Genomic DNA, 53,325 nt, shown 5'->3' on the forward strand with positions numbered 1-53,325 from the left:
TGTCGCTTCGGATATCCATCCACTGTGCTCCTTTCATTTCCTGACTCCCTTTCCGGGCTCTTTTTCGCCCTCTTGGGAGTCTATCTTTTTTTCGCCTCCTCCGCCACAAAACTACATTTTTTCCTCGGCGTTTTCTTTCATTTTATTACTGGCGCTGACAATGACCGAAAGCCCCTTGCTTACCATCTCGGTAATCAGCTCGTAGATCTCCGCCTTGGCGCCGACATCCACGCCGCGGGTCGGCTCATCCAGAATCAGCACCTTGGATTCGGTCATGAACCACTTGGACAGGACCACCTTCTGCTGGTTGCCGCCCGAGAGGGTGCCCGACCGCTGTTCCGGACCGGTCGCCTTGATGAGGAACCGGCTGAACGCATCCTTGACCAGCCCCATCTCCTTTTTGCGGCGGACATAGCCCGCTCCCGGCACGCTGATCCGGTCGAGGATCGGGAAGGTCAGGTTGCGCCGGATGTCCATTTTGAGCACAAGCCCCTCTTCCCGGCGGTTTTCGGTCAAAAAGCTGATCCCGTTTTTCATCGCCCGGTGCGGGGAACCCAGTTTGACCTTGTTCCCCTCAATATAGATTTCCCCCGAGGCGAGGTAGTCCAGCCCGAAGATCGCCCGCGCAGTTTCCGAGCGCCCCGCGCCCACCAGCCCGAACAGGCCGAGGATTTCCCCCTTGCGCAGGCTGAACGAGACCCCCGCCAGCTTGCGGTTGACAAGGTCTTTCACCTCAAGCACCTTCGGGGCGTCCTCCCCTGGTGCGGGCGGGAGCTGGGGGAAATACTGTTCCAGCTTTCGCCCGATAATCAGGCTGACCAGCTCATCGTTGGTCGCGGCCTTGGTGTCCAGCGTGCCGACGTTCTCGCCGTTTCGCAGGACAGTCACCTTGTCGCAGATTTCAAAAATCTCGTCCGATTTGTGCGAGATATAGATGATGCACGCCCCGCCCGCCTTGAGCTTGCGGATGATCTCGAACAGGATGCGGGTTTCGCGGTTGGTCAGCGAGGAGGTCGGCTCGTCGAAGATCAGGATTTTCGCGTCGAGCGAGAGCGCCTTGGCAATCTCGACCTGCTGCTGTTCCGCGATGCTCAGTTCCCCGAGGCGGGTGGTCGGCTCGACATTCAGCCCCACCTCGTCGAGATACTTTTTCGCCATCTCGTTTTTCTTTTTATCGTCTATCAGGCGGAAGGGCCCTTTGACCGGCAGGTTGGAGATCATGATATTCTCCGCCACGCTGCGCAGGTCAAACAGCTTCAGCTCCTGATGGATGAACGCGATTCCCGCGCGCTCCGCCGCCTTGGTGTCGTGAATCTGGACCTCCTGCCCGTTGATGCAGATGCGTCCGGAATCCTTGGTATAAAGTCCGCCGAGCACATTCATCAGGGTGGACTTTCCCGCGCCATTGCCGCCGAGCAGCCCGTGTACCTCCCCGGACGCCGCCGAGAAGCTGACCCCCTTCAGGACTTCCACCCCGTAGAAACTCTTATGGATGTCCTCAATTACCAGATAATCCATATTCGCCATTGTCCAACCCTCTTTCACAGGACAACCTGTACAACCTCCCCGGAGGGCAGGGACTGTACGTCCAGATCGTATTTCTGGGTATCCTCCGCAAAGCTGCAGATGATCGAGGTTTCATTCTCGAGCGGCATGGGGGTCCAGTGCCAGACCTCCTTGCCGACGACCACCGCCTGCTTTTCGGTAATCAGGAACGCCTCCGCCTTCTGGTAGTCGGGCTGGTCCTTGCCGTCCACCTGTTTGTTCGGGCAGAAGACAATCACGATCGGGCCGGTCAGCGGGGTCATAAACTCCTCGGTCTTGAAATGCCGCTCCATGTTGACCGTCCGGAACGGGCGCTTGAAAAAGGTCGAAACCCCGATCTGGAAGATACCCGAATCGCACTGATAGAGGCTCAGCTTCGGCCAGAAATTGAACCGGTCGGTTGGACGGTCGGGGTTGCCGTCGGTCGGGATGCAGATTGCGGTCCCGTAGGGGGCGAACGCTTCCCTTGTCAGAGGCTGCGCCTGTATATTCAGAACGCTCATGGTGGTGTCTCTCCTTTCGTTGTCAGGTCAAGCCTGATCGATATACTTTTTCAGAAAACGCCGGTTGATCCTGCACAGGCAGCTCATCTCGTTGCCCACGCGCACCTCACCCGCGAGGTTCAGCAGCATGTATCCATCACACTGGGCGATCCCGAACTCCCGTTCCATCCGGCGCACCAGATCGGTATAGCCGATCTTCATGGCCGCAGTCAGGTCGGAGCAGTTGGGCAGGCCGATCGAGCCGATCCATTCGTCGGTGTTGACCTGCGGGCACCCGACATAATGCGCCTCCTCCCGGGAGAGCAGGGTCACCCGGACCTTGACGGTCCCCTGGCACTCGAGCGCGCATCCGGTGATTTCGCCGTCGCCCTGGCAGGCGTGCACATCGCCGACCGAGAGCAGCCCGCCTTCGACATTGACCGGGAGTACCACCGTAGCACCCGGGCGGACCTCCGGCAGGTCGATATTGCCGCACCATTCCGAACCCTGATAGAACGAAGCCCGCCGGTCATATTTGGGAGCCACCCCGATCGAACCGACAAACGGGGACATCGGGATTTCCAGATGTGCGCCCGGCTCCTCGAGCTTCATGGTAATCTTCCCGTCCTTGAACGGGCAGATGCGGGTTTTGGCTTCAAGCGGCTCCTGGAAGGTGCCGAGTATGTCCTCCAGCACCCCTACGCCGCTCTGGATCGAGGTATAGCCGCCCTGGAAGGCCAGGCCCGGGGTGACTTCAAGGATTTCCACCGCGAGGCAGTCCCCTTCCTTCGCCCCTTCCACATAGACCGGGCCGGTCACCGGGTTGCAGCCGCCCGCCGCTTCGTAAATCTTCTCAAATTCCGGCCAGAGGTCGGTCTCCTTGCGGATCAGGCCGCAGTTTGCATCCTCGGTCTCAAAGATCACGGTGTCGCCCGACTGTATGGTTACTGCCGGCGGTGTCTTTTTCTCATAGGAAAATTGTCTCTGCTCGATACCGAGCCTCACTGTTTTGCTCAAATCTGACACACTCCCTTTCTCCACCGGCTCATTTCAGACGGTATTTTTCCAGCAGCTTGCGGTCGATCCGGCAGACACAGCTTCCCCCGTTGCCGACCCGCATCTTTCCCGCCAGATTCAGGATCATATAGCCGTCGCAGAGCGGGATGCCGTATTCCAGTTCCATCCGCTTGGCAAGCTCGACATAGCCATTGGCCATCGCATTGGTCAGGCGCCCGCGGTTGGCGATCGAGATCACCCCGATCCACTCATCGCTGTCCACCTGCGGCCAGGTCAGATAGGTAGACTGCTCCTTGGGGATCAGCCGGACGGTTGCTTCAATGATCCCCTGGCACTCGAGCGCACATCCGGTGATCTCACCATCGCCCTGTACGCCGTGTACATCCCCCATCGAGAGGAGCGCACCTTCGACATGCACCGGCAGCAGGACGGTCGAACCAACCTTGACATCCGGGCAGTCGACGTTGCCGCACCACTCGCGGCCCTTGTAGAACGAGGCGCGCCGGTCGTATTTGGGGGCCACCCCGATGGTGCCGACGAACGGCGCTACCGGGATTTTGATATACTCCTCGTTGTTGTCCAGCTTATAGATAATCTCATCGTTTTCGATCTTGAGGATGCGGGTTTTCGCGCCCAGCGGCTTCTGGATCGTGCCGTTGATGTCCTCAAGCGAGCCCACGCCGCTCTGGATCGAGGTATAGCCGCCGCCCCGGGCAAATCCGGGCACCACCCGCTTGATCTCGACCGCGAGGTTGTCCCCCTCTTTCGCCCCTTCCACATAGATCGGTCCGGTCACCGGGTTGCAGCCGCCTGCGGTTTCGTAGATTTTCTTGAATTCGGGCCACAGATCGGTCTCCTTGGTGATGAGGCTGCAATTTGCGTCCTCGGTCTCCAGGATCACCGTATCCCCCGAACGGATGGTGGCAGCAGGCGGGAGATCCTTGTCAAACGCGAATTTCCTGTGCTCCATCCCCAATTTTACAATTTGGCTCACCGTTTCCCCTCCATTCCAAGTTGCTTGATCCCTGTCATTTGCGATGCCGCTCGAGCACCTTCCGGCTGATCTTGCACAGGCAGCTCGAACCGTTGCCCACCTGCACTTCGCCCATCAGGTTGAGGAGCTGGTAGCTGTCCAGCTGATCCATGCCGTACTCCTTTTCCATCCGGCGGATCAGCTCGGTATAACCGGTCCGGACCGCTTCGCTCAGGTTGCGGTAGCCCAGACAGGCGATTGCACCGATCCACTCGTCAGTGTTGGCCTGCGGCCAGTCGCAATAGTGCACCTCTTCAGCGGAAACCACGTCGATCTGTACTTCCACGACCCCCTGGCACTCGAGTGCGCATCCGGTGATCTCGCCATCCCCCTGAAGGGCATGGATGTCACCGATCGAGAAGAGCGCACCCTCCACATGGACCGGCAGCACCACCGTCGTGCCCACACGGATGTCACAGATGTCGACATTGCCGCACCAGTCCTGCCCCTGATAGAACGAGGAACGGCGGTCCTCCTTGGGCGCTACGCCGATCGTCCCCACAAATGCCCGCACCGGAAGTTTCAGGTAATCATCCGAATTGTGCAGTTTGAAGTGGATTTCGTCCCCTTCAATCGGGCAGATTTTGGTGCGCGGTTCCAGCGGCTGCTGGAGCGATCCTTTGCAGTCCTGCAACATGCCCAGCCCGGAATAGATCGAGGTATAGCCACCGTTCCGGATGAAACCCGGCACCACCCGCAGGATTTTTACCGAGAGGCAGTCCCCCGGATGGGCCCCTTCGACATAAACCGGCCCGGTCACCGGGTTGCAGCCGCCCCCCTTGGCGTAGAGTTTCGGAAACTCTGCCCAAAGGTCTGTCTCCTTGGTAATCAGGCTGCAATTCGCGTCCTCGGTTTCGAACACGACACGGTCCCCCGAATGGATCGTCGCAACCGGCTTTGCCTCCCGATCGAATGCGAACTTTTTATGTTCCATCCCAATCTTCAAAATTTCTCCCATGCCGAACCTCCCTTTCTGTCCTGACTTGTATCCTTTCTGATTCAAAATCGCTGCAAATCCCTACAGGCAGTTTTTAAAACTCTTTGGTCACTACAACCTTATCGCGGGTGATGTCTTTCAAGGTACGGCAGCCGGTCATACGCATCGCGTTTTGGAGTTCCCAGACCAGCTTCTGGGTATATAGTTCAACGCCGCGCGCCTCGCCGCCCTCGGCAACCACGATATACGGACGCCCGATCAGCACCGCATCCGCGCCCAGCGCAAGCGCCTTAAAGACATCCTCGCCATGGCGGAAACCGCCGTCAATAATCAGGAGCAGCTTGTCCCCGACCGCATTCCGTATTTCCTCGAGCACCTCGATCGTCGAAAGCGACTGGTCCATCGTGTTTCCCGCGTGATTGGAAATAACGATCCCTGTGGCACCCGCCTCGACCGCTTTGAGCGCACCCCGCGCACTCATGATCCCTTTGAGGATGAACGGTTTTTTGGTGATCGAAAAAATCTCCCGAAGCTGCTGTGCGGACTTGGGATAGGTTTTTCCCTTGCCGTTGACCGAAAGGTAGGCCAGACCCACGCAGTCGATATCATGCCCGACCGCCATGACCCCTGCATCCTCTGCCATCCGGATTTTTTCCCGGATGATCTCGGGCGACCAGGATTTGATCGCCGGGATGCCCACTCCGCCATGCTCCCGCAGGCAGCGCAGCGGTTCGGTGTAAGCCCCCTCACCCATCGTATCAGGGGTCCAGCCAAAGCAGCCGGCCGCCATCACCCCATCAAGCAACGCTTTGGTGAAGTCGTAATCTCCCGAAAAGTGGGTGGAGGGATTGAAGCTGGAGACATGCCCATACGCCCCCGACATAATCGGCGCACGAAACCGGTGCCCAAACAGTTCGACCGAGCTGTCAATCTCGCTGCCATCTCCGCCTTCATAGATCGTGTCATATACCAGACGAATCTGCTGTAATTTGTCGTAGTTGCGGATTGCCGACCCGGAGCGTTCGGTCGGGATCATCTTACAGTTCTGGCTGTTGCAGATGCGGCAGGCGCGGCATTTTGGCATCATATACTGCCGGGCGTTCTGCATAACCCCCTCAAGCTCCTGTAGAACCTCTCTATAGTTCATCCTGTCCGCGGGACGTAGTGCTTCCACAGTTCACACCTCAACTTTCTTCATGTTTGCGCGTTTGATAACACTTGATGCTTTTTATGATATATTATTATCAAAACCATTTCAATCGTTAAGATAGACAAAAATCGCTTTATTTTTTCTACCTCGTCTCTTTTTTGTACTGTTTATACAAAATATTTTTGTATTTTCGACTATAAATCCGATTTTTTTCAAAAAACGCTTGACTTAATCTCCCCTAATTGTTATCATCTATGTTAAAAGTAGAGATTCTTTCGATCAATTTTTAATCAATTTTTGGATTTCAAAAAGGAGGTTTTTTCTATGTCAATCCGTCAGATCCCGGTACAGCCACTCACCCAGGAAGCCTTTGCGCCCTATGGTACGGTGATCGACCTGCCTGAAAAGCCCGAGAACTACGAGCTGCGCAGCTCCGACCGGTTTGACTTTTTCCCCAAGCTCTGCACCTATCAGTGCGATTCCGGCATCTTCCAGATCGGGGTATCCACCCTCTATCAGCGTCCCTACCGGACGGTCAACATGGAGCGTCATTACCACACACAGGAGCTGATGGTCCCGCTCACCAATCCCATTATTATTGTCTTTTCCAAGAACAAGGGGCTTGACCCGCAGGAGGAACCGGATATCAACGAAGCCGAGGCGTTCCTCATCAACACCCGGCAGGGGGTTGTCGTGGATACCGGCGTCTGGCACTGGACCCCGATGCCGGTCGGCGGGGATTCCAGGATCATCTGCAGCTTTGCCGAGAACACCTCCGCAAATGACGTGGATGTACATAAATATCCAGCGGGCGAAGTGCTGGAAGTGCTGGTGTAACCACGGGAGGCGCTGAAGATGAACGCTTCTCCCTTTCTGATCGGGGCGACAGTGGCGATGGGGGCGCCCGCCGGTTCCCCTTTCCCGATTGTCACCTCAGATTTTTACCAGTCGATCGACTGGCTCTGCAAAAAAGGGTTCGACAGCATCGAACTGCATATCCGCACCCCCGAGCAGGTGGACGGTCCGCGCATGAAGGATTACTGTGCAAAAAAGCCGATCCAGATCTCGTCGATCGGCACCGGCATGGCTTATGGAATGGAAGGGCTGAGCATCACCAGTTCCGACCCTTCGGTCCGCGAAGCAGCGATCCAGCGCCTGAAAGGGCAGCTTGATCTGGGCGCACTGCTCGGCTGCCCGGTCATCATCGGTTCTATGCGCGGCCGGATCGGCAGTTCCCAAACGTTTGAACAGGTGGACGCCTGGATGGTCGATTCGATGCGGGAGCTTGCCGATTATGCGGAAAAGGTGGACGGGGAGCTGGTCATCGAAGCGATCGACCGGTTTGAGACCAACTACCTCAAGACCGCAGACGACGTGCTCGGCCTGATCGACCGGGTCGGAAGCGACCGGGTTCTGGTGCATCTGGACACCTTCCATATGAATCTGGAAGAGCGTGACTGGCGCACACCCATCCTCCACTGCGGGAAAAAGCTTGGACATGTGCATGTGGCAGACAATACCCGCTATTATCCTGGCTGGGGCCTGATTGATTTCCGACCTATCCTGTCCGCACTCTCGGAGATTGGGTACCAGCGCAGCCTGACGATCGAGTGTTTCCCGGTTCCGGATGGTTACACCGCCGCCGAACGGGGACTCCGGCATCTGCGTGCCCTGATCGAAGCCTCCTTCAAAGACTGACGCGCCCCCCTCACCTGCTGGCCTGTCAGTCATCACGATAACGTCGGCAGGCATACAATGTATGCCTGCCGACGCTGCAATGTGAGAAAACAAAAGCATCATTCTGGTTTTTTCAATGCTTTCCTCCTAAAAAAATGGGCATGGCGTTTCCCGCGTCATGCCCATTTTTTAGACCCAACCGCCTGACAGGCCTTTTTCCTGCTTTTTTACACATCTTTATTTGACATTTTGTACGGCAATGTTATAATGAGATTGTATGTTCTGCCGTATGGCAGGTGGAGTTTTGGAGATGCTAAAATCGTTATTTTCCTTAAAGGAGGCAACGATTTTGAATCCATTTGAACAAAACAACCCCCATCCGGACGAACAGCCGGTACCTGGAACCCCACAGGAACAGGGCGAGGAAGAGGAGCTTTCCGAGCAGGCGGACCAGATTCTCCAGATCGGAGGAGTCACCGCCAAAAAGGGCAAGCATACCATCCACTGCCTGACGATCATCGGGCAGATCGAGGGGCATTATATCCTCCCTGCCCAGAACAAAACCACCAAATATGAACATGTGATTCCGCAGCTGCTCGCGGTCGAGCAGGATCCCGAAATCGAGGGGCTGGTGATCATCCTGAATACGGTGGGCGGCGATGTGGAAGCCGGGCTTGCGATCGCAGAGCTGCTCTCCGGGATGCGCAAACCGACCGTCTCACTCGTGCTGGGCGGAGGACATTCGATCGGTGTGCCGCTCGCGGTGAGCGCCCGCAAAAGCTTTATTGTGCCCTCAGCGACCATGACCGTCCACCCGGTGCGGATGAACGGCCTGGTACTTGGTGTGCCGCAAACCCTCTCGTATTTTGACCGGATGCAGGAGCGGATCGTCAAGTTTGTCACCGACAACTCGAATATTACGCCCGAGCGGTTCCGTCAGCTTATGATGAACAAGGATGAGCTGGTGATGGACGTCGGCACCGTACTCGATGGACAGGCCGCAGTGGATGAGGGCCTGATTGATGCGCTTGGCGGTGTGTCGGACGTGATTGCCGCCCTTTATGGGATGATCGAGGAGGGGGCAGAATGATTCTCCATTCGATTGTTCCGCTTGAGCAGATCTTCCCGAGCGACGGCGGACTGGAATACAGCTACCGGAAAGCGCATAACAGTTATATACAAGGAGTAAAATCTGCTGGAAGATTCACAGTTTCCCGGCTGATTTCAACCGACCCGCGGCTCTATCTGGACCCGCACTATACGCCGGGGGCACAGATGCCGCCGGAGAACCGACAGTAAGGAGCTTTTTCATGACCATCTTTGAAGCATTCCTGCAGGGGCTGATCCAGGGGTTCACTGAATTCCTGCCGGTTTCCAGCTCTGGACATCTTTCGCTTTTCCAGTATTTTACCGGAAACAGCAGTGAAACCGGATTCCTGTTCTCGATCGTCCTGCACGCAGGCACACTGATCGCGGTCTGCATCGTCTTCTGGCGAACGATCTGGGAACTGTTTTGTGAAGGGCTTTCCCTTCTGGTGGACCTTGTCACCCTGCGTTTTGATGCCCGCAGGATGTCCCCTTCCCGCAGGATGCTTCTGTTTCTCTTGCTCTCGCTGCTCCCGCTTTTCGGGATGGTGCTGCTCAAGGACCGGATTGCCGGGTTTTCCACCGATAACGACATCACGGTGGAAGGATTCTGCTTCCTGGTCACCGGCTGCCTGCTGTTGCTCTCGTCCAGACACTGCCGCGGGCGCAAAAACGGCAGAAACATGAATGCCAAAGATGCACTCGCGGTCGGGCTGGTGCAGGTCGCCGCCACCATGCCAGGCATCTCCCGGTCCGGCTCCACCATCTCAGTTGGGATGATCTGGGGGCTGGAACGCAGCTTCGCGGTCACCTATTCGTTTATCCTGGGAATCCCGGCAGTGCTCGGTGCGATCGTCCTCGAGGTGGGAGATGCCGTTCAGGAGGGGCTGACCCTCCCGCTGCCGATCCTGCTGACCGGCCTGATCAGTTCGGCCGCATTCGGCATCCTCTCAATCAGGCTGGTCCAGTGGATCGTCCGGGACAGTAAATGGAAATATTTTGGGTATTATACGCTTGTGCTTGGCATCGTTGTGCTGATTGTCGGCACAATCGACAATTTCTCCGGGCACGCGATCCAGGGCCTGCTGTCCGGCGGATAAACCCGGCAGGGCTGACAGACCGTTTCAGGGGCTTTTTCTCTTGCAGAAAGCCCCTCTTGACGCCTTTGAGGCAGTTCTTTACCCCGGCAGCGGACAAGCCTTTTCAATATGGCCTATTCTCAATTTTTCAGATAACCTCTGGATACAGAACCGGTCCTAAATCCTTTTGTAGGAGGGTCACTATGGCAACCAATCGCAAATCTTCGGCACGTTCTTCCGGCTCACGCGGCAGGAAACCTTCTTCCCGCAGACGTTCTTCCGCACAGCAGCGCGCACAGCATCAGATGCAGGCGGTCATCCTCTTTGCATCCGGCATCTTCCTTGCTGCGCTCACCCTGATTAAAGGTGCGAGCGCCTGGAACTGGCTCCACAATGCCCTGTTCGGCCTGTTTGGCGCAGGTGCGATCTGTGTCTCTGCCGCGCTGATCTACATAGCGATCCTGCTCACCACGGACAAGCCGTTCCAGATGCAGGCGGTCTTTTGCGCCCTTCTGGTCGCTTTTTTCTGTGGTGCACTTCAGATTTTCCAGATGGGCGTGCCCGAATCTATCGAGGACAACCTGCTGGAAATGCTGGTGGAATGCATCATTCAGGGGATCGCGGTCAAGTCCGGGGGGCTGGTCGGCGCAATCATCGGTCTGCCGCTGCTGCTCTGTTTTGGTAAGGTTGGCGCAGGAATCTCGATCGTCCTGCTGATCTTTGTCTTTTTGATGCTGGTCACCGGCGGCACACTGGTCGGACTGGCACACAGTGCATCCAAGCCGGTCCGCAAGATTGAGGAAACCTATGCCAGCCAGATGGAGCTTCAGGAACAGCGCCGGGCCAAACGCGCGGCAAATGCTCCGCCCCCGCAGGCCCAGCCTGCCCGCAAACGGATTGACATCCCGCTGGAGTGGGAGTCCCGCCAGCCCGAACAGAAACCGGAGGAAAACGCCCCGGCACAGGCAGCTGCATCACAGCCGGGGATTCCGGCGGATCAGCCGCAGCCGCAGAAGCCCCGGTTCGAAATTGATATCCCGATCGACGGGGATTTTGTCCCGGAGGGGAATGACCGTTTTTCGTCCAGCGTCTCGGACGAGCCAATGCAGTTTGTCCCGCCGCCGGAGCCGACCCTTGACGAGCTGGTCAGCAAGGCGACAACCGATTCCGGCCGCTTCACCTTCAAGGCGGATTTTGAGGGAATCCCGATCCTGTCGGACGACCCGGATGGGCCCGCCCTCTCGATGGGACATGCCCCCGCAATCCGTTCACCATTCGATCCTGTGGAAGAGGAGCTGCCTCCGGTTCCGGAACGAGAGCCCTCCCCCTACGACGGACTGATCCTGCCCGATAACCCTGATCTACTGTCCGACACCCCGGCTCCGCTGCCGGATAGCCCTGCTTCGGGCGAGGACGAGCTGGAACCGGACTATACGGTCAACCAGGCTGGCGGTACGCCGCCGGTGCGGGAGGACCCGCACGACCTAGAAATAGAGGAAGAACCGATCCCGCCCGAGCCCGAAGAGATGCCTGACCCGCCGGTCTACCGGATTCCGCCGCTGCACCTGCTGCGCGCACCGCGCCAGCAGTCGGACAACGATATCACCGACGAGATGAAGGCCAACGCCCAGCGGCTGGTGGATACCCTCGCCAGCTTCGGGGTGCAGACCCGTATTGTAGATATCTCACGCGGGCCGGCGGTCACCCGGTATGAGCTCCAGCCGTCTGCCGGGGTCAAGATCAGCAAGATCACCGGCCTGGCCGACGACATCGCGCTCAACCTCGCAGCCGCAGGGGTGCGCATTGAAGCCCCAATCCCCAACAAGGCGGCGGTGGGCATTGAGGTCCCTAACAAGGTGATCTCGGCGGTCACCATCCGGGAGATCATAGATTCGGATGTGTTCCGCGATTCGGAGAGCCATTTGTCCGCCGCACTGGGGCGGGACATCGCCGGAAACATCGCGATTGCCGACATTGGAAAGATGCCCCATCTGCTGATTGCCGGTTCGACCGGTTCCGGAAAATCGGTCTGCATCAACTCCATCATCATCTCCCTGCTCTTTAAGTCCACCCCCGAAGAGGTGCGGTTCCTGATGATCGACCCCAAGGTGGTCGAGCTGGGCATCTATAACGGCATCCCCCAGCTGCTCGTCCCGGTTGTCACCGATCCCAAAAAGGCCGCTGGAGCGCTTTCCTGGGCGGTCAGCGAGATGCTCAAGCGGTACAAGCTGTTCGCGGACAACTCGGTGCGCGACCTCAAATCGTTCAACAATCTGGCGGCCAGGACCGAGGGCATGGAAACGCTGCCGCAGATCGTGATTATCATTGACGAGCTGGCTGACCTGATGATGGCTGCACCGAACGAGATCGAGGACAGCATCTGCCGCCTGGCGCAGATGGCGCGCGCGGCCGGGATGCATCTGGTCATTGCAACCCAGCGGCCCTCGGTCGATGTCATCACCGGTGTCATCAAAGCGAATATCCCCTCCCGAATCGCGTTTGCGGTTTCCTCGCAGATCGACTCCCGCACCATCCTCGACATGGGCGGCGCAGAAAAGCTGCTCGGACGTGGGGATATGCTGTTTAACCCGGTCGGTTCCTCCAAGCCGCTGCGCGTCCAGGGATGCTTCGTCACCGACGAGGAGATCGAAGCGGTCATCGGATTTATCAAGAGCGACGCGTGTGCGCTGTACGACGACGAAATTGTCCACCAGATCGACAGCCATGTGGTTGCGGGCAAAGGCGGAAAGGGCGGCAGTAATGCCTCTTCGGATGCCGGAGGACCGGAGGAAGGCGAGGAGGACGAGATGCTGATGCCCGCGATCGAATGTGTGGTCGAGGCGGGTATGGCCTCCACTTCTCTGCTCCAGCGGCGGCTCAAGCTGGGTTATGCGCGCGCCGCGCGGATCGTTGATGAGATGGAGACCCGCGGAATCGTCGGGCCGTTCGAGGGGAGCAAGCCGCGCCAGGTGCTGATTACCCCCGAACGCTGGGCCGAGATGAAGCTTTCGCAGGACAATTAAAGCTGATTTTGCGATCTAATCTGCGGGATTCTTTCCGGGGCGACCGCCCGAGAGACACGGGTTTGGGGCGGTGTTGATACCCGACGGCTAAAAATGGGCTTTTTCGATGGAAAGATTTTGAATGGCAGCTCCCAGTCAAAAGCGGGAGGATGTTCTAAAAATAGGAATGAGGTTTATCATGTTTCTACCCCTGACAGATGCGGATTTCCGTACACGCGGCTGGGAGCAGGCCGATTTTATCTGTGTCACTGGCGACGCATATGTTGACCATCCGAGCTTTGGTATTGCGATCGTCTCCCGCCTGTTGGAGTCGCTCGGCTTTAAAGTTGCGATGATTGCCCAGCCGGTCAAAGACGCGGATTTTCTGCGGTTTGGCGCGCCCCGATACGGCTGGTGGGTGACCGGGGGAAACATCGACTCGATGGTCGCTCACTACACCGCCGCCAAACGCAGACGCAGTGATGACGCCTATACCCCCGGCGGCAAGGCGGGCAGACGTCCCGACCGCGCTACTATCGTTTACTGCAACCGCATCCGCACCCTGTTCCCGGATGCGCAGATCGTAATTGGTGGGCTCGAAGCCTCGATGCGCCGTTTTGCGCACTACGACTATTGGTCAGATACCGTCCTGCCGTCGATCCTGCTGGACAGCAACGCTGACCTGCTCATCTTTGGGATGGGGGAGCATCAGACTGCACATATCGCGCGCGAACTGGCACAGGGCGTGCCGGCAGGCAGTATCCGATGCAGGGGGGTCTGCTACCTGGCCAACCAGCTGGGGCTTCCAACCGACGCGGTTTCCGTCGCCTCCTACGCAAAGGTTCGGGAGAACAAGCTCTCCTACGCCAAAGCAGCTTATACCGAGATCACCGAACAGGATGCGGTGCGCGGCCGCAAGATCATCCAGAAACATGGGGACGACCTCTATCTCGTCCAGACCGAACCGGCGCTCCCGCTCACCACCGAGGAACTGGACGCGGTGTTTGCGCTGCCGTTCGAGCGGATGTACCACCCCAGCTATGAAGCACAGGGCGGTGTCGCCGCGATTCAGGAGGTAGAATTTTCGATCATGCATAACCGCGGCTGCTTTGGAAGCTGCAATTTCTGTTCGATCGCATTCCATCAGGGCAGCACTGTCACCTGCCGAAGCCCTGAATCCATCCTTCGCGAGGCGGAAAGCTTTGTGCAGAATCCCCGCTTCAAGGGGATCATCAGTGATGTGGGCGGTCCGTCCGCAAACTTCCGGCACCCATCCTGCAAAAAACAGCTCTCCAAAGGGTCCTGCCCCGACCGGAAATGCCTTGCCCCGACCCCGTGTCCAGCCTTGCAGGTCGATCACAGCGAATACCTCGATCTGCTCCGCCGCCTGCGTCAGATCAAAGGGGTACGGCGGGTATTTGTGCGGTCGGGCCTGCGGTACGACTACATGATGCTTGAAAAGGATGACCGGTTTATGCGCGAACTGCTCGCCTATCACGTCAGTGGGCAGCTCAAGGTCGCACCGGAGCATTGCAGCCCCAACGTGCTCGACTGCATGGGAAAGCCCCATATCGGCGTTTACGAAAAGTTTGCCGAGCGTTTCTACCGGATTACCAAGGAGGTCGGCAAGGAACAGTACCTCGTACCCTATATGATCTCTTCCCATCCCGGTTCCACCCTGAAAGACGCGATCAATCTGGCGCTCTTTCTGAAAAAGCATCGGATGCGGCCTGAACAGGTGCAGGACTTTTATCCCACTCCCGGCACGATCTCGACCTGCATGTTCCATACCGGTTTGGACCCGTACACCCTCAAGCCGGTTTATGTCCCGACCTCCCAGGAGGACAAATGGCTCCAGCGTTCCCTCTTGCAATATTTCAAACCGGAAAATCGAAGGGCGGTGCTGGCTGCACTGAAAAAAGCCGGACGGGAGGATCTGATTGGCAACGGACCAAACTGCTTGATTCCTCCCGATCGGAACCACACCGCCCGTCCTGCCACGCCAGCGGCCGAAGCTGATCGAAGACAACGGAACGGAAAAAAGATCAAAAAGAACCAGTCCCCACCGCGCGGGCGGCGCGGCAGGGGCCGGTAAACGCCAAACAGACAGTCCATCCGGAAATCCGGGTGGACTGTCTGTCTTAGAATCTGTTCAGCACCTAAAGTTTTACTCAATTTTTTTCAAAAAATTGCGGGGTCGAGGGGCAGAGCCCCCGACGCGCTCCGCACTGCGAGCCGCAGCGAAGCGTTTCGAGCGCAACCCGCCGAAGGCGGGCTCTTAGCGCGAGATGAGCGCGGAACGCTTTATCCTGTGAAGCGCTTTTTTCGGGTGAATTGCCGCGTAGCGGCAAGAGGGGGCTTTTTGCAAGTGAAAAAGCCCCCTTCCAAAGATACGGAACCGTCTCTTAGAATCTGTTTGGCATCTTTTCCTGCGCATCACGCCGAAGCCCGGGAAGCGATAGGTGCGGTTTGGGTCAGGGTTCCCCCTCCTCATAGCCCCAAGGAAGGCCCCTTGCGCCTGCCCCTGTCTTACTGCGCCTTGAACCTGTCAAGCGGCAGCAGCTTGACCAGGATCGCGATAGCGACGGTAGTGGTAATCATCTCACCAACCATAACCGTTCCGTTGACACTTAACGAATAGAGCCAGACCGGCGTCCCCTCTGGTGCATAGACGCCCCAAATGACGACGCCCGAAAGGAAACTGCAAAACAGCCGTACAAAGATCGCAGTGATCGTGCCAACCGATGCGCCCAGGACCTTCTTTTCCCCAAACCGGCGGGCTACTGTCCCAGCGACCCCGAGCGCCCCGAAGGCAAGCACATAATCGAGCAGGATTACAAGCACAAAATTTCCGAACGTCTGCACCGGCGGCGGGTAGAATCCCTCCACCATCTGTACCAGGGAATATGCAAACGAGGTGAAAAACGCCCATTTTGGTTCATACATCAGGGAAATCAGGATGATCGGCGCCATACTTGCCGGGGTGACCGATCCTCCATTTGGAAGATGGAACAGCTTTATCATCGAGAGTACCAGGGCGAGCGCGATCATCAGCGCGCAATGGGTGAGCTTTCGGGTTTTGACAGTCACAAAAACCACTCCTTTTTGTTGATGCAACAAAAAACGCCACAGGCAATCCCTGCGGCGTAAACGAAGTTTCGCAACTGCTTCCTACGCTGGCATTACCCAGATCAGGTTCTAAGGGATCTGATCGGGACTACGATCAATCACAGCCGGATTCCTCCAGCACCCCTGCATGTGGCCTTTTTTGTTTTCTGTATTATACAGGATTTCGACAGATTTGTAAAGAAAAAAATCGCAAAAAGGGGATGCATACATTTTAAAGTTTATGTTTAGATACTTCACATCCCCAGTGGAGAAAGCGTTTATGACCATCTGTTGTCCCGGGATGGAACCCCAACACCGTTCATCGCTTCTCAGATTCTCGAAAAGGCCCCCAAGGGGATTGGCTATGTCCCGGGTTTACCGCGCGGGGCGCCCACTATCTCTGCTCCTGCCGCTGCGCCGGTCTAAAGACCGGCGCAGGCGGGAAAAGCTCCCTCTTATGGCTCCCGGGCAGGAGCCGGTCAGCCGATTCCGCCGAACACCACGCCGAGCACCACAACCACTGCGGCAAGCAGGACGTAGAGATACTTGGCGAGAAAATCGAACCCGGGGAAGAGCGGCTTTTCCCGCCCGGTCATCAGCTCCTTTTTGATCGCCGGCAGCCCCAGCACCCAATAGATCATGGCTGCACCGATCACCGCACCGATCGGGACCACCCAGATGGTAATTGCATCCATCCATCTTCCGAGGTAAGGTTCATACTCAATGAACACCCCAGCTGCAAATGCGGTCCCGCCCACCAGCGCAAGCGCAGGGAGCCGATGCAGGCGCAGATGGCGCTGGGCCGCTTCGCAGACAACCTCGAACATATTGACCAGAGAAGTGGTACCGGCAAAGAGGATCGACAGGAAAAAGAGCACCGCAAAGAGCTGCCCGGCAGGCATCCGCGCAAACACCTTCGGCAGAGTGATAAAGATCAGCGGCGGACCGGCCTGCGGGTCAAGCCCGAACGCGAATACAGCCGGGATCACCGCAAACCCTGATACCAGCGCTGCCAGCGTATCCAGAACAGCGGTCAGCGCGGAGGCATGTGGGATGTCCTCCTTTTTGGAAAGATAGCTGCCGTAGATAATCATGCCGGACCCGGTGATCGAGAGGGAAAAGAATGCTTGTCCCATCGCCATAACCCAGGTGTAGGGGTCAAGCAGGGCGCTCCATTTGGGAATCAGCAGATAGGCATAGCCCTCCATTGCACCGGGCAGGAAAGCCACCCGCACCGCAATGACCAGAAACAGGAGAAAAAACGATGGCATCATAATCTTGTTGACTTTCTCGATCCCCTTGATAACCCCGCTGGCGAGGATCACCACCGCCAGAAGGATGACCGCGACATGCCAGGGGATATTGCCAAAAGGCCCGGTCATACCGGCAAAAAAATGTTCTGCATCCTGCGCGAAAAGGCCGCCGGTGACTGCCCCGGAGAGCGAGCGCAGCACCCAGCCGACGATTACCGCATAACCAATCGCGATGCCGAGCGATCCGAACAATGGGATTGCGCCCAGAACTTTTCCACCCTTCCTGCCGCGGGATTCCATCGCGTAGTCATAGGAGCCGATCGGGCCTGTACCGGTCAGCCGCCCGAAGGCAAACTCACCGGAAAGCCCCACCGCACCAAAAAGTGCGACGAACAAAAAATACGGGATCAGGAATGCGGCGCCGCCGTACTGCCCAAGCCGGTAAGGGAACATCCAGATATTTCCCATCCCGACCGCGGAGCCTACCGACGCCATAATAAACCCGATCCTGCTGCGAAACTGCCCATTCTGCGGCTCATGGCCACCCTTTATCTGTTGGTTTGACATGTTGCACCTCTTTGACCATTTAAAGTGTGTTTTTCATTATAACGCATCTGTCTGGAAAAATCCAGTCAGAGGGCCAAAGAAATCCGATATGATAAGACAAAAACACCGCAGCACCCTGCCGCGGTGTTTTTCCGGTTTTGCCAGACGAAATATTCCGGATTCTTTACTTTACGATCTCACCCATGACCTCGCCCGCACAGGCAGCGGCATTGGACTCATCGGTGTCGATATGCATGGCCGGACGGAAATCAGGATGGACGCGGCAGACAACGTCGCCAAAGACCAGCGAACGGCCGTTGGTGTCAATCTTGACCGAAACGGTCTCTTTATCCTTGACGCCCCAGCTCTCTGCGGACTGCGGGTCAAAATGGATGTGGCGTTTCGCAGCGATGACCCCTTCGGTCAGCTCGACCTCGCCGCAGGGACCGACCAGTTTGCAGGAGCCGGAACCTTTGACATCGCCCGATTCCCGGATCGGCGCATCAACGCCGATCGCGCGCGCGTCGGTCAGGGAAAGCTCAACCTGGGTTGCCGAACGGCAGGGGCCGAGGATCGAGACGTTTTTCTGGGTCTTTTTTGCGCCTACAACATCCACCCGCTCCTCGCAGGCATACTGTCCCGGCTGGGAAAGTTCCTTTTTATAGTGCAGTTCAGCGCCCTTCCCAAACAGAATCTCCAGATGCTCTTGGGTAACATGAACATGGCGCGCGGAAGTTTCAACAATGAATTTTTCAGCCATACTGATTTCATCCTCCTGTAGTTTAAAAATTGGGGATTTCCTCCTTTTATTCTACCTTTTGTGGACACATTTTGCAAGTATTGTCATACAATTAACAATCTTCCCTTTCCGGCCCGCTTGTGCTATACTTGAAAAAACAATCCAACCAGAACGCAACCGCCAAGGGGGTAACCAACATGATCGAAAATTTTGACCAGCTCCGCGAGACGGTGCTCTCCTGCAAAAACTGTAAGCTGCACGAAACCCGGACCAATGTGGTCTTTGGGGTGGGAAACCCACATGCCAAGGTGATGTTTATTGGAGAAGGCCCGGGCGAAAACGAGGACTTACAGGGGATTCCGTTTGTCGGGCGGGGCGGGCAGCTTCTCGACAAGCTGCTGGCGCACATAGATCTTTCACGCGAAACCAATGTCTATATCGCAAACATGGTCAAATGCCGTCCGCCCAAAAACCGTGACCCCGAGCGGGACGAGATGGACGCCTGCATGGGGTATCTGCGCAATCAGGTTTACCTGCTCCGCCCGAAGATTATCGTCTGCCTTGGACGGGTTTCCGCATGCTCCCTGATCGACCCCAAATTTAAAGTCACCCGGCAGCATGGCACCTTTTTCGAGCGCAACGGGATTTTGATGATGGGAACCTTCCATCCGGCGGCGCTGCTGCGCAACCCGGTCAACAAGCCGGATTCGCTCGAAGATTTTCTCAAACTGCGGGAGAAGATCGACGAGCTGGGAATTCCGGTCTGAGAACCTGTTTCGTATTTATTTATGCAAGGGGGCTTTTTCACTTGCAAAAAGCCCCCTCTTGCCGCTTTTTGAGCGGCAATTCACCCGAAAAACGCGCTTCACAGGATAAAATATTTCGCTCATTGCGATGAGCGACCAAAGGCTCTGCCTTTGGAAACCGCAATTTTTTGAAAAAAATTGAGTAAAACTTTAAATTGAGAAAAGAAGAAATCCGTCCAGCTTGCCGGGGTGGGGCCTGCGGGGAGGGGTCGCCGACCCCTATCCCGCAAGACAGCCCGCAGGGGCGTCGCGCTTTGCGCGCTTCGGGCCGAAAGCCCGAGAAGCCCCGAGGAAGGCGCCTTGCGCCTGTCAGTTTGGTCCGGAACCAAACTGACGTTGTCTCACTGCCCCCCGACCCCGCAATTTTTTGACTGCCGCCGCCCTGCTGGGCGGCGGGTTTATTTGTGTTATGCAAAAAGCCTCCGTAAAAAACGATTCACACAGATACAAAACAGGTTTCCGGACGAAAATACCGTTTTTTTATTGACAGAGCCACCGATTGACGGTATATTATAACAGATTAAAGTTGTATTTTGTGCCGCAACCTGCGGCGGATAGGAAGAACGGTATTATGAATATCAAACGTGAAGACCTGAGAAATATTGCGATTATCGCCCACGTTGACCACGGCAAGACCACGCTGGTCGACGGGATGCTCAAACAGAGCGGCACCTTCCGGGAAAACCAGGCGGTGCAGGAGCGGGTGATGGACTCAAACGACATCGAGCGGGAACGCGGGATCACCATTCTTGCGAAAAATGCCTCCGCCGAGTACAAAGGCGTAAAGATCAATATTGTTGATACCCCCGGACACGCCGACTTCGGCGGAGAGGTCGAGCGGGTGCTCAAGATGGTCAACGGGGTGTTGCTGCTGGTCGATGCGGCCGAAGGCCCGATGCCCCAGACCCGGTTTGTACTGAGCAAGGCGCTCGAGCTTGACCTTGCGGTTATCATCGTCATCAACAAGATCGACCGGCCGGATGCGCGGGTCTATGAGGTGGTTGACGAGGCGCTCGAGCTGCTGATGGACCTCGGCGCAACCGATGCCCAGCTCGATAGCCCGATGGTATTCTGCTCCGGGCGGGATGGTACTGCAAGTTACTCCCCCGAAACCCAGGGGGTAGACCTCCAGCCGTTGATGGATACGATCGTGGACTACATCCAGCCGCCCGAAGGGGACCCGGACGAGCCGACTGGGGTACTGGTTTCGTCGATCGACTACAACGACTATGTAGGGCGGATCGCGGTCGGACGGATCGAGCGCGGCACCATGAAGGTCAACCAGCAGGTGACCGTCTGCGACTACCACGACAAGGAGTTAAACCGTCCGGGAAAGATCACTGCAATTTATCAGTTCACCGGTGTTGGACGTACACAGGTCGAGTCCGCCACAGTCGGCGATATTGTGATGTTCTCGGGCATCGAAGATATCAATATCGGCAACACTGTTTGTGCCCCGGGCACCCATCAGCCGATCCCCTTTGTCAAAATCTCTGAGCCGACGGTGGAAATGACCTTCTCGGTCAACACCAGCCCGTTTGCCGGACGGGAAGGAAAATTTGTCACCACCCGCCAGATCCGCGACCGGCTTAACCGGGAACTGCTCCGCGATGTCTCGCTCCGGGTTTCGGACGGGGATACTGCGGATTCGTTTATCGTCTGCGGGCGCGGCGAGATGCACCTTTCGATCCTGATCGAGAACATGCGCCGTGAGGGATACGAGTTCCAGGTGAGCACCCCCAAGGTGCTGATGCGGGAGATCGACGGCGAACAGTGCGAGCCGTTCGATGAACTGACGATCGACGTGCCTGCTGAATCGTCGGGTGCGGTCATGGAGAAGATGGGGGTCCGAAAAGGCGAGCTTCAGTCGATGGAGCCGGTCGGCAGCCGGATGAAGATGGTCTTTATCATTCCGGAGCGGGGGCTGTTCGGTTACAAAAGCGAATTTCTTACCGATACCAAGGGGGAAGGGATTATGAACACCCTCTTCCACGGCTATGCACCCTACAAAGGAGAGATTCCCCGCCGGAACAACGGATCGCTGATCGCGTTTGAGACCGGCGAGACGATCACCTATGGCCTTTATAACGCTCAGGAACGCGGTACCCTGTTCCTCGGGGCGGGTGAGCCGGTCTACGCCGGACAGGTGGTCGGCATGTCGCCCAAGAACGAGGATATTGCCGTCAATGTCTGCAAACGCAAACAGCTCACCAATACCCGCGCCTCCGGTTCGGATGATGCCCTGCGCCTGATCCCGCCCCGTCGGTTCTCGCTTGAGGAATCGCTTGAGTTCCTTGGGGACGACGAGCTTCTGGAGGTCACACCTAAGAGCATCCGCATTCGGAAACGCATCCTCGACCACGCCCAGCGTATGCGCGAACAGATGAAATCCAAATAAAACAGCATCTCACACAGAAAAGCCGCTCGGATTCGTCCGGGCGGCTTTTGAATGTTACCACATATTTTTTCAAAGAGTTTCTGAAACAATCGGGCAAATCTTCACAGGCATTGAGAAACCGGATAGCAAACACTATCCGGTTTCTGTGCTTATAGTCTTTTAATATTTGTCGTCGGCCATCATCACCGGGTCCATTCTGACCTCCTGCGCCCTTGGAGCATAGCTGTCCTGCACGCCATTGGTCTCCCGGAGTTTGAACTGCCCGACCAGACCTTTGAGGATCTGGGCCTGGCTGGAGAGTTCCTCGCTGGATGCTGCGCTTTCCTCCGCCGTAGCGGAGTTGGTCTGCACAACGCTGGAAATCTGCTCCATTCCGAGGTTCACCTGCCCGATCGAAGCGGACTGCTCCGCAGCCGCCTCTGCAATGCGATCGACAATCCCGGAAACGGTCTGGGTGCTTTCCACCACCTTGACCAGCGATTCCGCTGTATCGTTGGCGATCTGGGTTCCCTTTTCCACCGCGGTTACCGCGCCCTGAATCAGCGTGGAAGTGTTCTTGGAAGCCTCTGCCGACTTGCTCGCAAGGTTGCGGACCTCATCTGCAACAACCGCAAAACCCTTGCCCGCCGCGCCTGCACGAGCGGCTTCTACCGCAGCATTCAGCGCCAGAATATTGGTCTGGAACGCAATGTCCTCGATCGTCTTGATAATCTTGCCGATCTCCGACGATTTCTTGCCGATCTCATCCATCGCTGAAATCATCGACTTCATCTGCTCGTTGCAAACCTGGGTTTCCTCACCGGCCTCATTGGATTTGTCACGCGCTTCCGCCGCATTCTGTGCGGTCTGCTGCACCTGATCCAGAATTGCTGCAACCGTTGCCGCCAGCTCTTCAACCGAAGCAGCCTGCTCGGTAGCACCCTGCGACAACGCCTGCGCGCCGGAGGACATCTGCTCGCTTCCTGCTGTCACCTGATCGGCAGAAGCATTGATCTGGCTGAGTGCACTGCTCAATCTGCGGTTCATCTTGCGGATTGACAGCAGAACGCCTTCGAACTCTCCAACGTAGCTCTCTTCCGCTCTGGTTTTGATCGCGAAATTTCCGCTTGCCATCTCTTCCAGGATGTATTTCATATCGGTAACAATCCGGTTGAGGGTCTGGGTCATCTCCATAAATGTCCTGGAAAGGACGCCAATTTCATCCTCGGATGAAACCTGAAGCTGAACGTTCAGCTTGCCGGCTGCAATATCCCTTGCAGCTGACACGATGCCATCTACCGGCCCAAGCACTCTCCTGAGCAGAAGAATGATGGTGAAAATAATCAAAACGAGTGCAAGCGCTGCAAGCGCTACCATCCAGAAAGTTGTGACGACGATAGATTCGTTAATATCTTCTGTCTCTACCGCTGTCAGCGACCACCATGTTTTGTCCGCAGCTTTAAGCGGGGTGAAAAACCGGGTAACCTTCCGACCGTCCTCACGGGTCGTCTCGATCTGGAAAGCCTCGCTCTGTTTCATCATGCTCAGCATGGCAGAGAGTTCCTCGGTGTCCGGGGTAAAGTCCGCGAGCGTCTGGCCGCTTCCCGCAGTAGGGTCGCTGTCGTAGATAACCAGCCCTGAGCTGTCGAAAATGGTAGCATACATGCTGGGATAGGTCTCACTGGTGGTATCAATCCGGTCAAAATTCCTGATCCGGATGTCAGCCGAGATAACACCCCATATCTCATTGTTATAAACAATCGGGCTTGCATAAGAAACGATCTGATCCCCATTATATTCATATGGACTAGTCACAGACGGGATTTTGGAGGTCATCGCAAGCTGATAGTCATCCAGCGCTGAATAGCTCTGGTAGGTACCCAGGGAAGGGATTTTTCCATCCCCAATCGTTTCAGATGCATAAAAGCTGTAATCGCGTATATTGCTCTGGAATTTATATGGCTCGAACATAACACCTATGCCGACTATATCCTGGCTGGATATTGCGCCTGTACGAGCGGTTTCACGCAGATAAAGCTCGATGTCATAAGTGATAGGATTGAGTACTGCGTTGTAAATCTGGCTCTGGCAGAGCGCAATCGCCGCAGGGTCAGTTGGGACTGTGACCTGTGCCTTATCCGCAGTTTTTGCGGAATCGTACGCCCGCTGCAGATAGCTCTGCATATCTGCCACAACCGTTTCCGCCTCATCCAGAATGGATTGTATCTGCATGGAATTGTACTTGGAAATCGCCATCAGTTCCCCATAGGTCGCAGTCGAAATCGCCGCTTTGGACAGAGAAATCGTGATTGCAATCAGAATGACCAGAATCACCGTTAGAACGCTGCCGATCGTCAGGGCGAGCTTTGGCGCCAGCTTCAGTTTTTTTAACATCGTTAAGCCTCCTCTAAAATATATCTGCAAAAAACACCGCTTACGAAATCATGCTGCCCTCTCTCTGCGAGCGACGAAGTTTGAACTTGGCCACGAGATTCTTGAGCATCTGCGCCTGCTGGGAGAGTTCTTCACTTGCTGCCGCACTTTGCTCTGCTGTAGCAGAGTTTGTCTGCACAACGCTGGAAATCTGATCCACCCCGACTGTAACCTGCTCGATCGCATTAGACTGCTCCGCAGCCGCAGCTGCGATCTGATCTACGAGATGGGAAACTGTCTGTGCGCTTTCCACTACTTTGGAAAGCGACTCTGCTGTATCGTTCGCAATCTGTGTCCCCTTATGTACCGCTTTGACCGAGCCTTCGATCAGCGCCGAAGTGCTCTTGGAGGCCTCTGCCGATTTGCTCGCCAGGTTGCGCACCTCATCCGCAACAACCGCGAAGCCTTTTCCTGCCACCCCCGCGCGGGCAGCCTCTACCGCAGCGTTCAGCGCCAGAATGTTGGTCTGGAACGCGATATCCTCGATCGTTTTGATGATGTTCCCAATCTCGGTCGATTTGTGTTCGATCTCGTTCATCGCCGAGATCATCTCCTGCATCTGCCGGTTGCAGACCTCGGTTTCCTTGCCCGAATCGATCGAACGGACGTGGGCCTCTTCCGCGTTCTGGGCGGTTTCCCGCACCTGGCGCAGGATGTCGGCAATGGTTGCGGCCAGCTCCTCTGTGGAAGAAGCCTGTTCGGTCGTCCCCTGTGAGAGCGCCTGTGCGCCTACCGAAACCTGCTCCGAACCGGAAGCAACCTGCTCGGCACTCCCGTCGATCCGCAGCAGTGTAGCCGTGAGCTGCTCCATAATCTTGTACATCGAAGCCGCAAGGGGCTGGAAATCTCCAATGTATAAATGTTGAGAATTGCTCTCAATCTCAAAGTTTCCATCGGCCATCTCACCGAGTCCCCAGCCCATGTCCGTGATGATATCGCGCGTGGTGGAAACAATCTTTTCGGTTGCCTCCGCGAGGATGCCTGTTTCGTCCTTCTTTTTGATCTGGGGAATAGGGGAATGCATATCCCCTTCTGCCAGTGCCCGCAGGCGGTCCGCACACTGTTTAATCGGCACCCCGATCCCGTTGGCCAGCCTGTATGCAATAACCGACGCCACAACCACCGAAACCAGCAGCAAAAGACCGGTGCAGATGATCGCGAGATTGGTGGAACCCAGAAAATCCGCCTGCGGCGCAGTGAGGCCGATGCTCCAGCCGTTGGTTCCCGCTGTTCCCGGGATAGGAGCATAGGCGGAAAATTTTCGGACCCCGTTGATTACATACGAGTCAAATCCGCTTTCCCCCTGCCGCATTTTGGTATGAATCTGTGCAAGCGATTTGAGGGAGGCGTCGCTTTGCGCCTCCTTCTCAATGTTCTGCACCATGATCGTCTCTATTGTGTTGTCAGCGATGGTCATTCCATCCGCATTGATCGCATAGGCGGCACTGTGCTCGCTGATATTTACTTTGGATACGATATCATTCAAAAAAGTTTCCGGCGGCACAAAATAGACCACCCCTACCACTTTGCTGCCCGGGACGCCGCCTTCCCAGAGCGGCGCAGACACAATAATCGAAATCTTTCCGGTGGTCCTGCTCAGGAGCGGGTCAGAAATACAGGTATTGCCCTGCATCGACTTGTTAAAGTAATCGCGGTCGGAATAGTCTGTACCGTCAAAAATGCTTTTTCCATCTGTACCGATGATATTGCCTCTTATAAATCCATGCGCTTCACACCACTGGTTGATGATCTCCTGTTTGGCTTGCGCACCCTGGGAAAAATCCGCCAGCCTTGCAACCGCGCCTGCATCTGTTGCAACATTCGCGTAGGAGATCAGCTCCTGCTCCACCCGCACCGCAGCGATCTGCGCGGTTTCACCCATCGTCTGTTCCAACAGCGTCCTGCTGCTGATATAGGTGAGGCTGACGCTTGTCAGGCCCAATATGGACAAAAGAACCAGTACCGTCATCAGCATATAAAAGAGTATCTTTCCCCGTATGCTTTTCATTGTAAATTCCTCCCCCGCGATGTCCTGCCTCGGGGATCTTTGCGACAATCGGAACACCGCTCTTTCCGCAAACAACTCCCAGCCTGCCAGCGCCGACAGGCGGCGTGCTCTTAAAATGGTTTTGTCTTCCAGCCGCAAGCTTTCCATTTTCAGCACCCGCACAGGCAAACAATCTGTTCTCTTGGGATTATAGCACATAGATGGGCAAAATAGCAATAGCGATTGCATAATTTGTTCAATCAAAACGATCATATAAGATAAAAAAACAGTAGAAAGTTACAAAATTATATATGATTTAACGCTTTCCAGCCCAGATAGGCTCCCAGAAAAAAACAGCGGCAGCGCCCCAGGTGGGAATCGCTGCCGCTTCCTTGCCCTTTCTGGGCGGAACTTTTGGAAAAAACCGTTGTCTGATTCTCCCAAAAGATGCAGAACCGCTCTCAAAGCCCTGGGAACCCGTCCGGTCCCACCGGATACCCATTGGTGGCCAGTTCGAGCCAGATGTAATTGATCCGCTTTCCTTCCGCCGACCGGGAGCCGTGTGGGGTGTTTGCTTCGGTATATGAGAGCGAACCCGGCCCCAGATCCTGCTCATCCCCGCCCGCAATGTAGGTGAACGAGCCATCCGGCAGGACGTAGTACCACTGCACCAGATGTTTATGGACATGTTCCCCGATGAAGGTGGGACCCATCCCCTCATTCCAGCCCATGCTCCAGCGGCCGCAGGCCCTGCCTTCGATAAGCAGACGGGATGTCACATTCGAGCCAGCATCCCCGGTGAACCCCTCGGTATACTGGACGCACTGGTCAAAATTGCGGAACCGCGGCAGCTTGATGCACCAGTTGGCCATCGTTTCCCGGTCGTAGTCGTTCAGGCCGCCTACGATGTGCAGGAAATGCAGGTCCTGCGCACCCGCATGGAGCGCGACCTTTTCCCGGTCGTAGTCAGGGACGAAGACCCCCTGCTCGATATTCCAGCTCTGGGTTTCGGTGCGGACAAAACCGGTCTGGTTGGTGAAGAAAAACATCTGGATTTTCTCGCGGAAGGGGAAGAGCGGCGGCTCCCAGACACAGCCCGCCTTCAGGGTGCATTCAAACAGTTTGGCTTCCTCGTTGGCTTCCGGCATCAGCGGCTGACGGGACAGACCATTTCCATCGAACCGGTGCTGGACCGAGCCCCCTTGCAACAGACGGATTTTACTCATATGATCCTCTCCTTTCCCGAATCTCTCAGTCATAGGCCCGGTTGAGCGTGTACCAAACATGATGGATGCGCCCATCCGGCCCGCATTCGAAACGGAACCGGCTCCCATGCGGGATGTATGCAATGTCCCCTTCTCTGAGCGCGGCCTCCTCCTCATCGACCCACAGGGTACAGCCGGCCTGTTCCAGGCAGAGGATAAACTGGTCATAGGTGGGGAGCATATCCTCCGCGACCTTCGAAGCGCCGGGCTGGGCCGGCCGGAACAGTCCCATGTTGTTCGCGCCCAGCTTCCGGTTCTCGATCAGCACGAACGCCCGGGTATTGGCGCCTTCCGCGTCGATGGTGCGCATCGTGTGTTCCCATGCCTGTGAGAACGGCCGGAAGCGCGGAAAAACCATGTGGCTCTTGCCGATCTGGTTACAGTCCTCCTCGTTCATCCGGCTGACAATCCGGATACATTCGAGAGGCTGGCTTCCCGCCTGAATGGCGACCTCCTCCCTGTCAAAATCCGGGACGAATAAAGACGGCTCGGTGATGCTGAACGCCTGTGTTGGGGTGGCCACATACCCGCCCGCTCCGAGGAAAAGGAACATCTGCGTCACTGCCGGACGCGGGAACAGGGGCGGCTTCCAGGCGTATCCGGCCTGTATGGTGCAGCGGAAGAGTTCTGCACGATCACAGGCCCCAGCGAGGACCGGGACCTCTTCGACCGGCCCCTGCTGGTTCCCGGCGGATTTTTTGCTGACCTGAATCATAAGCGAAAACCTCACTTTCTCAGCCGGACGCCAACCGTTTGTTTTTGGTGCCCGGACGTGGTATACTGTTAAGAACCCGTATTCACAACCATTCGACACCGCCTGAGCGGGTCTTTGGCTGGCCTGCCGCGTTGAAAAATCTTGCAATACACAAAGTATTGTCTGCGTTTTTTCGCCTTGCAGGGCAGCAAAATCCCTCGCCCATCCGGCATCCTCTGATTATGAATACAGGTTCTAAGACAATAAAATGATATGGAATCCATATAAAGGAGCGGAGTGTGGATGACCCAGCAGGACATCGAAATTTTTTTCGCGGTGGTGGAGAAGCGCAACCTTTCCAAAGCGGCCAGCGCCCTCTATATGTCGCAGTCCACCCTTAGCCATCGGCTGGGGATGCTGGAAAAAGAGCTGAATGCAACCCTGTTCATCCGCCACAAGGGGCACCGCACCCTTGAGCTGACCCCCTATGGACGGGACTTCGTGCGGATTGCCGAGCGTTGGATGGCGCTTTGGGCGGAAGCGCAGGACCTGCACACAATGCATGGGAGCCACACCTTCTATATCGGGGCGGTGGCCAGCCTGATCCAGTACCTGTTCCCCTATCTCCTGCAGGAAATCTTCCGGAAGGAACAGAGCCAGATCCGCCTGATGGTCAAGTCGATGCAGTCGGCCGCGCTCTACCCCGCGCTGGAAAACCGGGAGATCGACCTCGGATTTTCGGTGCTGCCGTCGTTTTACAGCAATGTCATCAACCAGCCGCTGCTCAGCGAAGAAAACGTGCTGATGGTGCAGAGCGGTTCCCCGCTGCCGCCGGGGGAATATGGGCCGGATGTCCATCCCAGCGAGCTGGACCCCACTAAGGAAATCCTGTTCCAGTACCATCAGGACTACCGGCACTGGCGCAACTACTGGTTCGGGTACTATGCCGACCCGGCGATCGGGCTGGGGGATGCGCTGCTGGTCAAGGACTTCTTCTCAACCCCCACCGACTGCTGGTGTGTTGCACCGGTCTCAATGGCGCTGGAAATCCAGCGTTCATGCAAGGTTTCCATCCACCGGCTTACCAACCCACCGCCGCCCCGCACCTGCTACCTGCTGACCCACCGGATTCCGCGCACTGGTTATGAAGCAAGCATGGAGCTGTTCATGGATTACCTGGACCGGTTTCTCCGGAACGAAGCGGCAGCGGGGCACCTTCAGATGCTCACCTGACCGCGGCGCGCAGCGCGCAGGTGGCCTCCACGTCGAGGGTGCAGATGCCGTCGCTGTCCCGGTTGACGGCCACTTTATACTGGTCGCGGGCCGCTTCGACCGAGACATACCCGTCCGCTACATCGTCGAGCACCTTTTCGGGCGGGCGGCGGAGCGGGTCCCCATAGCCGCCCGAGCCGGGCGTCAGCGCGACAAGGATTTCCCCCTTTTCCATCCGGTTGCCGGTGCTCTTGCCCGGGAGCCGGGTGCGCGCCCCATCCATCTCCCGGAAGAACGCGCCGGTCGCGCCATCCCTGCCGCCCTCCAGGCCATAGGGGGCGAACTTCTGCCGGTCGCCGGTTGCCTTGCACTGGATACCGTCGAGCAGCATCTCAAATTCGCGGTCGATCCCAAGCCCTCCGCGGAACTCGCCTGCCCCGCCGCTGTCGGTGCGCAGGCTGTACTTTTTAATCATGAGGATCGGGAATTCGGTCTCCATCGCCTCGATCGGCATGTTGGAGGTGTTGGTCATGTGGACCTGCACCGCGCTCAGACCGTCGGCGTGCCTGCTCGCGCCCGAACCGCCTGCAATCGCCTCGTGGCAGATCAGGGTATTGCCCGGATGGCGCGGGTCCTCCCGGGTGAACACAGTGGTCTGACAGGTACTGTTGCAGCCTGCGAGCACCCGTTCGCTGGCGACCTCGGCCAGCGCGCCGAAGATCACATCGGGCAGCCGCTGGGCCGCGTTGATCGTGAGCCCCAGCGGGGCCGGGTCGATCGGGTTGACCAGCGAACCTTTTGGCGCGACCACCTCGAATACCCGGAAGATGCCGCTGGTGGCGGGGATATCCGCGCCGAACAGTGCCTTGAGCGAATAGAAGCAGGAGGCGAGCAGGGTGTTGTACGAGATGTTCAGCGGCGCCTTGAGCTGTTTGCAGGTTTTGCTGAAATCAAAGACGATGCTGTCGCCCGAGATGCGGATATCCACCGAGATGGTCTGCGGGTCAGGGCTGTTGTCGCCGCCGTCGTCCAGATAGTCGGTGTAAGAGTAGACCCCGTCCGCCACACTGGCGATCGCTGCCCGCAGCCGCCGCTCCGAGTAGTTTTGCAGCTCCTCCATACAGGCGGTCAGCCGGCTGCCATATTTGGCGAACGCCTCCTCCATCCGGCGCGCGCCCACCCGATTGGAGGAAATCTGGGCGGTCAGGTCGCCCTCCCGCTCCTCCCGGACGCGGGTGTTGCCCAGCAGCAGCTGGAACACATCCTCGTTGAGCTTCCCTTCGTTGCAGATGCGGATCACCGGGATACGGATGCCCTCCTGGAAGATGCTGTCAGCGTAGCTGGAGGTCGAGCCGGGAACCATGCCGCCGATGTCCGAATGATGGGCCATATTGACCACCCATCCGATGATTGCGCCGTCCCCAAAGACCGGCATTGCCACCACGATGTCGGGCAGATGGTTGCCGCCGCCGTGATAGGGGTCATTGCCGATGAACATATCGCCCGGACGGATTTTGGCCCGGTCGAAATGCTGGTAGATATAGGGGATAAAGGTGAGGAAGGCGTTCAGATGGATCGGCAGATAGTCCGCCTGCGCCACGAGATCCCCCTCCGGGCCTACCACCGCGGCAGAAACGTCCCGCCGCTCCTTGATGTTGGTGGAATAGGCGCTCTTGATGATCGAAAGGCAGGTTTCCTCCGCGATCGAGAGCATCAGGTTCCCCACGATTTCGACTGTAACCGGATCGACCGGACTCCGCTTTGTGCTCACTGTTCCTCGCCTCCCTTGTAATTGACATGCAGATTGAGGTACCCGTCGGTGAAGATGCTCCAGTGGGGCGGGATGACGGTTGTGCAGTCCATCTGCTCAATGATCATCGGGCCTTCCGCCTGCAGGCCGGGGACAAACCCGTCGCGGTGATAGACCGGCGTGGAGATGTAATCCTTCTCCCCGACAAACAGTACCTGCCGGATCTCCTGCGGCGCAGGCAGAGCCGCATCCGGCTCGAGCGGCTTGCAGACCAGAGCGGGTTTTTCGACCTCTCCGACCGCAGACAGCCGGAAGTTGACCAGCTGCACATGGAATGCCTCGTTGCTGTACCCAAAATTTTTCTCGTGCGCCGCATGGAACTGCCGGATTGCCTCCCCGAGAATCTCCTCAGTGACCGCAGGCTCCCGCAGCGGGATGTTGATTTCGTAGTTCTGCCGCTCATACCGCGCGTCCACCGAGGCGGAGAAGCTGCGCTGTGCGGCGGGGATTTTTTCCCGGTCGAGCAGGTCGCTGCCCTCTTCGATCATCTCCTGCAAAACCGCGTTGATCGCGGGGATGTTTTCGGGTTGGGCGAGCATGATGCGGGAACGTGAGAGGTCGAACCGGGTGTCGGCCATCAGAAGCCCGAGGCTGCAAAGGGTGCCGGGGTTGGGCGGAATCAGGACCTTCCGGATGCCCAGTTCCTCCGCGACCTCGCAAGCATGGAGCGGACCCGCGCCGCCAAATGCCATGAGTGCGAAGTCACGCGCGTCGTAGCCGCGCTCCACGCTGACGATCCGGATGGCGCGCATCATGTTTGAGTTCACGACGCTGATGATCCCGGCAGCGGCTTCCGGAAGGCTCAGGGAGGAACGGTCGCAGATGCAGGTCTGGATCGCCTGTTTCGCAAGCTCCAGATCGACCTCCATCCGCCCGCCCAGAATCTTCTTCTGGTTGAGCTTGCCGAGCAGGATGTTGGCGTCGGTGACACACGGGTTGACGCCCCCGCGCATATAGCAGGCCGGGCCCGGGGTCGCGCCCGCGCTCTGCGGCCCCACCTTGAGGGCGCCGCCCTCGTCGATCCTGGCGATCGAGCCGCCGCCCGCGCCCAGCGTGATGATGTCGATCATCGGGATACGGGCCGGATAGCCTTCGACCAGCCGTTCGTTGCTCAGTTGGGGCTTTCCGTCCTCAATCAGGCTGACGTCGATGCTGGTGCCGCCCATGTCGAAGGTGATGATGTTCGGCAGGCCGCACAGCCCGCCCAGATAGGCTGCGCCGATCACGCCTGCCGACGGGCCGGAAACCGCGGTCTTGATCGGACAGTCGATCGTTTCGCTGATCGAGATGATCGAGCCGTTCGACTGGGTGACATACGGGCTGACCTTGACCCCGACCTTTTTGACCGATTCCTCGAAGTGACGGACATACTCCTTCATGACCGGTCCCAGGTAGGCGTTCAGGGCGGTGGTGCTCATGCGGGAATACTCCCGGAACTCGTGGACCAGCTCGTGGGAAACCGAAACGTAAGCCTCCGGAAAATGCTCCCGGATCAGCTCCTTGAGGCGGTTTTCATGGACCGGGTTGAGGTAGCTGAACAGGGTGCAGACCGCGATTGCCTGTACCTTTTGTTTTTTCAGATAGCGGATCACCCGGATGGCAGCCCGCTCGTCGAGCGGGGTTTTGACCGAGCCGTCGCAGAGGATGCGCTCGGGTACCTCGCATTTCAAACCTGCGGGGACGATGCTCTGTGCCTTGGGGCGGAGCAGGTCGTAAAGATTGGGACGCTTCTGCCAGCCGATCTCCATCAGGTCCTTGAGGCCCTCGGTGGTGATGATCCCGATGCGCGCGCCCTTCTTTTCGATCAGAGCATTGGTTGCCACTGTGGTACCATGCGCCAGGTAGGAAATCTGCTCCGCCTGCATTCCGAGCAGTCCAAGCAGCGTCTCGATGCCGGTTACGATCGCCTGGGACGGGTCCTGTGGGGTGGAACTGAGCTTGTAGTTGAAAATCTGCTCGGTTTGGGTGTTGAACACGGACAGGTCGGTAAAGGTACCGCCAACATCCACACCTATCATGTAACTCATGGCTGTATCACCTTTCTTTCCATCTTGAAATCCTGTTTCATATCTGCCGCCCTCCGTTCGGGGAGCTTTTTTACTTGCAACATGCGCTTCACAGGAGAACGCGTTGCGTACCCTGTGGGGTGCGCTCAAAGGCTCTGCCTTTGGAAACCGCAGCCTTTGAACAGGCTGGCGAAACGTTGTAATGGATATGAAACAGAGGGGGTTCTTCCTGATTTTGGGCGCAAAAAGCGGAGGCCGACGCAGCAGCCGACCTCCGCCGGTGCAAAACTCGATCTTTCAACAGAGTTTTTGTCCCATTGTCTGGTTATCCAGTCAGGATTTCATTGCTGCCGCATAGGCGATCAGCTCCGGATCGTTGAAGAAGGATTCTTCCTCAAGCTGGGTATAGAATCCCTGCATGTTTTCGATCCACTCGTTGCGGTCGATGTCGAGGAAGACTGCGCCTTCTTCGATCATCGTGGGGCGGTATGCTTCGAACTCCGCATAGCATTTTTCGTTGTACTCGTCCGCAGCCTCCTGCGCGCAGTCAAGCATGATCTGCTGCTGCTCGGGGCTGAGCGAGAGAAACGCCTCGTTTGACATGACGATGCAGTCGAGCGGGTACTGGAAGTTGACTTCCGCGATATAGGGCGCATAGAGGTGGAACTTGGAGGTTGAGAACGACTCGCTGCTCGTCTCGCCCGCATTGACAACCCCCTGCATCAGCGCTTCGGGATACTCGTTAAAGCCGATCTGGTTGACGGTGCCGCCCCAATACTGGAACATCTTCGCCTGGAGCGGGATGTTTGCGACCCGGAATTTTTTTCCTTTGAGATTTTCCGGATGGGTGATGTCCTCGGTGGAGATCAGCACGCGGGGCAGACGGACAAACTCATAGTTCAGGACCTTGAGGTTCGCGTCGTTTGCGAGTGAATCCAGCATCCCCTGTCCCTTTTCAGACGCCATGAATTCAAGTACCGAGTCCGCATCCTCGAACAGGAACGGGACCGACAGGATGCCGAGGTCGTTGCACCAGGTGGAATAGGAGTCGAGCGCGGTGGCAACGCCGCCCTGGTTGTTTGCCATCGTCGCTTCGATCTGTGCGGTGCCGTTGCCGAGCTGGCTGGCCGGATACCATTCGCAGACTACCGCGCCGTTGGTGCGCTCGGTGACATTGGCGCAGAACTTTTCCATCACAACGCTGCCGAGCTTGTCCGGCGCGCTCGAGTTGCCGAATTTCAGCGTAATCGGTTTTTCCGGTGTGGGGCCTGCTGCCTCAGGCTGGCTGGCCGGAGCCGGCTCACTGGGTGCAGCCGCCGAGCTGGCGGGCTGGCTGGGAGCCGGTGCGCTGCTCGCGCTCGAGGAACCGCCGCAGCCGCTGAGGGCGGCGCCTGTTAAGCAAAGTGCCAACAACAGGGATAGTGCCTTTTTCATAAGAATATCCTCCTTTATGATTGGGTCTTGAAAATGGGTGCTTTGTGTTTTACATCAATCCCAACAGGGACGGGACTGCGGTGGAAAGCGCGGGGATATAGGTGAGCATCAGCAGCAGGACCGCAAGCGGGATCAGCAGCCAGAGTGCAGGCCGCAGCGCCTTCTCAAAGCTGACGTTGCAGCATTTGCAGGTGGTGAACAGCGCCGGGGCCATCGGCGGGGTGGTGCCTCCGATCATGGTGGTCAGCACCAGCACGACGCCCAGATGCACCAAATCGAATCCCATCTCAAGTGAAAGGCTCATGATGAACGGGGTCATCAGGATCAGGATCGAGCTGCCGCCCATGAAGCAGCCCTCGAACAACAGGATCGCATCCAGCGCGAGCAGCACCAGGAACGGGTTGCTCAGGCTCATCATACCATCCAGTAATTTGCCCATCAGGCCACAGGTGGTAATCATATTGTTGAAAATCTGCCCGGCGCCCATCATGAACAGGACCATCGTGGTGGTGGTCACTGAGGAGCGCAGGGTCTCCCAGAGGTTTTTAAACGAGAACCGGCGGTAGATGAGCGAAAGCACGACCACATAGACCGATGCCATCACGCCGCCTTCGGTAGCGGTGAACATACCGCCGCTCATGCCGCCCAGCAGCAGCGCCGGTGCACCCAGCGCCGGCAGCGCCTTCACACCGCTTTTCAGCGCGGCCATCAGCGGCTGTTTCGGGGTGGTCGGTGCGATTTCGGGGTTCCGCTTGGCCATGATATAGCACATAACCATCAGGCTGGCCCCCATCAGGACGCCCGGGAGGAAACCCGCCATAAACAGGGTCAGGATCGAGATCGAGGTCATCGACCCATAGATGACGAAGCTGATGCTCGGCGGGATAATCGGCCCAATGCCGGCGCTGGTTGCGGTGACCGCGGCGGAAAAGCCGTCGTCATAGCCTGCGTCGGTCATCGCTTTGACCTCGATCGCGCCAAGCCCGCCCGCATCCGCGATTGCGCTGCCGCTCATGCCCGCGAAGATCATCGACGCCAGCACATTGGCGTGTGCCAGGCCGCCGGTCCGGTGCCCCACGAGCGCTTTCGCAAAGTCAAAGATGTCGTCCGAGAATCCGAGCAGGTTCATATAGGAGCCGACAAAGATAAAGGTGGGGATTGCCAGCATGGTAAAACCAGCCATCGCGTTGGACATGGTATTCGCAAACAGGCTGAAATTGGTCGCTGTCTCAAAGCAGTAGAGTGCAGTGGTGGTCATCATCGAGAACGAGATCGGCACGTCCAGCAGCATCAGCACCAGAAACAGAATCAGATAGACCCAGATGCTCATATAATATCCCCTCCTTCTCTGGCCTTTTCATCCTGCACATAGATGCGGAGGATCTGGCTCAGGCAGACCAGCACGAGCAGAATCCCCATCACGATCATCGGCAGCGCATAGTAGTAGACACGTCCGAACGGGAGCCCGCCCTGCGGCACCGCCTTAGCCTGTACCCGGTAGAGCCGAAGCCCGCCTTCTACCATCAGCACGCTGACCATCCCGCCCAACAGATAGGCCAGCGCATTAACCGCCTTTTTCACCTGTCCCGGCAGGAAGCGCAGGAAAAATTCCACCTGTGCGTGGCCGTTCTGACGGGTCACCACCACCGCACCGAGCGCCGCAAACCAGACCATAGCGGCTGTGACGCCCTCCTCAATGCCGAAGATCGGCGCCTTGAAAAGGGTGCGGCGGAAGATCTGGACCGCCAGCGCAGACATCAGCAGCCCCAACAATGCCGCTGCAATCCGCCACGCAAATTCCACCACCAGATCAATCAGGTCGCAGTAGCGCAGCAACAGCTTTTTGGTGTTCACTCGTATCATCTCCCTTTCGTTTTTATCGCGGCGAACAGTTTCACCAGCCTTTTTCAAAGGCTGCGGTTTCCAAATTACAAGAGAAAAAACTTCCTGCGGATGTGAAGCGTCCCCTAGCCGCTCAGGCCGTTGTCTTTCAGCCACGCGACATTCTTGCGCAGCGCCTCATCAGGGTTGAGCAGGTAACGCTTGTCATTGATCTCGAACGACAGGATACCGGTATATCCATTTCGTCGGATCTCCTCCAGATAGCGTGCCATCGGGAAGCTGCCGTCCCCCAGGGCAACATGCGCGCCCGGCCCGTCGGTGAAATGGATGTGGCGCAGGTCGCTGCCCAGATTTTGAAAATACTCGTCAACCGACTCGTCCATATAGTTCATCACGCCGATGTCCATCATGCTTTTCAGGAACGGGGAGTTGACCTCCCGGATCATCTGCGCTGCCTCCCGGCTGGTATTCACCAGATTGGCTGTGGTCGGGGTCAGCGGTTCGATGGTGATGACGACGTTGTTCTCCTGCGCGGTATCCGCCAGCTCCTCAAGGGATCTGCGGCTGTGCGCCCATGAGATCTCCCTGCTCTGGTTATGGTACCCGAATCCGGGGGAAACCAGCATGGTCTCGCAGCCCATCTTCCCGGCGATCCGCAGCGCCTTTTTCAGCATTCGGACGGTGCGTCGGCGGATTGGCTCCTCATCGATCGCAATATTCATCGGGTAGGCGCCCTGTGCCGGACAGAAACTGGACAGCTTCAGGCCGCGTTTCTGGCATTCGCAGATCACCTGCTCAACCAGCAGGTCGTCCACATCGTCCAGAAAGAAATGGGGCATCGCACCAAACAGCTCAATTTCCCGGAATCCAAACCGCTTTGCCGCATCCAGAAAACAGGTCAGCGGGAATTTGATGTAGTGGCAGTTCATCACCGCCAAACGGAACGGGGATTCCACCGGGATATACCGCGCTTGTCCGTTCATGTGTAACCTCCTCCTGCCTGCGGTCAGCTCCGGGGATAGCTGACCAGATAATCCCTCTCCTGCACATAGTGTTCGAACCAGATATAGTGAATATTCCTGCCCGGTTTGCACTGGAGCGAGTGGTCCAGGCCCGCCGGTACATAGCTGAAATCGCCGCTTTCCTGTTCCACTGTTTCCCCGTCCACCGTCAGGAGCATCTCGGTGTCCCCGAACGGGACATTCCACTGGGCAACCGCCGGATGGCCCTTTTCGAAGCACCCTTCGGGCTGGGTACTGTTCTCCGCAGACGCCTCGCCAACCCCCATCAGGACCCGGCAGAGCCGCTTGGTTGGGATGACCGAAAAGCTCCGGGAACTTGCGGATTTGCAGTCCTGGCAGTATTCGGTGCACTGGGACAGTCCCTTGAAGAACGGCAGCTTCATATGGAACGCGTGGAACCGTTCGAGGTCCGCAGGCTTCTGCTCCACAACAAACATCGTGTAGGTCATATCGGTTGCCGCGTGAAAGGTAAAATGGGAGTCCGGGTCAGCGACATAAAACGAGACCTCATCAATGCAGTACGCCCGCTCCGGGGTGATAATCGCGCCTTTGCCATCTGTCAGGCAGAACACCTGCAAGGTGTTTTCAACCATCTCCGGGCTGACCTGGCATCCTGCGTCCAGCCTGCACCGGTAGGCGCGCACCCCGCCTTGATAGCTGCCCGCCAGAAGCTCGGCCTGTCCGAACCCTTGTTTCATCTCCAGCCGGATCGCATCCTTTTTCACATACGAAATTGCCATTTTCTTTCCCTCCATTGCCGGTTTCTACTGCAAAGTGTGCAGATTCTGTTGTATCCCCCTCTGCTTTTGTTATTTTCATTGTAGCATGGAACGAATCAGAATAAAAATACTGTTTTTTCGCATTAAATAACGAAAATATTGAGACCTTTTTTATCCAGATATCCTGCTGCAAGGCCAGATGCGGTTTTCCACGCCCATCCCTTTTCATAATTTCCAAAAAACTGGTGTTTTCAGAACGCAAAAAACCCCTCGAAACCCGAGGTTTCGAGGGGTTTGGAGCTAGTGACCTGGCTCGAACAGGCGACCTGCGCATTACGAATGCGCTGCACTACCGACTGTGCTACACTAGCAAAGGATGCCTATTCAGTATAGCAGTTTCGCTGCCGGACGTCAATATCTTTTCGGCAAAATTCTCCCGGATCCAAAAAAACCGTCTCTTCACAACATTTCTCTTTTTTATTCCCTCCAAAATTTCACAAAAATTATGCCAATTCCTATTGACGGGCAGGGGGATACGCTATAAAATAAGCCTTATGACCAAACGGTTTCAAATTCCTATGCGGTTTTGGAGCCACTTCTATCCTATCAAATCCTTATGGAGGTAGCGCTATGCTGCTCGCAATCGACATCGGCAACACCAATATGGAATTTGGGGTCTTCAGTGGGAATGAGATCATTGCTTCGTTCCGCCTGGTCACCAACCGCGATATCACTTCGGATGAGATTGGGCTGTTTACCAGCCAGTTCTTTCAGGAGAACAGCCTCGACCGCCGGGACATCAACGACATTGTGATCGCTTCGGTCGTGCCCCAGGTGATGTACTCGATCACCAACGCAGTCAAAAAATACTTTTATAATAAGGTACCGCTGATCGTGGGGGACAACCTCCCCTTTGACATTGTGAACTGCTACGACAATCCGCGGGATGTGGGCGCCGACCGTCTGGTCGCTGCGATCGCTGCATATAAAAAGTATGGCGGACCGTTGATCGTGGTCGATTTCGGCACCGCTACCACCTTTGATGCAATCGGTCCTGCGGGGGAGTACCTCGGCGGCGCCATCTATCCGGGCATCAAAATCTCGATGGACGCGCTCTTCACCAAAGCGGCCAAGCTCCCGCGGGTCGAACTGGTGCGCCCCGCGTCGGTGATCGGGCGCAATACCGTCACCAGCCTCCAGTCCGGGGCGGTCAACGGATATGTCGGGGCGGTCCGCAACATTGTCAGCCTGATGAAACGTGAGATGGGCGGTGACGTGCGGGTCGTCGCCACCGGCGGGCTTGCCAAACTGGTCGGGGACGAAACCGACATCTTCCTCGCGATCGACCGGTCGCTCATGCTCGACGGGCTTTATCTCCTCTATGAATCCTACCAGAAAAAACAGGGGCGGATGGCCCCCTGACAACTGTTTTAACGCAAATGGATACCATTGTGGGAGCTATGGCCCTAGCCTTCCGAAGGCGCTTTATTTGTTTAACAAATATTCCCGTTTGTATAAATTCAGCTAAAAACAACAAAATGCCCGCTGATTTCATCCATCCTGCGGGCGTTTTACAACTCTTTTTGGGAATTTGGGCAGCAAAAAAGCGGTTGCTGGCACAACCGCTTTTTATTGTGTTGAGTGTTGCAAGGCTGATCAGACCCTACGATTTTGAAACTGATTTTTCAGGAGGGTTTCGGGCCGTTTACCGTAGCCCTTAACCTTGATTACATTATATCCTGTCACGCCTCTGAAATCCTCCTTTTTCGGTTACAAAGTGGTTACAAAACGGTAACAGTTGCGAGCCAAAAATAACAAACCGGTAACAAGCTATCCGCGTAGGAGCATTCCCGCCTTTTCAGCTGATATAGTCCTCAATTAAGGCGGTAAGCTTCTGGTAATTCTCCACCCGGACCCCCCGCTCCAGTTCTTTCCGATCATATTCAGGGAGCGACTGCACATAAACATCAAACACAAGGTCCGGCTCGACCAGATCATCCGTAAAGACTGCGAGTTTTCCATCATAGGTGCGCAGCAGATATGGGTAACCGGAGGTATCCCTATGGGCAGGAGGCCGTGGTTCGCTGGAGGCGGCCAGCTCGGGCGGGGCTTCCACCGGGGATGCATGCGCCGCCGCAATCGTGATGATCGAGACCAGCACCACGCCGATCAGGGTAAGTAATATTGCATTTCTCATGGGGAACACCTCATCCATAATAGAATCCGAACACTCTTTGGAAGCCTGTGGCAGCGCTGTCCCGCATTACATATCCCATAGGCATCCTATAACATGCGGGGAAACACTTGTTGCTGGAAAACAACCTGCTCCTCTTTGAAACTGGCAGAAGCCGCCTAACCGCTTTCACGATACAGCGGCTGAACCTATTTTTGACGAGGTTTGGATGAAATATACAACCGGGCAACTTTTCCATTATAATATGGGCATTTCCCCGAAATTTCGTTTAAAAAATGGTAACACTTTATCATGGAAGTATGTTATACTATAATGGTTATTAAAGACCCCAGCCTTTTGGACAGGAGGAGATTCCTTACCGATGAGTGCTCACAAAAAACGACGTTCGGCCGGCAGTATCGTTGCCGCAGCGTTCGGGAACTTTTTCCGGTTTATCGCTGCGTTGATTATGGTCATGATTATTACTGGCTGTATTGTTGCATCGGTGCTGACCGTCTACATCCTGCGCTATATCAACGCGGATGAGCAGATCACGCTGGATGATGTGACGATGAAATACACCTCTATTATCTATGCGGGAGACGAGATCGACCCTGAAACCGGTTTGCCCAAGGAACTACAGCAGCTCCAAACCGCAGAAAACCGCATCCCGATCAAAGATTACTCAGAGATCCCAAAACATATGGTGGACGCGCTGGTTGCGATCGAGGACAAACGGTTCTGGGAACATCACGGCGTTGACTGGAAACGTACGATTGGCGCGACCGTCAACCTGTTCCTTCCCTCACGCGCCTCGTTCGGTGGCTCGACTATCACCCAGCAGCTGATTAAAAATATCACCGGCGATGATGACTACCGCATCGAGCGCAAGGTGCAGGAGATTTTCCGCGCCCTCAAGCTCGAGCAGCACTATTCCAAGGAGCAGATTGTCACCGCCTATCTCAATGTGGTGTTTTTCTCCAATCACGCCTACGGCGCCAAAGCGGCGGCAAACACCTATTTCGCCAAGGACCTTTCGGACCTTTCGCTCGCTGAGTGTGCGTCGATCATCGCGATTACCAACTACCCTACCTATTATAATCCTCTGCTCTATCCGGAGCACAACAAGGATCGTCAGGAGGACATCCTCTGGGAGATGCTCGATCAGGGGCGGATCACCCAGAAGGAGTATGAAGACGCAATCAACGAAGAACTGGTGTTCCATACCGAGGTCGCACAGGCGCAGGTTTCGCCGGTCTACAGCTATTTTGTGGACCATGTGATTGAAGAGGTCATCGACGACCTGATGAACGAGTATGGCTACACCTATGAAACCGCCCAGCAGATGGTCAATGGCGGCGGCCTGCGCATCTATACCACCATTGACACCCAGATGCAGGACTGGGTCACCCAGTATTACAGCGATGCCGCCAACTTCCCCGCAGTGGGCAATGCGACCTATCCGCAGTCTGCCTGCGTCATCACTGACCCGAACGGCAAGGTGCTTGCCATGGCGGGCGGCATCGGCGAAAAGAAGGGTATGCGCGAATTTAACCGCGCAACCGGAATGACCCGCCAGTGCGGTTCGTCGATCAAGCCGATTGCCGCCTATCTGCAGGCGATTGAAAACGACATTGTCACCTGGTCGACCAAGCTGGATGATACCCCGGTGAAATCCAGTGCCAAGGCCGCGGGCGGCGAGGAGGAAAATGACGAGGAAAGCCTGAAAAATCTGGTGGGCTGGCCGGTCAACCACTACCGCACCTATCTCGGCCCGATCACGATTGATGAGGCGATCCAGCGTTCTACCAACACCATCCCGGTCAAACTGGTTGAGCTGGTCACCCCGCGCAAGGTGTTCGATTTCCTGCACGACAAGCTGGGAATGGACTCTCTCGTGGACCGGTATGTCTCGAATGGCGTGGTCTTTTCGGACGTGGATCTCTTCCCGATGGCGCTCGGCGGCCTGACCAACGGCGTTTCCCCACTGGAAATGGCGGGCGCTTACCAGATTTTCGCCAACGGCGGCTATTTCACCAAGCCATATTCCTATACGCAGGTGCTCGATGCGACCGGTGACCTGATCCTTGAGAAGGACACCACCCCGCGCCGGGTGATCTCGGAGGAAACCTCAACCATCATTAACAAGCTGATGCAGCGGGTCACCGGAGGCCCGTACGGAACCGGTACGACCGCCCGCTTCCAGCAGGTGCAGGGCATCCCGGTTGCAGGCAAGACCGGTACCACCGACGATGACCGCGACCAGTGGTTCATGGGCGTTACCCCTTATTATGTTACTGCGGTCTGGCTCGGCTTCGATACTCCCGAGCGGATCACCTACTACAGTTACCCGCCGCCGATTATCTACCGCCAGCTGATGGAGCCGCTCCATCAGAACCTCGAACCAAAAGATTTCCCGATTTCCGACCTGGTTGAGGAAAAAACCTATTGTGTCGAGAGCGGCGGTATCGCGGGAGGCGAATGCACGACCGTGGCGACCGGCTGGTACAAAAAGTCCTATGACGGCGGCCCCTGCAATGCGATGCATGGGAGCAGCTCGATCAATCTGGATGATGACGACCGCTCCACTGTCAAGCGCCCCAATCGGCGCAAAACCCGGAGCGGACTCAATATTATTGACAACGATGACTAAATGAAAAGTATACGCCGGGCTGATGTATTTCCTATCCAGCCCGGCGTATGTTTTTTACATTTTGCAATTTTTTATTATAATTATACAAAAACTATGATACGTTTTTAACAATTTAAAAAATCGAAATTTGTCGATTGTTACAAATCCTTTCTTTTTCCACAAAATTTTTGATTTTTTTTGAGATTCTATGTAACTTATTCATAAAATAGAAACAAATACAAAATCTAAGATGTGTGGAGGAGAATGTATGGAATTATCGCTTGACATGTATCAAACCGTAGCACTGGCCGTTATCTTTTATTTCCTGGGATGCTACATAAGGAAAAATGTATCTTTTTTCAGCAAGTTCTGTATCCCCGCTCCGGTCATCGGCGGGCTGATCTTCGCTCTGATCAACCTCGGGCTGAGGACGAGCGGTGTGCTCGTCCTCAACCTGACCGACACCCTGCAGAGTGTCTTTATGACCGTATTCTTCTGCAGCATCGGTTTCACCGCGAGCTTCCGCCTGCTGAAAAAAGGCGGTGTCCAGGTGTTCATCTTCCTGGCGGTTGCCATCGTGCTGGTTGTGCTCCAGAATGTGCTGGCTGTCCTGCTGGCAGGTGTGTTCAATCTTGATCCACTGCTTGGCCTCTGCACCGGCTCGATCCCGATGGTCGGCGGACACGGCACTGCCGGTTCGTTTGGACCGCTGTTTGAAAACGATCTGGGTGTGCTGGGCGCAAACACTGTCGCAATCGCTTCCGCCACCTTTGGGCTGATCGGTGGCAGCCTGATCGGCGGCCCGATCGCCAACCGGCTGATCGTCAAGCGCGGCCTGAAACCGGTTTGCAACCAGTATTCCGAGCAGGAGGAAACCGTTCTGGAAGAGGTTCTTCCGGAAGTCCATGAGGTAGATACCGACCGGTTTATGAATGCAATCGCGATCCTCTTTATCGCGATGGGCATCGGTTCGATCGTCTATAACTTCTTTAAAAGCATCAATCTCACCTTCCCGACCTATATCGGCGCAATGCTGATCGGTGCGCTGATCCGCAATGTCTGCGACCTGAAAAAAATGAGCCTCCCCGAACGTGAAATCGAGGTTTGCGGCTCGGTTGGCCTGTCGGTATTCCTCGCAATGGCGTTGATGTCCCTGCGGCTCTGGGAGCTGGCGGCGCTGGCACTTCCGCTCGTCGTAATGCTGCTCGCACAGACACTCCTCATGGCTGTTTATGCAACCTTTGTCACCTTTAACGTGATGGGGCGCGATTATGAGGCTGCTGTCCTCGCTGCCGCAAACTGCGGATTCGGTATGGGCGCAACCCCCAACGCAATGGCAAATATGCAGTCGGTCTCCTCGAAGTTTGGCCCTGCACCCAAAGCGTTCTTTATCGTCCCACTGGTCGGAAGCCTGTTTATCGACTTCTTCAACTCCGGCATCCTGACCATCTTTATCAACGTCCTGCACTAACCTTGTCCCCCCTTCCGGATCGGCTGTTCCTTTGTGTCAGCCGGTCCTTTTTCTTTTTTTACCCATCCTTTTTTTGTTTTTGCCTTGCTCTCATGCCGCTCTTATATTATACTGGTTATACTGAACTGTAATGTAGAAAGGTCGTTTTAACAAACCTCTATCTTGCAATAGCTGACGGATGATTTTTGATAGTGATATACTTTGCTCATACCAATTCGACAAATCGGGATTTACGAAGGATGAATGGATATGGAAATTTTAGAGCAGGAGATTGCAAAGATTGAGGCATCTATTGACGAATATGATGAGGCCGATACACTTATAATGTATGACAGTATAGACGCTATTACGAATGCGGGCTATCAATCGGAAGCAGTTGAGCCATTATTACAGCTGTTCGAACGACATCCTGTAGCCTATTTTGGCGATCCTGGTGCAATTGTGCATTTTATCGAACAATTCGATGGGGAATACGAAAACGCCCTTGCCGCATCCGTAAAAAGAACCCCAACGAGTACAACCGTTTGGATGCTGAACAGGTGCATCAATGCCGGGGCCCGTACAGAGGAATTTATGGATATTTTGAAAGAAATCACCGGAAGGGCAGATGTAGATAAAGGCATCAAAGAAAGCGCACAAGAGTATTTGGACTTTCAAGCAAATCGTTAGATTCTAAGCGGCTCACAGTGCGGCAGCAGTAAAAAAATCCAGAAAAACTTTCTTTTTCTGAATGAATACAGGTTCTAAAAGTTTCGTCCACCTTTTTAAAGGTGGCGGGGTCGAGGGGCGGAGCCCTCGAATGATCTGAGGAGGGAACACTTATGGCATTGGAAGATTATAAAAAAGCCCTGCGTCTGGGGCAAAAAGAGTACCGCAGCTGTGTTTCGCGCGGTGTCTACCCCTATCCGCAGGTATTGGACGACATCCTTGTCAACGCGCAAACCCGCGGGGAGGTCAGCCTGGGGCTGGTGGACCTGCCTACCGAGCGGATTTTCGGCACCAAGACCGCCGGACGGAAAACCGCTTTCGCACGCAATTTCATGCCCCTGCTCGAGGAGGACTCCGAGTTTGCCTCCAAATGGAGCGCCCTCTGTGACGCCCATCTGGAAGAGGGCATCCGCGATCCAATCAAGGCGTACGAGTTCATGAACCGGTTCTATGTGCTCGAGGGACATAAACGGGTGAGCGTACTGAAATATTTTGACGCGGTGTCGATCCCCGCAGTCGTGACCCGTATCCTGCCCACACCCAATGATTCAGTCGAAAGCAAAATCTACTACGAATTTCTGGAGTTTTACCACTATACCGGCATCAATTATCTCTGGTTCAGCCGGGAAGGATGTTTCCAGAGCCTGCTTGCCGCACTGGAACTGGATGCATCGCATGTCTGGGACGAAACCGAAAAACGGCAGTTCCGTTCGGCCTACATCAGTTTTTCCAAGGCATACGAGGCACGAAACGGCAACCTGCTGCCAATCACGACCGGCGACGCGCTGCTCACCTATCTGGATATCTACGGGTATCCCGCCCTTCTGCAAAGCACACCGAACGAGCTGAAAGCAAATATTGCAAAGGTCTGGGATGAATTCCTCGTGCTGGAAAATCAGAAGCCTGTCGACCTCTCCATGCAGCCCGCTGAAACGCCGCAGAAAAACCTGCTGCACAAGCTGTTCCTGTCGGCCGGACAATCCCATCTCAAAATTTCATTCGTCCACGCCAAGAGCACCGATGATTCGGGCTGGACCTACAACCATGAGATGGGGCGGCTTCATCTGGAACACGCCTTCCCCGGCCAGGTGGAGACCTGCTGTTTTGACCGCGCCAATGACCTTGGCGCAGACGAGCGGATCGCAGAGGCGATCGACGCGGGAAGCCAGGTAATCTTTACCACCACGCCGCGCCTGATCGGTGCAACCCTGAAAGCGGCTGTCGAACATCCGGAAATCCGGTTCCTCAACTGCTCGCTCACCTTCGCCCATCCGTCGATCCGCACCTACTACGGAAGGATGTACGAGGCAAAATTCCTCACCGGGGCGATCGCAGGCGCACTCACCGAAAACGGGAAGATCGGTTATATCGCCGACTATCCCATCTACGGGATGGGGGCGAACATCAACGCTTTCGCGCTCGGCGCAAAGATGGTCAATCCGCGCGCAAAGGTCTATCTGGAGTGGTCAACCGTCGAGGGGCGGGATGTCCAGCGGGCATTCCAGGAAAAGGGGATCAGCATCATCTCCAACCAGGATATGGTCCGTTCCCCGAACCCTTCCCGGCAGTTTGGACTGTGCCATGTGGATGGCGATAAATTGACCAGTCTCGCGCTCCCAGTCTGGCAGTGGGGAATCTTTTATGAGCGGATTGTCCGCAGTATCCTGGATGGATCGTGGAAATCGGAAGCATCCCCCAATTCCACCCGCGCGATCAACTATTGGTGGGGGATGTCCGCCGGGGTGATCGACGTATTCTACTCGCGCACCCTCCCGATCGGCACACTGCGGCTGATCGAACTGCTCCGCCGGACGATCACCACCAGCGATTTCAACCCGTTTGCTGGGATACTCTATTCGCAGTCGGGCATGATACAAAAAGACCCCAACAACTGCCTGGCCCCGGACGAAATCATCCGGATCGACTGGCTGGCAGACAATGTGGTTGGCTCGTTCCCTGATCTTGCATCGCTCACCCAGTCGGCCCGCGATCTTGTCCAGATTCAGGGCGTGATCGGGAAGAACCTCCCGTCCAGCCAGAAAAACGGAAAGGAATTGGGAGGGCAGCGATGAATATTCTCGCAATTGCCGATCAGGAAAGCCGGTCGCTCTGGGATTATTATGAGCCGAGCAAACTCGAAGGGGTAGACCTGATCCTCTCCTGTGGGGATCTCAGCCCCAAATACCTGCTTTTCCTCGGGACGTTCTCTCCCGCGCCGATCCTCTATGTCCACGGCAACCATGACGATTGCTATGCTGCCGAACCGCCGGTCAACTGTATCTGTGTCGAGGACCGGCTCTATGTCCATAAGGGGGTGCGCATCCTTGGGCTGGGCGGTTCGATGCGGTATAAGCCGGGGACCAACCAGTACACCCAGCGCCAGATGGACTGGCGGGTGCGCAAGCTGTGGTTTCAGCTTCAGCGGTACGGCGGATTCGACATCCTGCTGACCCATTCCCCTGCCTACCAGCTCGGGGATGGACAAGACCTGCCGCACACCGGCTTCCGGGCATTCAACGCCCTGCTCGAGCGGTACAACCCCCGCTATTTTGTGCATGGCCACACCCACATGACCTATGGGCGCAGCTACCAGCGGCGCTCCTCCTACCGGGATACCCAGATCATCAATGCGTTTGAGCGGTACCGATTTGAATATTGAACCATCCGCTGCGGCGAGATGTGGTTCCAAATAACATCGCCCTGCCGGTTATCATACCGGCAGGGCGATGGCCTATCTCTTTTATTCAATTCCAGGATCAGCAGCAGGGGGTGATCCATCCGAACGGGTCCGGGATCCGGCTCCACTGGATGTCGGTAAGGGTATTATAGAGCTTCTGGCTCAATTCTCCAATTTCGTTGTTGTTGATGACTGTGACGGTATCCCCAACCTTCAATTCTCCGATCGGGCTGATGACCGCGGCCGTACCGGTGCCGAATGCTTCTTTCAGCGTACCATTTTTCGCGGCGGTTTCCAGCTCCTCGACCGACAGCTTACGTTCAGTCACGTTCATGTTCCAGGACTTCAGCAGCTGGATCACCGATTTGCGGGTGATCCCGGGCAGAATCGAGCCGTCCAGTTCAGGGGTGACGATCTCATCACCGATCTTGAAAAAGACGTTCATTGCGCCGACCTCTTCCACGTACTTGCGCTCCACACCGTCAAGCCAGAGGACCTGCGAATAGCCCTGACGCTCTGCCTCCTCCTGTGCGATCAGCGAAGCCGCATAGTTCCCACCGGTCTTGCAGGCGCCCATGCCGCCCTTCGAGGCGCGCACATACCGGGTCTCGACGTAGATTTTGACCGGGGCAAGGCCGCTCGCATAGTATGCGCCCGAGGGGGACAGGATGACGCAATAGAGATAGTTCACCGACGGATGTACGCCGAGAACCTCCTGATTCGCAATGACAAACGGACGGATATAGAGAGAAGCAGGGGCATCGGGCACCCAGTCCTTGTCGATCTCCACCAGCTTTTTCAGCCCTTCCAGCAGCAGCGCTTCATCAAGCTTGGGGATCACCAGGCGCTCACACGAGCTGTTCAGGCGTTTGAAGTTTTCCTCCGGGCGGAAAAACTGGATCTTCCCGTCCGCAGTGCGGTATGCCTTCATTCCTTCGAAGATCTCCTGCGCGTAGTGGAAGCAGGAGCTGGACGGGTCCATCGGAATCGGGCCATAGGGGACAATCCGCGGGTTGTGCCAGCCTTTTCCCGCCTCGTAGTTCATCAGGAACATGTGGTCGGTAAAGTTATGCCCGAACTTGAGCTTGTCCTGTGCGGGCTTTTGTTTGGGTGCGGTGGTCAATGTCACTTGAATATCCATCATATACAACACATCCTGTCTCAAAAGTTTTCCTGCATAATCATACAGCGATACTTTTTATATTTTAGCACGTTCATATACGGTTCGCAAGGGGGATTCTCCGGCTTTTGCCGGTCCACACGCCCTTCTCAGGGAACCTGAAACCACATTTGTAACCCTTTGCCAGCATGGGGCCCCCTGAAATGCAGGGCTGATCCCTGTGTCCATCCTTTGGATTTCCAAGATTTTCTGGACTTTTCAACCGCTTTCGGAGTATAATGAAAAAAACAGAAAAAGGGGGAATGTCAAATGAAACACATCTTTCTAAATTTGAAGCGGTTTGACCTGCCCAAGGCATACGGTGGGGTCAACAGCCTCGCACCCTTGCAGGAATGGGGCGGACAGATCGTCCGGGAAACACAGGCGCAGCTTCAGAAGTATGACCCCAAGCAGGTTGAATTTGTGATGTATCTGCCGGAAGCGCACCTGCTCAATGCGGCTGCGGCGCGGTGCGAGGGCAGCGCGGTCAAGCTGGGGAGCCAGAGCGTTTACCGCGAGGATGCCGCTGTGGGCGGCAACTTCGGCGCATTTACCAGCAACCGTCCGGCAGGGATCGTGAAGGCGCTCGGCTGTGAAAGCACAATTATCGGCCACTGCGAGGAGCGGCGCGACAAAGCGGGGGTACTGGCGGAAGCCGGGGTCACCGACCCGGCGGCGGTCAACCGCCTGCTCAATCGGGAAGTCAAAGCGGCTGCGGCGCGCGGATTGCAGGTCCTCTACTGCATCGGGGAAACCAGCGAGGAGCAGCCAAACTGGCAGGAGGTACTCCGCAGCCAGATTGAGATCGGGCTGGACGGGGCAGACCGGAATGGTGCTGTGATCGCGTACGAGCCGGTCTGGGCGATTGGGCCGGGCAAGACGCCGCCCGACCGCGCCTACATCCAGATGATTGCACAGTACATTAAAGAGGTGTCCGGCGGGATGGATGTTGTTTATGGCGGGGGGCTGAAGGTGGACAATGCAGAAATGCTCGCTTCAATCCCCGAAGTGGACGGTGGACTGATCGCACTGACCCGGTTTACGGGAGAAATTGGCTTTTATCCCGACGAATATCTGGAAATCATCAAAACCTATCTCGGTTTTTAACGGTTTTTTATATAGGTATCCGAAAAGGCTGCCGGACAGATCGTCCGGCAGCCTTTTGTATCTCGGGGAGGGGTTAGGGGTATCTGAATTGGGAAAAAACAGGCCGGCATCCAGAAAACAGGGGAAATCCCCGTCCTTTTGCTATCCTCTGGAAGCACAGTTCCAAGCGTTTAGGAGACAACACTGTATATGTTTAGAAATGATCTATTATTTCTATTTTTCGATTTCGTATCATAAATTAAATTATATAATATGCACAATAAAAATGACAATCTGGTAACAAAAACCTCTTGAAAAACGCTTGGAGCTCTAGTATACTAAGACACGTTCCAAGCGGCCCGGACGACGGGCGCTGCGGATCGAAACTTTTTCCTTCAGGAGGACCTTAAACCATGAAAAAAGCGATTGCTATGCTGCTTGCAGTTTCTGCGACTATGTCTCTCGGCGTGACCGCCCTTGCGGAGGATGTAAACCCCCAGGACGTTGACAACTCCAGCTCTTCGGATGTTTCTTCTTCGGACGTTTCCTCGGATACTTCTTCCGACAACAGCTCTTCGGATGTTTCTTCGGAGGATACCTCTTCCGATAACAGCTCTTCGGACGTCTCTTCGGAGGACACCTCTTCCGACAACAGCTCTTCGGATACCTCTTCGGACGATTCTTCCAGCTCTGAGGACGAGACCCCGGTGGGCGACCCCTCTGCCCTGATCCTGCATTCGGCTGAGGATGGCACTGTTCTTGGCGAAGACCTTCTCGAGCCTGGCAAGGAGTACCGCTTCCCGGCCTATGTCGAGATCGGCGGCAAAAAAGTTGTGGTCAATGACGACCTGCTCAAGGACTTCAAGTTTAACTACACCCGTGTGACTGCTTCGGGTGTCAAGACCTTCAAGATCGAGGAGATCAAAGGGGTTTACTACCTGATCGTCGAGACCAAGGACACCACCCCGACCAAGCCGATCGACGTAAAATACAACGTCAAGCTGGTCCGCAAATCCAACAACATCTCGGTATTCACCCAGGAGGTCAAATTCTCCTACGGCTATGACGAGAGCAACGACGATTACATCAATGATCTGGACAAGGGCGACATCGTCGAGATCGACAACAACCGCCCGGTCATCACCAAAGAGCAGTTCAACAAAATTGCAAAACTCAACGACTATAAGAACGTCACCCTGGCGGGCGCTGGCTGGCAGTTCACTGTCAATGTGACCGACGAGACCACCAAGAACATGGTCTTCACCAACGCTGGTGTCAAAGAGATCATGGCAAAATATCCGGATCAGGACTTCAAGTTCTTCCGGTTCGGCGGCAAACCGTCCTTCAACTCGACCGGTAAGGTCGCGCTGGATGTCTCGGACATCGTGGACGACTACGAGAACCTGAACCTCTACCGCTATGCGAACGGCCGCGTCTACAAGCTGAACGCGTCCTACAATGCGGCGGATGAGACCCTGGAGTTCCGCACCAACAAGCTCGATACCTTCTTTGTCACCGACAAGGCGATCAAGGATGGCACTGTGATCGACGAGAACATCGTATCCGATGGCAACAGTGTCAACACCGACAAGAACAACCCGGGCACCGGTGCCGGCGACATGATCAACGCGGCTGTTATGGCAGGGATCGCTTCCCTCGCGGCTGCCGGCGCGATCGCAGCAAACAAAAAATCCAAATAAGTACCATTTGTGGTAACCCTTCTGCCGCCCCAGCCGGGGCGGCATTTTTTTTGCTGCAACAGATTCAAGGAGCGTCCGCTCGCCCCCCTTTTTAGAGATGCTATTCCGACAGCTCTCTTTTCCGTTCCCTCCAGCCTTGAAAGAGCAGATAACCATAAAAAACCAGATTGCATAGCAGGATTGGGAGCTGATCCGGGTTTGAGATTTTGACGAAAACAGGAAGCGGGAAAAAGACGTTCCACAAAGCTACAGCGAGAAAAACCAGCAGCATGATCGTCAGAACCAACCGGCTTTTCTGTAACGTCCGTACCTTCCTGAGCACTAAAAACAGATATCCAAACCGAAAAACAAGAGGGGAAACAAGGTGCATCATGCCGATCATCTGAAACTGCAGCGCACTTGTAGAAGCGGACAGTTGTATTCTTTTTTGGTAAATCTCTATGAAAGGCAAAACAACCAACAGAAAGAGATAAAAACATTCCTCCCAAAAAAATTCTTTTTTGCGGTTCATAAAATGGAACCCTCCTTTCAAACTCAGGATAGCATATGGAATAAATCTTGTCTATATTGAAAACCATCTTTTTAAAAGCACATCCTGCAGACTGTCAAAAGCCTGCAGGATGCATTACTTTTTCAGTTAGTCTCTAATGACTTTCAAAAAACTACCGAGCTACACTCCTCGTGCTATTATAGACTTTATTTACAGTAACTTGTAGTTCCCAGCTGCGAGCACCCTTTGAAATATCAACAAGAGAAGTTGCCCCAACCCAAGCATTCATATCATACTCTCCTATATATTTTGTAAAGCCTGTATTATAGCTATAAGTGTTGCTTGTAGGACTTTTGTGTCCTTCTTGTACCACTCTAGGAGAAAAACTGGAGCACTGCCAAGAGACATCTCTATTTGAAAGTTTAACTCCGTCATCTGTAATTTTCCAAGATCCATTTACCTTTGTTAATTTATAAGAATAGTTATTATGGCTATCTAAAGCGCGATCGTAAGTAATTGTCAGGGAACCTGTAACAGAATAATAGCCATCTTGATCCGTAGAAGTATCAGAACCGCGGGGCTGAATCCCATCTCGAGGCAATGCCACTCGAACTTCGTAGCTATCCGATGCTTCTATCCCACTTCTCATCCCTTTTGCAACAGGCGTAATATCGATATCTATAGTTTCTCCTGTAGCTTTATCTACTAAAACTGCTGCAACCTTTTGCTCTGTAAGAGTGGGATGGGATTCTTCCGCAGAAATCGGTACCGCACAGATCAGCACCGACAAAATAGCTGCTATCTATTTAATTTTCAAATTTTTCATAATTTTACCTCCACAAAAATTTAAAAAGTAGTATATCTGCTTTCATACACTCTCCGATCTTGCAAATGGACTAGGGCTTGTTTGAAAAATAGTGAAGGCTGAGCTAAATCAACAAAATAGCGATAGCGGCAATGTAAACGAA

At 55.7% G+C, this 53,325-nt stretch carries 43 protein-coding genes, 1 tRNA gene and 1 riboswitch; of the genes, 19 read left to right on the top strand and 25 right to left on the bottom strand.

Translation table 11 applies throughout. The features are described 5' to 3' along the window. Positions 1 to 111: 111 nt before the first annotated feature. The 6 genes from D5269_RS08355 to D5269_RS08380 form a co-directional block, all read right to left on the bottom strand. Positions 112 to 1,527, bottom strand: a complete 1,416-nt coding sequence (locus tag D5269_RS08355; RefSeq protein WP_120484996.1) for a sugar ABC transporter ATP-binding protein — start codon at positions 1,525 to 1,527, stop codon at positions 112 to 114. 14 nt (positions 1,528 to 1,541) lie between these two features. Next, positions 1,542 to 2,048, bottom strand: coding sequence for an ureidoglycolate lyase (locus D5269_RS08360; protein WP_120484997.1), 507 nt, complete (start codon positions 2,046 to 2,048; stop codon positions 1,542 to 1,544). Between the two features lie 27 nt (positions 2,049 to 2,075). Next, positions 2,076 to 3,044, bottom strand: coding sequence for an acetamidase/formamidase family protein (locus D5269_RS08365; RefSeq protein WP_016315745.1), 969 nt, complete (start codon positions 3,042 to 3,044; stop codon positions 2,076 to 2,078). Between the two features lie 28 nt (positions 3,045 to 3,072). Further along, on the bottom strand, positions 3,073 to 4,038 hold the full coding sequence (locus D5269_RS08370; RefSeq protein WP_120484998.1) for an acetamidase/formamidase family protein: 966 nt from the start codon (positions 4,036 to 4,038) through the stop codon (positions 3,073 to 3,075). 34 nt (positions 4,039 to 4,072) lie between these two features. Further along, the gene (locus D5269_RS08375; protein WP_120484999.1) at positions 4,073 to 5,035 is read right to left on the bottom strand and encodes an acetamidase/formamidase family protein; all 963 of its coding nucleotides are present in this window, start codon (positions 5,033 to 5,035) and stop codon (positions 4,073 to 4,075) included. A 73-nt stretch (positions 5,036 to 5,108) separates the two neighbouring features. Further along, positions 5,109 to 6,188: an alpha-hydroxy-acid oxidizing protein gene (locus tag D5269_RS08380; protein WP_243126740.1), complete on the bottom strand. Its 1,080-nt coding sequence runs from the start codon at positions 6,186 to 6,188 to the stop codon at positions 5,109 to 5,111. Positions 6,189 to 6,488: 300 nt separating this feature from the next. Here D5269_RS08380 and D5269_RS08385 point away from each other — a divergent pair, with 300 nt between their 5' ends. The 7 genes from D5269_RS08385 (at position 6,489) to D5269_RS08415 (ending at position 15,103) form a co-directional block, all read left to right on the top strand. Then, positions 6,489 to 7,001 (top strand): ureidoglycolate lyase, encoded by a 513-nt coding sequence (locus D5269_RS08385; RefSeq protein WP_016315741.1) that lies wholly within the window; start codon positions 6,489 to 6,491, stop codon positions 6,999 to 7,001. Between the two features lie 18 nt (positions 7,002 to 7,019). Further along, positions 7,020 to 7,862: a sugar phosphate isomerase/epimerase family protein gene (locus D5269_RS08390; protein WP_120485001.1), complete on the top strand. Its 843-nt coding sequence runs from the start codon at positions 7,020 to 7,022 to the stop codon at positions 7,860 to 7,862. Between the two features lie 433 nt (positions 7,863 to 8,295). Continuing rightward, positions 8,296 to 8,931: an ATP-dependent Clp protease proteolytic subunit gene (locus D5269_RS08395; protein ID WP_242829010.1), complete on the top strand. Its 636-nt coding sequence runs from the start codon at positions 8,296 to 8,298 to the stop codon at positions 8,929 to 8,931. Continuing rightward, positions 8,928 to 9,140, top strand: a complete 213-nt coding sequence (locus D5269_RS08400) for a YlzJ-like family protein (RefSeq protein WP_016315717.1) — start codon at positions 8,928 to 8,930, stop codon at positions 9,138 to 9,140. The genes D5269_RS08395 and D5269_RS08400 overlap by 4 nt, the downstream gene beginning before the upstream one ends. An 11-nt stretch (positions 9,141 to 9,151) precedes the next feature. After that, a complete protein-coding gene (locus D5269_RS08405; RefSeq protein WP_120485003.1) occupies positions 9,152 to 10,027 on the top strand; it encodes an undecaprenyl-diphosphate phosphatase in 876 nt (291 codons plus the stop codon). 182 nt (positions 10,028 to 10,209) lie between these two features. Next, the gene (locus tag D5269_RS08410; protein ID WP_120485004.1) at positions 10,210 to 13,029 is read left to right on the top strand and encodes a DNA translocase FtsK 4TM domain-containing protein; all 2,820 of its coding nucleotides are present in this window, start codon (positions 10,210 to 10,212) and stop codon (positions 13,027 to 13,029) included. Positions 13,030 to 13,195: 166 nt separating this feature from the next. Next, the gene (locus tag D5269_RS08415; protein WP_242829006.1) at positions 13,196 to 15,103 is read left to right on the top strand and encodes a YgiQ family radical SAM protein; all 1,908 of its coding nucleotides are present in this window, start codon (positions 13,196 to 13,198) and stop codon (positions 15,101 to 15,103) included. A 434-nt stretch (positions 15,104 to 15,537) separates the two neighbouring features. Here the strand turns inward: D5269_RS08415 and thiT are convergent, their stop codons facing one another. The 3 genes from thiT to D5269_RS08430 form a co-directional block, all read right to left on the bottom strand. Beyond that, positions 15,538 to 16,098 carry an energy-coupled thiamine transporter ThiT gene (gene thiT, locus D5269_RS08420; protein ID WP_016315712.1) on the bottom strand — a complete coding sequence of 187 codons (561 nt, stop codon included), beginning with the start codon at positions 16,096 to 16,098 and terminating at the stop codon, positions 15,538 to 15,540. Between the two features lie 61 nt (positions 16,099 to 16,159). Then, positions 16,160 to 16,272, bottom strand: a riboswitch (TPP riboswitch). Positions 16,273 to 16,595: 323 nt separating this feature from the next. Then, positions 16,596 to 17,936 carry a sodium-dependent transporter gene (locus tag D5269_RS08425; protein ID WP_166545158.1) on the bottom strand — a complete coding sequence of 447 codons (1,341 nt, stop codon included), beginning with the start codon at positions 17,934 to 17,936 and terminating at the stop codon, positions 16,596 to 16,598. A gap of 163 nt (positions 17,937 to 18,099) precedes the next feature. Continuing rightward, positions 18,100 to 18,675 carry a phosphate propanoyltransferase gene (locus tag D5269_RS08430; protein ID WP_016315710.1) on the bottom strand — a complete coding sequence of 192 codons (576 nt, stop codon included), beginning with the start codon at positions 18,673 to 18,675 and terminating at the stop codon, positions 18,100 to 18,102. A 176-nt stretch (positions 18,676 to 18,851) separates the two neighbouring features. On the opposite strand from D5269_RS08430, the gene D5269_RS08435 reads away from it, so the two are divergent. Then, positions 18,852 to 19,421, top strand: a complete 570-nt coding sequence (locus D5269_RS08435) for a uracil-DNA glycosylase (RefSeq protein WP_120485006.1) — start codon at positions 18,852 to 18,854, stop codon at positions 19,419 to 19,421. A gap of 610 nt (positions 19,422 to 20,031) precedes the next feature. Next, positions 20,032 to 21,858 (top strand): translational GTPase TypA, encoded by a 1,827-nt coding sequence (gene typA / locus D5269_RS08440; protein ID WP_016315708.1) that lies wholly within the window; start codon positions 20,032 to 20,034, stop codon positions 21,856 to 21,858. 159 nt (positions 21,859 to 22,017) lie between these two features. Here typA and D5269_RS18555 read toward each other — a convergent pair whose 3' ends face one another. The 4 genes from D5269_RS18555 to D5269_RS08460 form a co-directional block, all read right to left on the bottom strand. Further along, positions 22,018 to 24,231 (bottom strand): methyl-accepting chemotaxis protein, encoded by a 2,214-nt coding sequence (locus D5269_RS18555; protein ID WP_016315707.1) that lies wholly within the window; start codon positions 24,229 to 24,231, stop codon positions 22,018 to 22,020. A 40-nt stretch (positions 24,232 to 24,271) separates the two neighbouring features. After that, positions 24,272 to 26,278 (bottom strand): methyl-accepting chemotaxis protein, encoded by a 2,007-nt coding sequence (locus tag D5269_RS08450; RefSeq protein WP_120485020.1) that lies wholly within the window; start codon positions 26,276 to 26,278, stop codon positions 24,272 to 24,274. A 440-nt stretch (positions 26,279 to 26,718) separates the two neighbouring features. Next, a complete protein-coding gene (locus tag D5269_RS08455) occupies positions 26,719 to 27,483 on the bottom strand; it encodes a cupin domain-containing protein (protein WP_158604917.1) in 765 nt (254 codons plus the stop codon). 25 nt (positions 27,484 to 27,508) lie between these two features. Beyond that, positions 27,509 to 28,237 (bottom strand): cupin domain-containing protein, encoded by a 729-nt coding sequence (locus D5269_RS08460; protein WP_158604918.1) that lies wholly within the window; start codon positions 28,235 to 28,237, stop codon positions 27,509 to 27,511. A 282-nt stretch (positions 28,238 to 28,519) separates the two neighbouring features. Here D5269_RS08460 and D5269_RS08465 point away from each other — a divergent pair, with 282 nt between their 5' ends. Next, on the top strand, positions 28,520 to 29,449 hold the full coding sequence (locus D5269_RS08465; RefSeq protein WP_120485009.1) for a LysR family transcriptional regulator: 930 nt from the start codon (positions 28,520 to 28,522) through the stop codon (positions 29,447 to 29,449). Here D5269_RS08465 and D5269_RS08470 read toward each other — a convergent pair. The 8 genes from D5269_RS08470 to D5269_RS08505 form a co-directional block, all read right to left on the bottom strand. Continuing rightward, positions 29,442 to 31,199, bottom strand: coding sequence for a hydantoinase B/oxoprolinase family protein (locus tag D5269_RS08470; protein ID WP_243126742.1), 1,758 nt, complete (start codon positions 31,197 to 31,199; stop codon positions 29,442 to 29,444). The genes D5269_RS08465 and D5269_RS08470 overlap by 8 nt on opposite strands. Continuing rightward, positions 31,196 to 33,265, bottom strand: coding sequence for a hydantoinase/oxoprolinase family protein (locus D5269_RS08475; protein ID WP_120485022.1), 2,070 nt, complete (start codon positions 33,263 to 33,265; stop codon positions 31,196 to 31,198). The genes D5269_RS08470 and D5269_RS08475 overlap by 4 nt, the downstream gene beginning before the upstream one ends. A gap of 312 nt (positions 33,266 to 33,577) precedes the next feature. After that, the gene (locus tag D5269_RS08480; protein ID WP_120485010.1) at positions 33,578 to 34,678 is read right to left on the bottom strand and encodes a TRAP transporter substrate-binding protein; all 1,101 of its coding nucleotides are present in this window, start codon (positions 34,676 to 34,678) and stop codon (positions 33,578 to 33,580) included. Positions 34,679 to 34,727: 49 nt separating this feature from the next. Next, entirely contained in the window at positions 34,728 to 36,008 is a 1,281-nt protein-coding gene (locus D5269_RS08485; RefSeq protein WP_016315699.1) for a TRAP transporter large permease, read from the bottom strand. After that, positions 36,005 to 36,532: a TRAP transporter small permease subunit gene (locus D5269_RS08490; protein WP_158604919.1), complete on the bottom strand. Its 528-nt coding sequence runs from the start codon at positions 36,530 to 36,532 to the stop codon at positions 36,005 to 36,007. The genes D5269_RS08485 and D5269_RS08490 overlap by 4 nt, the downstream gene beginning before the upstream one ends. A 113-nt stretch (positions 36,533 to 36,645) precedes the next feature. Next, the gene (locus D5269_RS08495) at positions 36,646 to 37,503 is read right to left on the bottom strand and encodes a TIM barrel protein (protein ID WP_120485012.1); all 858 of its coding nucleotides are present in this window, start codon (positions 37,501 to 37,503) and stop codon (positions 36,646 to 36,648) included. A gap of 23 nt (positions 37,504 to 37,526) precedes the next feature. After that, positions 37,527 to 38,282, bottom strand: a complete 756-nt coding sequence (locus D5269_RS08500) for a hypothetical protein (protein ID WP_016315696.1) — start codon at positions 38,280 to 38,282, stop codon at positions 37,527 to 37,529. A 274-nt stretch (positions 38,283 to 38,556) separates the two neighbouring features. Then, positions 38,557 to 38,632, bottom strand: a tRNA-Thr gene (locus tag D5269_RS08505). A 259-nt stretch (positions 38,633 to 38,891) separates the two neighbouring features. Between D5269_RS08505 and D5269_RS08510 the strand changes: the two genes are divergently transcribed. After that, positions 38,892 to 39,683 carry a type III pantothenate kinase gene (locus tag D5269_RS08510; protein ID WP_120485013.1) on the top strand — a complete coding sequence of 264 codons (792 nt, stop codon included), beginning with the start codon at positions 38,892 to 38,894 and terminating at the stop codon, positions 39,681 to 39,683. Between the two features lie 29 nt (positions 39,684 to 39,712). Beyond that, a complete protein-coding gene (locus D5269_RS08515) occupies positions 39,713 to 39,982 on the top strand; it encodes a hypothetical protein (protein WP_147407953.1) in 270 nt (89 codons plus the stop codon). 137 nt (positions 39,983 to 40,119) lie between these two features. Here the strand turns inward: D5269_RS08515 and D5269_RS08520 are convergent, their stop codons facing one another. Next, positions 40,120 to 40,458, bottom strand: coding sequence for a hypothetical protein (locus D5269_RS08520; protein ID WP_016315694.1), 339 nt, complete (start codon positions 40,456 to 40,458; stop codon positions 40,120 to 40,122). Positions 40,459 to 40,816: 358 nt separating this feature from the next. Between D5269_RS08520 and D5269_RS08525 the strand changes: the two genes are divergently transcribed. From D5269_RS08525 to D5269_RS08545, 5 genes are all read left to right on the top strand, one after another. Beyond that, on the top strand, positions 40,817 to 43,087 hold the full coding sequence (locus tag D5269_RS08525; protein ID WP_120485014.1) for a transglycosylase domain-containing protein: 2,271 nt from the start codon (positions 40,817 to 40,819) through the stop codon (positions 43,085 to 43,087). A gap of 247 nt (positions 43,088 to 43,334) precedes the next feature. Continuing rightward, the gene (gene gltS, locus D5269_RS08530) at positions 43,335 to 44,537 is read left to right on the top strand and encodes a sodium/glutamate symporter (RefSeq protein WP_016315692.1); all 1,203 of its coding nucleotides are present in this window, start codon (positions 43,335 to 43,337) and stop codon (positions 44,535 to 44,537) included. A gap of 249 nt (positions 44,538 to 44,786) precedes the next feature. Further along, complete coding sequence (locus tag D5269_RS08535) at positions 44,787 to 45,206, top strand: hypothetical protein (RefSeq protein ID WP_016315691.1); 420 nt, start codon at positions 44,787 to 44,789, stop codon at positions 45,204 to 45,206. A 152-nt stretch (positions 45,207 to 45,358) separates the two neighbouring features. Continuing rightward, entirely contained in the window at positions 45,359 to 47,317 is a 1,959-nt protein-coding gene (locus D5269_RS08540) for a BMP family ABC transporter substrate-binding protein (protein ID WP_016315690.1), read from the top strand. Further along, the gene (locus D5269_RS08545; RefSeq protein ID WP_016315689.1) at positions 47,314 to 47,904 is read left to right on the top strand and encodes a metallophosphoesterase; all 591 of its coding nucleotides are present in this window, start codon (positions 47,314 to 47,316) and stop codon (positions 47,902 to 47,904) included. Before D5269_RS08540 ends, D5269_RS08545 begins: the two co-directional genes overlap by 4 nt. Positions 47,905 to 48,001: 97 nt before the next feature. Here the strand turns inward: D5269_RS08545 and D5269_RS08550 are convergent, their stop codons facing one another. After that, positions 48,002 to 49,063 (bottom strand): branched-chain amino acid aminotransferase, encoded by a 1,062-nt coding sequence (locus D5269_RS08550; RefSeq protein WP_199735714.1) that lies wholly within the window; start codon positions 49,061 to 49,063, stop codon positions 48,002 to 48,004. 288 nt (positions 49,064 to 49,351) lie between these two features. Here D5269_RS08550 and D5269_RS08555 point away from each other — a divergent pair, with 288 nt between their 5' ends. After that, on the top strand, positions 49,352 to 50,188 hold the full coding sequence (locus D5269_RS08555) for a triose-phosphate isomerase (RefSeq protein ID WP_120485016.1): 837 nt from the start codon (positions 49,352 to 49,354) through the stop codon (positions 50,186 to 50,188). 392 nt (positions 50,189 to 50,580) lie between these two features. Continuing rightward, positions 50,581 to 51,867, top strand: a complete 1,287-nt coding sequence (locus tag D5269_RS08560) for a hypothetical protein (protein ID WP_016315686.1) — start codon at positions 50,581 to 50,583, stop codon at positions 51,865 to 51,867. 100 nt (positions 51,868 to 51,967) lie between these two features. On the opposite strand, the gene D5269_RS08565 is transcribed toward D5269_RS08560, so the two are convergent. Next, positions 51,968 to 52,378: a hypothetical protein gene (locus tag D5269_RS08565; RefSeq protein WP_120485017.1), complete on the bottom strand. Its 411-nt coding sequence runs from the start codon at positions 52,376 to 52,378 to the stop codon at positions 51,968 to 51,970. Positions 52,379 to 52,529: 151 nt separating this feature from the next. Next, positions 52,530 to 53,147 (bottom strand): hypothetical protein, encoded by a 618-nt coding sequence (locus D5269_RS08570; protein WP_147407954.1) that lies wholly within the window; start codon positions 53,145 to 53,147, stop codon positions 52,530 to 52,532. Positions 53,148 to 53,325: the final 178 nt, after the last annotated feature.

Source organism: Anaerotruncus sp. 1XD42-93, assembly GCF_009917605.1.
Lineage (GTDB): Bacteria > Bacillota > Clostridia > Oscillospirales > Ruminococcaceae > Anaerotruncus.

Bases quoted from the DNA above. Each gene is read 5' to 3' on its own strand.
- D5269_RS08535 (WP_016315691.1), top strand. From the start codon at position 44,787: ATGGAAATTTTAGAGCAGGAGATTGCAAAGATTGAGGCATCTATTGAC.
- D5269_RS08450 (WP_120485020.1), bottom strand. From the start codon at position 26,278: ATGAAAAGCATACGGGGAAAGATACTCTTTTATATGCTGATGACGGTA.
- D5269_RS08465 (WP_120485009.1), top strand. From the start codon at position 28,520: ATGACCCAGCAGGACATCGAAATTTTTTTCGCGGTGGTGGAGAAGCGC.
- D5269_RS08405 (WP_120485003.1), top strand. From the start codon at position 9,152: ATGACCATCTTTGAAGCATTCCTGCAGGGGCTGATCCAGGGGTTCACT.
- D5269_RS08525 (WP_120485014.1), top strand. From the start codon at position 40,817: ATGAGTGCTCACAAAAAACGACGTTCGGCCGGCAGTATCGTTGCCGCA.
- D5269_RS08360 (WP_120484997.1), bottom strand. From the start codon at position 2,048: ATGAGCGTTCTGAATATACAGGCGCAGCCTCTGACAAGGGAAGCGTTC.
- D5269_RS08510 (WP_120485013.1), top strand. From the start codon at position 38,892: ATGCTGCTCGCAATCGACATCGGCAACACCAATATGGAATTTGGGGTC.
- D5269_RS08565 (WP_120485017.1), bottom strand. From the start codon at position 52,378: ATGAACCGCAAAAAAGAATTTTTTTGGGAGGAATGTTTTTATCTCTTT.
- D5269_RS08430 (WP_016315710.1), bottom strand. From the start codon at position 18,675: ATGGCTGAAAAATTCATTGTTGAAACTTCCGCGCGCCATGTTCATGTT.
- D5269_RS08355 (WP_120484996.1), bottom strand. From the start codon at position 1,527: ATGGCGAATATGGATTATCTGGTAATTGAGGACATCCATAAGAGTTTC.
- D5269_RS08460 (WP_158604918.1), bottom strand. From the start codon at position 28,237: ATGATTCAGGTCAGCAAAAAATCCGCCGGGAACCAGCAGGGGCCGGTC.
- D5269_RS08520 (WP_016315694.1), bottom strand. From the start codon at position 40,458: ATGAGAAATGCAATATTACTTACCCTGATCGGCGTGGTGCTGGTCTCG.
- gltS (WP_016315692.1), top strand. From the start codon at position 43,335: ATGGAATTATCGCTTGACATGTATCAAACCGTAGCACTGGCCGTTATC.
- D5269_RS08545 (WP_016315689.1), top strand. From the start codon at position 47,314: ATGAATATTCTCGCAATTGCCGATCAGGAAAGCCGGTCGCTCTGGGAT.
- D5269_RS18555 (WP_016315707.1), bottom strand. From the start codon at position 24,231: ATGTTAAAAAAACTGAAGCTGGCGCCAAAGCTCGCCCTGACGATCGGC.
- typA (WP_016315708.1), top strand. From the start codon at position 20,032: ATGAATATCAAACGTGAAGACCTGAGAAATATTGCGATTATCGCCCAC.
- D5269_RS08455 (WP_158604917.1), bottom strand. From the start codon at position 27,483: ATGAGTAAAATCCGTCTGTTGCAAGGGGGCTCGGTCCAGCACCGGTTC.
- D5269_RS08480 (WP_120485010.1), bottom strand. From the start codon at position 34,678: ATGAAAAAGGCACTATCCCTGTTGTTGGCACTTTGCTTAACAGGCGCC.
- D5269_RS08400 (WP_016315717.1), top strand. From the start codon at position 8,928: ATGATTCTCCATTCGATTGTTCCGCTTGAGCAGATCTTCCCGAGCGAC.
- D5269_RS08540 (WP_016315690.1), top strand. From the start codon at position 45,359: ATGGCATTGGAAGATTATAAAAAAGCCCTGCGTCTGGGGCAAAAAGAG.
- D5269_RS08560 (WP_016315686.1), top strand. From the start codon at position 50,581: ATGAAAAAAGCGATTGCTATGCTGCTTGCAGTTTCTGCGACTATGTCT.
- D5269_RS08390 (WP_120485001.1), top strand. From the start codon at position 7,020: ATGAACGCTTCTCCCTTTCTGATCGGGGCGACAGTGGCGATGGGGGCG.
- D5269_RS08415 (WP_242829006.1), top strand. From the start codon at position 13,196: ATGAGGTTTATCATGTTTCTACCCCTGACAGATGCGGATTTCCGTACA.
- D5269_RS08555 (WP_120485016.1), top strand. From the start codon at position 49,352: ATGAAACACATCTTTCTAAATTTGAAGCGGTTTGACCTGCCCAAGGCA.
- D5269_RS08425 (WP_166545158.1), bottom strand. From the start codon at position 17,936: ATGTCAAACCAACAGATAAAGGGTGGCCATGAGCCGCAGAATGGGCAG.
- D5269_RS08485 (WP_016315699.1), bottom strand. From the start codon at position 36,008: ATGAGCATCTGGGTCTATCTGATTCTGTTTCTGGTGCTGATGCTGCTG.
- D5269_RS08475 (WP_120485022.1), bottom strand. From the start codon at position 33,265: ATGAGTTACATGATAGGTGTGGATGTTGGCGGTACCTTTACCGACCTG.
- D5269_RS08550 (WP_199735714.1), bottom strand. From the start codon at position 49,063: ATGGATATTCAAGTGACATTGACCACCGCACCCAAACAAAAGCCCGCA.
- D5269_RS08435 (WP_120485006.1), top strand. From the start codon at position 18,852: ATGATCGAAAATTTTGACCAGCTCCGCGAGACGGTGCTCTCCTGCAAA.
- D5269_RS08375 (WP_120484999.1), bottom strand. From the start codon at position 5,035: ATGGGAGAAATTTTGAAGATTGGGATGGAACATAAAAAGTTCGCATTC.
- D5269_RS08495 (WP_120485012.1), bottom strand. From the start codon at position 37,503: ATGAACGGACAAGCGCGGTATATCCCGGTGGAATCCCCGTTCCGTTTG.
- D5269_RS08500 (WP_016315696.1), bottom strand. From the start codon at position 38,282: ATGGCAATTTCGTATGTGAAAAAGGATGCGATCCGGCTGGAGATGAAA.
- D5269_RS08385 (WP_016315741.1), top strand. From the start codon at position 6,489: ATGTCAATCCGTCAGATCCCGGTACAGCCACTCACCCAGGAAGCCTTT.
- D5269_RS08410 (WP_120485004.1), top strand. From the start codon at position 10,210: ATGGCAACCAATCGCAAATCTTCGGCACGTTCTTCCGGCTCACGCGGC.